This is a genomic window from Pseudoxanthomonas fibrivorans, from assembly GCF_041464125.1.
In the GTDB taxonomy this organism is placed as follows: domain Bacteria; phylum Pseudomonadota; class Gammaproteobacteria; order Xanthomonadales; family Xanthomonadaceae; genus Pseudoxanthomonas.
In genome coordinates, this window is sequence record NZ_JBGNUG010000001.1 from 2,739,085 (window position 1) to 2,795,688 (window position 56,604).

Consider the following 56,604-nt stretch of genomic DNA (forward strand, 5'->3'; position numbering starts at 1 on the left):
AGCACGCTGCAGGCCACGCTGAAGAGGATGAAGTGCATGGCGTGCCGGCAGGGGGACGGGCGCGGATTGTAGAAGGTCCGGCGCGTGCGGCGGCGGGGCGTGCGGCGTCCTACAATGGCCGCATGGTCCAGCCCGCCTTTCCCGCCGCGTCCGAAACCCTGCTGCTCGACGGCCCGGCCGGCGCGCTCGAGGTCGCCGTCGACCTGCCCGAACCGGCCGACGCGCGCGCGCTGGTGGCCGTGGTCTGCCATCCGCTGCCGACCGAGGGCGGGACCATGCACAACAAGGTGGTGACGATGGTCGCGCGCGCGCTGCGCGAGCTCGGCGCGACCACGGTGCGCTTCAACTTCCGCGGAACCGGCCAGTCCGCCGGCGCCTTCGACCATGGCGCCGGCGAGCGCGAGGACCTGCGCGCGGTGGTCGACTGGGTGCGCGCGGGCCGGCCGGGCGATGCGCTCTGGCTGGCCGGTTTCAGCTTCGGCGCCTACGTGAGCCTGTCCGCGTCCGCGGAACTGCAGCCGGATGCGCTGGTCTCGATCGCGCCGCCGGTGTCCGGGCGAGGCTGGGACTTCGCCGGGATCGAGATCCCGGAGGTGCCGTGGCTGGTGGTCCAGGGCGATGCCGACGAGATCGTCGACGCGCAGGCCGTGTACGACTGGGTGGACGCGCTGCCGCGCAGGCCGCAGCTGGTGCGTATGGTGGACACCAGCCACTTCTTCCACCGCAAGCTGATCGACCTGCGAGGCGCGATCCAGCACGAAGTGAAGGCGTGGCTGCCGACGGCATGACCGTGACGTCCGCAGTGTCCACGCCGTCGCAGGCCTACGCCGCAGGCGCCGGTGCCGGGCGCTGGCGCGACGATCCCGCGCAGCATCCCGCGTTGCGCGAGCTGGACCGCATCCACCGCGAGCTGCTCGCCGCCACGCCGGTTGGCTGGCGGGCCAGGCTGGGCCTGGGCGGGCGCCCGGACCCGGTGAAGGGCCTGTACCTGTGGGGGGGCGTCGGCCGCGGCAAGACCTTCCTGGTCGACCTGTTCTACGACGCGCTGCCGCTGGAGCAGAAGCGCCGCACCCACTTCCACCGCTTCATGCGCGGCGTGCACGAGCAGCTGCGCGAACACGCCGGCCAATCCGACCCGCTGGCGCGGATCGCGCGCGAATGGCGCGGCAGCCTGCGCGTGCTGGTGCTGGACGAGTTCTTCGTCACCGACATCGGCGACGCCATGCTGCTCGGCCGGCTGCTGGAGCGCCTGTTCGCCGAGGGCGTGACCCTGGTCACCACCTCCAACACCGCGCCGCAGAACCTGTACAAGGACGGCCTGCAGCGCGACCGCTTCCTGCCGGCGATCGCGCAGCTGCGCGAGCACTGCGTCGAGCTGGCCGCCGACGGCCGCGAGGATTACCGCTTGCGTGCGCTGACCCGCTCGCCGGTGTACCGCCATCCGCTGGATGCCGGCAGCGAGGCCTGGCTGGGCGAACGCTGGGCGTCGCTGGCGGGCGGTGCCCCGGCGCGTGCCGGCAGCATCGAGATCGAGGCCCGCCGCATCGCGGTGCGCGGCCGCGGCCGCGGCGTGGCCTGGTTCGACTTCGCCGAGCTGTGCGAGGGCCCGCGTTCGACCGCCGATTACATCGAGATCGCGCGCGAGTTCCAGGTCGTGCTGCTGGGTGGCATTCCGTCGTTCGACGCGAACAACGAGGACGCCGCGCGGCGCTTCGTCAACCTGGTGGACGAGCTGTACGACCGCCAGGTCACCCTGGTCTGCACCGCCGCCACCGCGCCGGTGGCGCTCTACAGCGGCAGCCGCATGGCCGGCGCGTTCGAGCGCACCGCCTCGCGCCTGATCGAGATGCAGAGCGCCGAATACCTGGCGCGCGCGCACCGGGGCTGAGCTCGACGAGGACCGCCGCCACGACAGGCGGCTCGTGCGCCTGACCGGCGCGTGGACAAGTTCGACCCCTAGCCTGGAGACGCACGATGCCGAACACGTTGCCGCAGGCGCACCGGGACTTCCTCGAGCGGATCCGTACCGCGGTCGAACGCGACCCGCGGATGCTCGCACTGCTGGCCGGCGGATCCTACGTGCATGGCGGCTTCGACCGGCACTCGGACCTGGATTTCGTCATCGTGGTCGACGACGCGGCGTACGACGGGGTGATGGCATCGCGGCTCGCCTTCGCCGGGGGCCTGGGCGAACTGCTGTCGGCGTTTACCGGGCAGCACGTCGGGGAACCCCGCCTGCTGATCTGCCTGTACGGACCGGCGCTGCTGCACGTGGACCTGAAGTTCGCCACGGCCGACGACCTCGACCGGCGCGTGGAGCGCCCCGGGGTACTGTTCGCGCGCGACCCGCGGCAGGTGGAGGCGCGGCTGGATGCGGCCACGATCGCCTGGCCTGCGGCCTCGTCCGACTGGTTCGAGCAGCGCGCCTGGACCTGGCTGCACTACGCCGCGGCCAAGCGGGCGCGGGGCGAGCTGTTCGAGGCGATCGGCATGCTCGCCTTCTTCCGCGACCAGGTCCTGGGGCCCATGCTGCATCGGCGCGCCGGGCGTCCACAACGCGGCGTGAGGCGGATCGAAATGCTGGAGCTGCCCGGCGCCGATCGCCTGGCCGACACCGTTGCCGCGCACGGCACGGCGTCGGTGCGCTCCGCGCTGCTGGCCGCGATCGCGCTCTACCTCGAGCTGCGCCGGGACGATTCCGCCCATCGCACCGGTCGCCCGGATGCCGGAGGCACTGCTCGACTACATCGGGGATCCCTGACCACGTTCCCGCAAGGGCCGATCGCGAGCCGCGGCGCCGGACCCGGCCCGCGGCACCTGCGCGACGGGCGTGGTGCGGCAGCCCGACGCCGCGAACCGGTCGCCAGGAATCGCGCATGGACGAGTCGTTCGCCCGCGCGCAGGCGGCCCCGGTGGCACGCCGTGTCCGGATGCGGCGAACCAGGAGGGGCGGGCGTCCGGCTCCGCCGGCGAACGCGTGGCATGCCGTGGTCGCACCTGCGGCCGCGCTGTCCACCGATGTCGACCACGGGATGTGCTCGTCACGGTTTCGCCATGAGCGCGATTCCCGCCACGCGGTGCCTGGTGCGCGGCGTCCTTCAGGACAGGGGGGCAGTCGTTTCGTCCAGGCGCGAGGCCGGCCCGGCCGCTGGGTCGGGTGCCGTTCGCAGCCGCCACGCCACCGCCCCCAGCCACGCCGCATACAGCGCGATGACCGCCTTCTGCGACCCGCCGCGCGGCAGTGCCTTCCACAGCGCATGCAGCCACAGGCCGGCGAACGCCAGCACCGCCAGCGCCAGCAGCGGTGCGGCGGCGCGGCGCCAGTGCGGGTCTCGGTGGAGCGAGGTCGACTGCAGCAGCATGGCGACGCCGACCAGCAGGAAACTGGCGATCGCCGACAGGCCGTGGACCAGGGCGCCGGCATCGCTTACGGGATGGCCGGGGCTGGCGCCGGGCCAGGTCGCGGTGATCGCCAGCGACAGGCCGCCGCCGACCAGCAGGGCCGGCACCAGCGCGTAGCGTGCGGCCGGCGCCAGCGCGCGCCGGAGGCCCAGCGCCAGCAGGACCGACGCCAGCGCCAGGCCGTAATAGGCCGCGCGCAGCCATGCGCTGTCCGGCCCGGACAGGTAGAAGCTCAACGGTGCGTGCCACCAGTCGTATTCCACGCGCACGGCCTGGACCGCGATCGCGCCGGCGCAGAACAGCAGCACCAGGACGAAGGCGGCGGTACCGGGGAGGGCGGCGGTCGGGCGGGGTGCAGGCGCGGGCATGCGCGCAGTGTCGCCCGGAATGGCCGGCCCCATCAGCGACCGGCATCGCGGTCAGCGCAGCCGCGCGTCGAGCCAGCGGTCCACCGCGTCGGTGTAGGCCGAGGGCCAGCCGAGCTCGCGGTTGACGGCGGCGTGCGACAGGTCTTGCGGCAGCACCTCCATGGCCACGCCCAGCGACGCCGCCCTTGCGCGCAGCGCTTCGGCCTGCGGGCAGGCATCGTTGCGGCGGGTCGAGCAGACCAGCAGCATCGGCACGGCACCGGGCGCGAGCCGGTGCTGCGGGGATGCTTCCACCCAGTCGTCCGGATCGGGCCCGAACGCGCGGTGGTACAGCGGCGGCAGGCGTGGCCGGCGCATCATGTCCGGCACGTCCAGCGCGCCACTGTCCAGCGACACCACCGCGAGCGGACGTCCCGCCCGTGCCTCGCGCCACAGCGTGTCCGAAGCGCCCACCAGCGCGGCCAGGTGCGCACCGGCCGAGTGCCCCACCAGCACCACGCGTGCCGGGTCCGCGCCCCAGTCCGGCGCCAGCCGCTGCACCCGGGCCAGCGCGCGGGCGACGTCGCGGGCCTGGTCGACCGGTGCGGTATCCGGGCGCATCCGGTAGTTGGTCGATACCAGGATCCACCCCTCCGGCAGCCACCTCGCGGCCTTGCCTTCGACCACGCCGGGATTGTCCTTGTTGCCGTTGGCCCAGCCGCCGCCGTGCACGAACAGGATGACCGGCGCGTCGTGCGACGGCCGCGCCGGGAGGTAGGCGTCGAAGCGCTGCCGCGGATCGCGGCCATAGGCGACATCGCGCAGCACGCGGGTGCCGGCGGGCAGTGCGACCGGCTGCGTCGAGGCTTGCCGCGAGGCGTCGCGTGCGCGCTGCACGCGCTCGCGCAGGCCTTCGGCGGAGGCGGCATCCACCGCTGGCAGCAGGATCAGGATCAGGCCGATGGCCAGGCGAAGCGGCATGGTGGTTCCCGGTGGTGGAGGACTTCGGCCGGCCGTCCCATTGCGGGGCGGTCGTGCCATGGCAACGTCCGCCGGCCCGGGGGGTTGACCGGCGCAGCGATGCGGATGCCGGTCGCTGCCCGCCCGCGCACCGCAGGCTGATGCGCGCCTGGCCGGGCAGGCGCGCATCAGCGGGTGCCGGGTGCGCGGCCCTCCCCGCGCGGGCCCGGCCGCCGCCGCGGATGGCGTGGAGGCGCACCCCGGCTTGCCTGCCCGACCGACTGCCTCATCCATCATCGGCCCGATATGTGGTGTTGACCGCCCGGGCGAGCCCCACTATCTTGTGTCCGGTCGGTACCGGCGGTCCAAGCGCCGGTTTAAAAGGGAAGTCCGGTGGGCCCTCGGGGCGAATCCGGCACTGCCCCGCAGCGGTAAATGGGAACGACCCCGCCACAGGAGCACTGGAACCCCAACGGTTCCGGGAAGCGGCGGGTAGGAGGAGGCGCCCCGCGCCCTCCGCGCCCATGAGTCCGAAGACCTGCCGGCAGCCGCGCGATGCACACCGCGCGGTGCCGGCCGCGGAATCTCCGGGGGGAGATGGCTGGCGAAGCACGTGCCGCCCGCAGCCCGCCTGCGCGTTCTCGGTCCGTGCGACGCCGCTTTCCCATCCTCCTGCAGCACCCGGCCTTCCGCAGCCCAGCGAGGGACGGGCCGCCGCGTGCATCACGCAAGGAGGACACCCGTGACCCAGACCGAGGCCGTTGCCGCCATCCCTTCCCGGGACGAAGCGTTCCTGCTCACCCCGCCGCCCACCGCCACCGCGATGAGCGTGACCAAGCGCAACGGCAGCCGCGAGCCGGTGGACCTGAACAAGATCGTGCGCGCCGTGCAGCGCAGCTGCGAAGGCCTGCACGCGGTCGACCCGATGCGCGTGGCCACCCGCACGATCTCCGGCCTGTACGACGGCGCCAGCACGCGCGAGCTCGACGAACTGTCGATCCGCACTGCCGCGCTGCTGACCGGCGAGGAACCCGAATACAGCCGCCTGGCCGCGCGCCTGCTGGCCGGCTACATCGCCAAGGAAGTCACCGGCCAGGAGATCCACGCGTTCTCGCAGTCGGTGGCGCGTGGCCACGAAGTCGGCCTGATCAACGATCGGCTGCTGAACTTCGTCCAGACCAATGCGCGCAAGCTCAACGACGCGCTGGACGCCTCGCTGGACCTGGGCTTCGACTACTTCGGCCTGCGCACGCTGTACGACCGCTACCTGCTGCGCCACCCGCACACCCGCAAGGTGATCGAGACGCCGCAGCAGTTCTTCCTGCGCATCGCCTGCGCGCTGTCGGAGGACGTGCCGGAGGCGCTGGCGCTGTACCGGCGCATGGGCCAGCTCGACTACCTGCCCAGTTCGCCGACCCTGTTCAACAGCGGCACCACCCACGAGCAGCTGTCCTCGTGCTTCCTGCTCGATTCGCCGCAGGACACCCTGGAATCGATCTACGCGAAGTACGGCGACATCGCCCAGCTGTCCAAGTTCAGCGGCGGCATCGGCGTGAGCTACACCCGCGTGCGTTCACGCGGTTCGCTGATCCGCTCCACCAACGGCCACAGCAACGGCATCGTGCCGTGGCTGAAGACGCTCGATTCGTCGGTCGCGGCGGTCAACCAGGGCGGCAAGCGCAAGGGCGCGGCCTGCGTGTACCTGGAGACCTGGCACGCCGACATCGAGGATTTCCTCGAGCTGCGCGACAACACCGGCGACGAGGCGCGCCGCACCCACAACCTCAACCTGGCCAACTGGGTGCCGGACCTGTTCATGCAGCGGGTGGAGGCCGACCGGGAATGGTCGCTGTTCGACCCGCGCGTGGTCCCGGAACTCACCGACCTGTACGGCCAGGCCTTCGAGCAGGCCTACCTGCAGGCGGAAGCGCAGGGCAAGGCGGTCAAGGCGCTGCCGGCGCGCAAGCTGTACGCGCGGATGATGCGCACGCTGGCCGAGACCGGCAACGGCTGGATGACCTTCAAGGACAAGTGCAACCGCGCCAGCAACCAGACCCTGCGCCAAGGCAACGTCATCCACCTGTCCAACCTGTGCACCGAAATCCTGGAAGTCACCTCGGCCGAGGAAACGGCAGTGTGCAACCTGGGTTCGATCAACCTGGGCAACCATTTCGACGTGGATGCCGCGAGCGGCCAGGCGTTCTTCGACTTCGACAAGCTCGCCGAGACCGTGCGCCTGGCCGTGCGCCAGCTCGACCGCGTCATCGATCTGAACTTCTACCCGATCGAGACCGCCCGCCGCGGCAACCTGCGCTGGCGCCCGGTCGGCCTGGGCTGCATGGGCCTGCAGGACGTGTTCTTCCGCCTGCGCCTGCCGTTCGACAGCGAGCAGGCCCGGGTGTTGTCGGCGAAGATCGCCGAGACCATCTATTTCCACGCGCTGGACACTTCGGTGGAGCTGGCGCAGGAGCGCGGCCGGCATCCGTCGTTCGCCGACACCCGGGCCGCGGCCGGCGAGCTGCAGTTCGACGCCTGGAACGTGGTCCCCGAGAACGAGGAGCGCTGGCAGGCGCTGCGCGAACGGATCCGCGAGCACGGCCTGCGCAATTCGCTGCTGATCGCGATCGCACCGACCGCGACCATCGCCTCGATCGCCGGCTGCTACGAATGCGTGGAGCCGCAGGTGTCCAACCTGTTCAAGCGCGAGACGCTGTCGGGCGACTTCCTGCAGGTCAACCGCTACCTGGTCGCCGAGCTGAAGAAGCTCGGCCTGTGGACCCCGGAGGTGCGCGACGCGATCAAGCTGGCCGAAGGCTCGATCCAGGGCATCCCACAGATCCCCGAAGCGCTGCAGCAGGTCTACCGCACCGCCTGGGAGCTGCCGATGCGCTCGCTGATCGACATGGCCGCCGGCCGCGGCGCGTTCATCGACCAGTCCGCCTCGCTCAACCTGTTCATGGAGAGCCCGAACATCGGCGCGATGTCGTCCATGTACATGTACGCGTGGAAGCAGGGGATCAAGACCACCTACTACCTGCGCTCGCGCCCGGCCACCCGGATCGCCAAGACCACCGTCGGCCACTCGACGACGGCTGCACCCAAGCCGGAGTACACCCCGGTGGAGGCGGTCGCCTGCTCGCTGGAGAACCCGGAGGCGTGCGAGGCCTGCCAGTAGGCCGCCGCGGGCGGCCGCAAGGTCGCCCGCACGGGCAGGAGGGGAGAGCAGCGATGAAGCGGTACGCCAACCATTCCGGCGACTCGGGCGTGGAGGCCTACCAGACCACCGCGGTCTCCATCTTCGTGCGGTTCCGCAACCGCCCCGAACCCTACGAGTACCGCAGCACCGGCCGCGCCGGCCCCGAGAAGGTCGCGCGGATGAAAGCCCTGGCCGAGGCCGGCCGGGGCCTGAGCACCTACATCAGCCGGTACGCGCACGACGACTACGAGCGCTGACCGCCACACCGTCCCCTGGAGCAGGCAGGACGCGGGAACAGGATGTTCCGGGCACATGGACGTGCCGCCCCGCGCCGCCTCCCACGCACCGAGAGCCCCGACACGATGTCCGCCCACAACCGCCAGATGCTGCTCGACCCCGGCTTCGAACTGACCCTGCGCCCGATGCGCTACCCGCAGTTCTATGACATGTACCGCGACGCCATCAAGAACACCTGGACGGTGGAGGAGATCAACTTCCAGATCGACATCTCCGACCTGCACGCGAAGATGACGCCGGCCGACCAGCACCTGATCCACCGCCTGGTCGCGTTCTTCGCCACCGGTGATTCGATCGTGTCCAACAACCTGGTGCTGAACCTGTACCAGCACCTCAACGCGCCCGAGGCGCGGATGTACCTGTCGCGCCAGCTGTACGAGGAGGCGCTGCACGTGCAGTTCTACCTGACCCTGCTCGACAACTACCTGCCCGACCCGGGCGAGCGGGCCAAGGCCTTCGCCGCGGTGGAGAACATCCCCTCGATCAAGAAGAAGGCCGGCTTCTGCTTCAAGTGGATCGATTCGATCCACGGCCTGCGCAGGATCGAGACCCGCGAACAGCGCCGCCAGTTCCTGCTCAACCAGATCTGCTTCGCCGCCTGCATCGAGGGCCTGTTCTTCTTCGCCGCCTTCGCCTACGTGTACTACTTCCGCTCGCGCGGCCTGCTGCCGGGCCTGGCGTCGGGCACCAACTGGGTGTTCCGCGACGAGAGCTGCCACATGGAGTTCGCCTTCGAATGCGTGCGTACCGTGCGCGAGGAGGAACCGGACCTGTTCGACGAGGCCATGCAGCAGCAGGTCTACGACATGCTGGAAGAGGCGATCGAATGCGAGCTGCAGTTCGCCGAGGACGTGCTGTCCGGCGGCGTTGCCGGCATCTCCACCCGCGACATGCGCCAGTACCTCCAGCATTGCGCCGACAACCACTTCGCCAAGCTCGGCATGGAACGGCGCTACCACGTGCGCAATCCGCTGCCGTTCATGGAGCTGCAGGACGTGCAGGAACTGACCAACTTCTTCGAGCGGCGCGTGTCGGCCTACCAGGTCGGCGTGCAGGGCGAGGTCGGCTTCGACCACGCGTTCTGAGGCGCGCCGGCCCCCGCCACCGCCCGCGGGCCTCGCGCGCGGGTCCTTGATGCCGACACGGCGAGCGGCTCCAATGGGCCATGCCTGCCGACCGCCGCGACAACCGACATCCGCTGTCCCGCCGCCGGCTCCTGGCGGCCGGACTGGGACTGGCCGCCATGGCGGCGATGCCCGGCAGGGCACGGGCCGCACCCCGCCGCGATGACGACGCGGACTGGATGCCGTCCCCGGAGTTCCTCGACGACCTGCCGCGGCAGATGCAGGCGCTGGGCGTTCCGGGGATCGGCATCGCGGTGGTGGAGGCGGGCCGGTTGGCGTGGTCGCGCGGCTTCGGCGTCACGCATGCGCAGCGGCACGCGCCGGTGACCGACGCGACCCTGTTCGAGGTGGCCTCGCTGAGCAAGCCGGTGTTCGCCTACGCGGTGCTGCAGCTGGTCGACCGCGGCGAGCTGGCGCTGGACCGGCCGCTGGTCGACTACCTGCGGCCGGAATACCTGGGCACCGCGGCGGAGGCGAAGGCATGGCTGGACGCGATCACCGTGCGCGACGTGCTGCGCCATTCCACCGGCCTGCCGGACTGGCGCAAGGACCCGGCGAACCAGGCGCTGGTGCCGGCGGTGAAACCCGGCACGCGGATCGACTATTCGGGCGAGGCCTTCGTCTGGCTGCAGCGCGTGGTCGAGGCGGTCACCGGCGAAAGCCTGGACCAGACCATGCAGCGGCTGCTGTTCGCGCCGGCCGGCATGCGCGACAGCAGCTACGCCTGGAACGCGGCGATGGCGGAACGCTCGGTCTACGGACACCGCGCGCCCGGGGCCGGCGACGATCCGGCCGGAAGCGGGGCCATGCCGCCGCAGATGCTGCGCGAGCAGTGGAGCGTCGCGCAGGCGGTCGCCGACCGCACCGGCACGCCGCTGTCGGCCTGGCGCTACGAGGACGCCGCGCGCGCGTTGCCGCAGGTGCAGGCGATCGCGCCGCCGGGCCTGGTCGCCTGGCCGGCGGACATCCTCGCCAATGCCGCCGCCAGCCTGCGCTGCACCGTGCAGGACTACGCCCGCTTCATGGCGCTGATGGTGCACGCGCCTCCGGCCGCCTGGGAGCTGCGCCCGGCGACGCGCGCGGCGATGCTGAGCCGGCAGATCGAGGTGCCCGGCCGCTGGACCGACAAGGGCCTGGGCTGGAACCTGGAACGGACGCCGCGCGGGCCGGTGTTCTACCACTCCGGCAGCAACGGCGGGATCTTCAAGAGCTTCGCCGTGGGCGACGCGGCCCGCCGACGTGCACTGGTGGTGTCGACCAACGCGGCCAACGGCAACGTGCTCTACCGCCGGGTGGTGCGCGCGTCGACCGGCCTGGACCTGCTGGCCTTCGACGTCTGAGCGGCCCCGCTGGACCGGCGCGGCCCGCGCCCGGCGGCTCCCCGCTTGCGCTAGGCTCTCGGCGGGAGGCCCACGCATGCAGGAACACGCGATGTCCGAGATCCCCACCGCGGAAGCACGCCCGACCGAGGCGCGGCTGCTGCACATGGTCTTCCCCGACCACACCAACCACCTGGGCACGCTGTTCGGCGGCCAAGCGCTGGCGTGGATGGACATGGCGGCCTTCATCGTCGCCTCGCGCTGGGCACGCAGCACGGTGGTCACCGCCCGCTCGGAGCAGGTCGACTTCAACCAGCCGATCCACAAGGGCGACCTTGTGGAGGTCGTGGCCCGGATCGCCAAGGTCGGGCGCAGCTCGATGAACGTCGAGGTCGACGTCATCACCGAAAACCTGCTGACCGGCGAACGCAAGCTGTGCACGCGCGGCCGCTTCGTGATGATCGCCCTGGACCCGCTCGGGCAGCCGACTCCCGCGCCGCCGTTGCCGGCCCCCGCCGGGCCCGCCGCGCCGGCCTGATCCGCGGCTCAGCCGGCCGGGTCGGTACCGGGATGGCGCTGCCGCCACGCCGCCAGCGCCTGCCGGTAGGCGTCGAGCTCCTGCGCGTACAGGTCGTGCACGCAGATCGGGCAGCCGCTCTCGCAGCAGTCGCTGGGCAGCGGCGGTTCGGGCGGCACGGGCGGCGGATCGCCGGCCGCGGCCGCCTGCAGGGGAACGTGCTCGGTGTTCATGGCGTGGCCAGCGTAGCAAGCCCTGTCTGAGCGGCCGGCCAGCGGTGCCGCGCCGCGCAGCCGGCGCGCTGGACGCCGGCTGCAGCGAGTGCAGCGATCAGGCGATCGAGGCGCGGTAGATCGACTCGATGGTCGCGTCCAGCGCCTGGTTGAAGGCCTCGTCTCCCTGCTGCGCGCTCAGGCCTTCGGTCAGGGCGCGGCTGAAGCTGGCGATCACGCCCGGGTTGCGCGCCAGCTTCGCGTTGGCCTCGTCGCGGCTGTAGCCGCCGGACAGCGCGACCACCTTGAGCACCGCCGGGTGGTCGACCAGTTCCCGGAAATAGCCGTCCACGCAGGGCAGGGTCAGCTTGAGCACCACCGGGGTCGCCGGATCGAGCTGGTCCAGCCGCGCCAGCAGGCCCTTCTTCAGCTCGACCTCGATGGCTTCCTTGTCGGCGGCCTTGATGTCCACTTCCGGCTCGACGATCGGCACCAGTCCGGCGGCGAGCACCTGCCGCGCCAGCTCGAACTGCTGGTCCAGCACCCTGGCGATGCCGGCCGGGTTGTTGGCCTTGATCACCGAGCGCTCCTTGGTCCCGAACACGCCCTTGGCCTTGGCCCGCGCCAGCAGCGCCTCCAGGCCCGGGATCGGCTTGAGCAGCTGCACGCCGTCGGCCTCGTCCTCCAGGCCCTTGTCGATCTTCAGGAACGGCACCACGCCCTTGGTCTGCCACAGGTAGTGCGCCGCGTCCTGGCCGGCGAAGCTGTCGTCGAGGGTGCGTTCGAACAGGATCGCGCCGACCACGCGGTCGCCGGTGAAGGCGGGGCTGGTGACGATCCGCGTGCGCATCTGGTGGACCAGCGCGAACATTTCCGCGTCGCCGGAATAGGCCGATTCGTCGATCCCGTAGAGCTTGAGCGCCTTCGGCGTGCTGCCGCCGCTCTGGTCGAGCGCGGCGATGAAGCCCTGGCCGGCGGCGATGCGGTTCTTCTGTTCCTGGTTGATCGACACGATGCGGTTCCTGTGCGACGGGCGGATGGGGCGCGATGGTAGCGCGCGGCCTGTCGGGGCGAAACGAGACAACGCTGTCACCCGCCCGGGCCACCCCGGCTTGCATCGCGCCGCGCCCAGCCCCATGCAGGCGCGATGGATACCGCATCTTCCCGCCCGGACGCCACCGGTGCCGCCGCCGCGGCGTTGCACGATTTCCTGCACCGCCACCGGCGCGTCTTCGTGCTGACCGGTGCGGGTTGCAGCACCTCGTCGGGCATTCCCGACTACCGCGACGCCGACGGCGGCTGGAAGCGCGCGCAGCCGGTGACCTTGCAGGCGTTCACCGCGGACGCCGCGACCCGGCGGCGCTACTGGGCGCGCAGCCTGCTCGGCTGGCCGCGGTTCGCCGCCGCGCGCGCCAACGCCGCGCACCACGCGCTGGCCGCGCTGGAAGCGCAGGGACGGATCGAGGCCCTGGTCACCCAGAACGTCGACGGCCTGCACCAGCAGGCGGGAAGTGCCCGCGTGATCGACCTGCACGGACGCCTGGACCAGGTGGCGTGCCTGCAGTGCGGCGCCCGCCAGCCGCGCGCGGGCATGCAGCAGGCGCTGCTCGCCCTGAACCCGGACTGGGAGCGGCACGTGGCTGCGCCCGCGCCCGACGGCGACGCCGACCTCGAAGGCGTGGATTTCTCCGCCTTCCGGGTCCCCGCCTGCGCGGCCTGCGGCGGCATGCTCAAGCCGGACGTGGTCTTCTATGGCGAAAGCGTGCCGCGGGCGCGGCTGGAGGCGGCGCTGGCGCACCTGCACGCCAGCGATGCGCTGCTGGTGGTCGGTTCCTCGCTGATGGTGTACTCGGGCTTCCGCTTCGCGCGCATCGCGGCGGACGCGGGAATCCCGGTGGCCGCGCTCAACCTGGGACGCACGCGCGCGGACGACCTGCTCAGCCTGAAGGTCGAGGCGGACTGCGCGCAGGCGTTGGCCGACCTGGTCGCGCGCACCCACGCCGGCCAGCCGGGCGGGTGAATCCGGAAGCCCGGGCGACCCGGGAACGGCCTTCACGGCCGCCGCCTATGATCGGCGGGCCGGCCGGTCCGGGATGACCGGCCGTGGCGGACGGGGCGCCTGCTTCCGTGCCGCGCTGCACGTCCCCGCACAGGAGGGCGCCATGTCGTTGCTCCAGGCAATGAAGCTCCTGATCGTGGCCAGCATCGTCCTCAACGTGCTGGCGCTGGCCATGCGCGCGCATGCGCAGGATGTCGTCCACCTCGTGCGCAACTGGCGGCTGGGATTGCGTGCGTTCGTGGCGATGTTCGTCCTCGTGCCCGCGATCGCGGTGGCGATGGTGGCCGCGTTCGAGCTCAGGCCGGAGGTCGAGATCGCGCTGCTGGTCCTGTCGCTGTCGCCGGTCCCGCCGCTGCTGCCGAGGAAGCAGCTGAAGGCCGGTGGCGAAGGGTCCTACATCACCGGCCTGCTGGTCGCCGCCGCCCTGGCCTCCCTGCTGGTCCTGCCGCTGGGCCTGCACCTGATGGGGATGCTGTTCGAGGTCGGGCACCGGATCCCGACCGCGAGCGTGGCGCGAACCCTGGCCATCACCATCGGCGCGCCGCTGCTGCTGGGGTTCGCCATGCGCCGGCTGCTCGGGCGCGCGCGCGCGATCCACGTCTCCAACCTGCTCGGCAGGGCAGGCATGGCGCTGCTGCTGGCGAGCGGACTGGTGGTCCTGGTGGCGGTCGCGCCGGCGATGTGGAGCCTGGTCGGCCGCGGCACGCTGGTGGCATTGCTGGCGATGATCGTCGCCGGCCTCGGCGCGGGCTACCTGATGGGAAGCGACGTGCCGGAAAACCGCGCCGCGCTCGCGCTCGCGTGCGCGACGCGGCATCCCGGCGTGGCCATGGGCGTGATCGCCGCCGGCTTCCCCGACCAGCGCCTGGCGGTGGTGGTGGTGGCCATGGCCGTCCTGCTCAACGTGCCGGCCGGCATCGGCTTCCTGCGGTTCATCCACCGAGGCGGCGACGCGTCGGCCGTGCCGCGCTGAGGGCGGGCGGCGCGCGGCGGCGGCACGACACACTGATCCGCCCATGCGCCTTCCCGCGCGGCGCGGCTGGGGGTCCAATGACGCTCCCCCTGCGCATGCCCCTCGTATGAGCCTGCTGTTCTCGCCGCTGTCGCTCGGCCCGCTCGAGCTGTCCAACCGCATCGTCATCGCGCCGATGTGCCAGTACTCGGCCCATGATGGCTGCGTCACCGACTGGCACCACATCCACCTCGGCAACCTGGCGCTGTCCGGCGCGGGCCTGCTGATCCTCGAAGCGACCGCGGTCGAGCCGCGCGGGCGGATCAGCCACGCCGACCTGGGCCTGTGGAACGACGACCAGGAAGCGGCGTTGAAGTCGCTGGTGGCTTCGCTCCGCCGCTGGTCGCCGATGCCGCTGGGCATCCAGCTGGCCCATGCCGGTCGCAAGGCGTCCACCGCGCGGCCGTGGGACGGGGGCGGCGCGATCCCGGCCGACCATCCCGATGGCTGGAGCACCGTGTCGGCCTCGGCGCTGGCCTACGACGGACGCCACGGCGTGCCGCAGGCGCTGGACGTGGCCGGCATCGACGCGCTGGTCGAGGACTTCGTGCAGGCCGCGCGCCGCTCGGTGCGCGTCGGCCTGGATCTGGTCGAGATCCATGCCGCGCATGGCTACCTGCTGCACCAGTTCCTCTCGCCGCTGAGCAACACGCGCGACGATGCCTACGGCGGCAGCCTGGAGAACCGGATGCGGCTGGTGCTGCGCGTGTTCGACGCGGTCCGCGCCGCGGTGCCGGCAGCGGTGAGCGTCGGCGTGCGCATCTCGGCCACCGACTGGGTCGAGGGCGGCTGGGACCTGGACCAGAGCGTCGCACTGGCCCGCGCGCTGGATGCGCGCGGCTGCCAGTTCATCCATGTCTCCAGCGGCGGCCTGGATCCGCGGCAGCGGATCAGCGCGACGCCGGGCTACCAGGTGCCGTTCGCCGACGCGATCAAGGCCCAGGTGGGGATGCCGGTGATCGCGGTCGGCCTGATCACGCAACCGCGCCAGGCCGAAGCGGTGCTGGCCGAGGGTCGCGCCGACGCGGTCGCGCTGGCCCGCGGCATCCTCTACGACCCGCGCTGGCCGTGGCATGCGGCCGCCGAGCTCGGGGCCACGCTGGTGCCTGCGCCGCAGTTCCTGCGCTGCGAGCCGCAGGAAGCGCGCGGCGTGTTCGCCCGGCGCTGAGCGCGCGGCGGTATCAGCTGCAACCGCCGCGCCGCGACGGCCGGCGGTCGCTACCATGGCGCACCTATGCGCCACGACCACATCCTCGCCCTGTCCTGCCCGGATCGCACCGGCATCGTCTATCGCGTGTCCGGGCTGCTGTTCGGCCAGGGCTGCAACATCGTCGACGCCCAGCAGTACGGCGACGAGGAGACCGGCCGCTTCTTCCTGCGCGTGCACTTCGAGCTGCCCGCGGCCGACGCGCTGCCGGCGCTGCTGGAGCGCTTCGGCCACCTCGCCGGCGAGTTCGACATGGACTGGCAGATCCACGACGCGCGCCGGCGCGCGCGCCTGCTGGTGCTGGTGAGCAAGCAGGGCCACTGCCTCAACGACCTGCTGTTCCGCGCGCACAGCCGCCAGCTGCGGGTGGACATCGCCGCGGTCGCCTCCAACCACGGCGACTACGCCGCGCTGTCGGCCTCGTACGGCGTGCCGTTCCACCACCTACCGGTCGACGGCGGCAGCCGCGCCGCGCAGGAGCAGGCGATCCTGGACCTGGTCGAGCGCGAACGCGTCGACCTGGTGGTGCTGGCGCGCTACATGCAAATCCTGTCGCCGCGCCTGTGCGAGGCGCTGGCCGGGCGCGCGATCAACATCCACCACAGCTTCCTGCCCAGCTTCAAGGGCGCCCAGCCGTACCACCAGGCCCACGCGCGCGGGGTCAAGATCATCGGTGCGACCGCGCACTACGTGACGCCGGACCTGGACGAAGGCCCGATCATCGAGCAGGACGTGGCCCGGGTGGACCATGCGATGACCCCGCGCGACCTGGTCCGGGTCGGCAGCGACATCGAATCGCAGGTGCTCGCGCGCGCGGTGCGCCGCCACGTCGAGCACCGGATCCTGCTCAACGGCCACAAGACGGTCGTGTTCCGCTGAAGCGCGGCCGTCGCGCGGCGCGCCACGCGACTCACCGCCCAGGCGTCAGGGGCCCAGCCAGGCGCGCAGCGGATGCGCAGGATCGGCGAGCAGCTTCAGCGCCAGCAGGATCGAGACGGTCACCAGCAGCGGCTTGATCACCCGCGTGCCGTGGCGCATCGCGAAGCGCGAACCGAGCTGCGCGCCGAGGAACTGGCCGGCGCCCATCACCAGCCCGACCTTCCACAGGATCGCGCCGCCGAGCAGGAACACGCCGAACGCGCCGAGGTTCGAGCCGAAGTTGAGGAACTTGGTGTGCGCGGTGGCCTTGAGCAGGCCGAAGCCGGCCAGGCCGACGAAGCCCAGCATCAGGAACGAGCCGGTGCCCGGGCCGAACACGCCGTCGTAGAAACCGATCGCCGGGACGAAGGTCAGGCCGAACACGCGCGGGCTGATCCGGTGGTGGCGCTCGACCGCGCCGATGTCCGGCTTGAGCGCGAAGTACAGGGCGATGCCCACCAGCAGGAACGGCAGCACCGCGCGCAACCAGCTGCCGGGCACCACCGTGGCCAGCAGCGCCCCGAGCACGGCGCCGGCCGCGGCGGTGAGCGCCATCGGCAGCTGCGCGCGCAGGTCCACGTGCCCGTGCCGGGCGTACGACCAGCTGGCCGAGGCCGAGCCGAACAGCGACTGCAGCTTGTTGGTGCCCAGCGCCTGCAGCGGCGGGATGCCCGCCAGCAGCATCGCCGGCAGGGTGATCATGCCGCCGCCGCCGGCGATCGAATCGATGAAGCCGGCGAGCAGGCCGGCGAGGAACAGCAGCAGCAACAGCTGCAGGGCGAGGTCGTGCATGGGCCACCGGCGGGATCAACGCCGGCGCGTGGACGTGGCGTGCGTCGCCATTCTACGGTCCGGCGCCGCACGCGTGCGCCGCAACCGTTAGCATCGGGCATCTTCCTCCGGAGTCGCCCGATGCCCCTGGCCGTCCGTTCCACGGTGTCCCTGCTGGCCTGCGCCCTGGCGCTGGCCCTGGCCTCGCCGGCCCATGCCGACGCCGCCCAGCGCCCCGAGGTGGCGGCCGCGGCGAAGCAGATGCAGCAGCAGGTGGTCGACTGGCGCCGCGACTTCCACCAGCACCCGGAGCTGTCCAACCGCGAGGAGCGCACCGCCAGGGTCGTGGCCGACGAGCTGCGGAAGATGGGCCTGCAGCCGAAGACCGGTGTCGCCCACCACGGCGTGGTCGCCATCATCAAGGGCGGCAGGCCCGGGCCGAGGATCGCCCTGCGCGCCGACATGGACGCGCTGCCGGTGGCCGAGCGCACCGGCCTGCCGTTCGCGTCCAAGGCCACCGCGCAGTTCCGCGGCGAGACGGTCGGGGTGATGCACGCCTGCGGCCATGACGCGCACACCGGCATCCTGCTCGGCGTGGCCCGGTCGCTGGTGGGAATGCGCGACACCCTGCCGGGCGAGGTGATGCTGATCTTCCAGCCGGCCGAGGAAGGGCCGCCGGCCGACGAGGAAGGCGGCGCCTCGATGATGCTGGCGCAGGGCCTGTTCAAGGATTTCAAGCCCGAGGCGGTGTTCGGCCTGCACGTGTTCTCGACCGTGCCGGTCGGCCAGATCGCGGTCCGCGGCGGTCCGCTGATGGCCGCCTCCGACCGCTTCAGCATCAAGGTGGTGGGGCGGCAGACGCACGGCTCGCGGCCGTGGGGCGGGGTCGACCCGATCGTCGCCGCGTCGGACCTGGTCGGCACCGCGCAGACCATTGTTTCCCGCCGCACCGACCTGGCCAAGCTGCCGGCGGTGGTCACCTTCGGCGCGATCAAGGGCGGCATCCGCTACAACATCATCCCCGACGACGTGGAGATGATCGGCACCATCCGCACCTTCGACGAAGGCATGCGCGAGAAGATCTTCGCCGACCTGCGCAACGTCTCCGAGCACGTGGCCGCCGCGCACGGGGCCAGGGTCGAGGCCAGGGTCCCCGACAGCGAAGGCAACCCGCCGACGATCAACGACCCGGCGCTGACCGCCAGGATGCTGCCGAGCCTGCAGGCGGTGGTCGGCGCCGACAACGTGTTCGAACCGCCGCTGCAGATGGGTTCGGAGGACTTCTCGCTGTACGGGCAGCAGGTGCCGGCGATGTTCTTCTTCGTCGGCGCCACCGGCAAGGGCATCGACCCGGCGACCGCGCCGGGCAACCACTCGCCGGAATTCCTGCTCGACGAAGGTGCGCTGGACGTCGGTTTCCGCGCGCTGCTGCAGGTCAGCCTCGACTACCTGCACGGCGGCGCGGGCTGAGCGAGGCCCCGGCGCGGGGATCGCCCGCGCCGCAGGCCGCCGCACGACCCGGCTCCACGTGGCGACGGGAATCAAGCCTGACAAGCTCGACGCTTCGCTGACCGCGCATCCCTGATGCGATCTGCCGCATCGGCATTTCACCGGCGGGCCCGTCGTCCCTGGCCACGGCCCGTGCGACGGGCCCGCCATGGTGTGCCGCGCCCCAGCGTGACGGTCGCGCTTCCGCGAGGCGCGTGCGGACGTGACGTGCCGGCCTGGCGCCCTGGCGACGGGGCGCCCGCAGACCCGCCTACAGGTCGAAGCCCAGCAGCAGCGGGTCGTGGTCGGAACTGCGCCACGGGCCGGGCACGTTGCGCCCGGCATAGCCGGCGTCGTCCGGCTCGTCGGCATTGACATGCCATTCGGCCGCCCCGCGCAGGTGCGGCCGCAGCGCCGGACTCAGCAGGGCGTGGTCGAGCCGCCCGCTCAGCCCCTGGTAGACGTAGCTGTAGGGATCCTCGAGCCCGGCCGCGGCGAAGGCGTCGATCCAGCCGGCGTCCTCGCGCAGCCAGCGCACCGGGTCTTCCATCGCGTAGGCATTGAAGTCGCCCAGGATCACCACGCGCTCGCGTCCCTTGCCCAGCGGCGCCGACTGCAGCCAGGCGTGCAGCCGCTGCGCCGAATCCAGGCGCAGCGCGTTCCAGCAGCCTTGGCCGTCCTTGCGGTCGGCGTCGGCGCCCTCGGCCTCGCTGCAGCCCTTGGACTTGAAGTGGTTGGCGACGACCACGAAATCGGTGTCGCCTCCCTTGCGCCGGAATGCCTGCGCCAGCGGCACGCGGCTGCGGTCGCCGAACGGCCCGCCCTCGAGCACCGCCGGTTTGCCACGCGCGACCACGCGCTCGTCGCGGTACAGGATGCCGACGCGGATCGTATCCGGCCCCGGGCCCTGGCCGGCATCGACGAAGCGCCAGCGCGAGCCGTCGGCGTTGAGTTCGCGCAGCAGCCGCGCCAGGCTCGAATCCTCGCCGTAGCCGTCGTTCTCGAGTTCCATCAGCGCGGCCACGTCCGGATCCAGCGCGCGGATCGTCGCCACCAGCTTGGCCAGTTGCGCGTCCAGCGCCTGCGGCGTCCTGGCCCCGCGTTCGGTCGGGAACCCGCCGCCGCGACCGTCGCCGTTGAACAGGTTCTCGAGGTTGAACGCGGCCACGCGCACGTTGCCCGGTACCTGCGGCGGCGCCGGACGCGCCGCGGCCTCGATGCGCGGCGCGGCGGCCAGGTGCAGGCGCCAGCCGTGGCGCGGATCGACGACGCCCTCGGCGCCGTGCATGACGCTCCCGCTGCGTGGCACCTCGCCTCCCTGGAGGTATGCGACCACGGCCGGGTCGCGCTGGCGGCTGCCGTCGTCGAGCAGCAGCCGCGCCCGCGCGTTCGCCGCCGCCAGCGCGGCATGGGCGTCCGAACCCGGCCGCGCCCGCTCGCTGGGCTGCCACGGGCGGCCGTCGAACGAGACTGCCAGCTCGCCGAAGCGGTGCAGGGCATCCGTGCCGGTGATCGCGAGCGGCGCTTCGATGCGCACGGCCATCGCTTCCAGCCGCTCCCAGTCCGCGGGCAGCGAATGCAGCACCTGCACCGACGGCGGCGTGCCGGGACGGCACTGGTCCACGCGCGCGGCCTCCAGCGTGGTCAGGCTGTCGCCGCCGCGCCCGTCGAGTTCGATGATCCGGCCATGGAAGCGGCACTGGCTGCCGACGGCGAGGCCCTCCGGCCAGGCGACGCCGTCGGCCGGCCGCACGAACAGCCCGTCGGAGGTGGCCGGATCGTCGTCGCCGCGGTCCTGGATGAATACGCCGCCCAGGCCTTCGCGGACATCCGCGCTGACCGTGGCGGTCACCGTCGCCGTCTCGCCGGCCAGCGGGCTGCGCGGCCCGGTGCCCTGCAGCTGGCCGATGGACGTCGCCTGGGGCGGGCGCGCCGCCGCCGGCGCGATCGCCAGCAGCAGGGCCAGGATGGACAGCAGGCGCGGGAGGGAGGACGCGGTCATCGGGAATTCCTGGAATCTGAAACGACAACGCCGCCCGGAGGCGGCGTTGGCGGGGTGTGGGAGCGGCCTACTTCAGGTTCGCCAGCATCCAGTCGACCGTGGCCTTGACCTGCTCGTCGGTCAGGGCCGGGTTGCCGCCCTTGGGCGGCATGATGCCGGCAGCGCCGGTGAACCCTTCGATGGCGTGCTTGTGCAGGGTCTCGGTGCCCTGGGCGAGGCGTGCGTCCCAGTGCGCGTGGTCCAGGGTCGGCGCGCCGCCGACGCCGCCGGTGTGGCAGGCACCGCACAGGTTCTGGTAGATCACCGCGCCGTCGGTGGTGCCGCCGTACGCGACCTGGCCGGCGGCCTTGGCGGCGGCGGCGGCGGCAGCGGCGGCCTGGGCGGCGGCGCCGGTGTCGCCGGCATAGACCGCGCCAGCCGGATGGATGCGTTCGGCGGTGCGCTTGGCGGCCGTCGGCGAGACCTCGGCCGGGATCCGGCCATGGAGGTGGTGGGCCAGCAGGATCAGGCCCAGGGTGACCAGGGCCAGCAGGCCGATCACCATCGAGAAGCGCTTCAGGAATTCCAGGTCGTAATTACGCACATCGCATCCTATGGCGAGTGGCGCGGCCGGCCACAGCTGGGGGCGATTATAGAGAGGGTCGCACCGGCTTCGGAAGCCGGAAGCCTTGGCGGGCGGGCGGTCCGCCGCTGCCGGCCCGGTCGTCCGGGGTGGCGGACGCGGAGCGATCGCCGGAGCGGAACCGGGCGATGGCCGCGAAGGTTCGCCACGCGATCGCCGCAAATGGGCTGTTGCGATGCAGCAGCCGCGGGGGTGGGCAGACGCGGGCGGCCTCGCCCGCGATCGCGTCGCCGGGCGGCGGAATGGCCCGTGGCTGCGGACTTTTCCTGCCCGGCGCGCGGGCCCGCGGGGCATGCGCCGGCCACCCCCCGGCTATGCCGGCGGGGCATGGCGGCACGGTTCGGTTGACAGCGCTGCCATTTCTGGGAGTCTCTGCGCCCGTCACTGCCGCACGGCGCCCGTGGACGCGGGCGCTCCAGACCGACCGGAGGGAATACCTGATGAGCACCCACGCCGGCGCGCCCGCGCCTGCCGCCCGCATCCGCAACCTGTTGGCCGCCTCGCTGGCCGTAGCCGTCCTGGCCGCCTGCAACCGCGAGCCGGCACCGGCCGACGCGCCCGCCGCTCCGGCGACCGAGGCGGCGGTCAGCGACGGCAGCATCCATCCGGACCAGTGGCCCGAACTGGCCTGGCCGGTGGCGACCGATCCGGCGGTGGAGAAACGCATCGACGAACTGCTGGCGAGCATGACGCTCGAGGAGAAGGTCGGCCAGCTGATCCAGGGCGACATCGGCAGCATCACCCCCGAGGACGTGCGCAAATACCGGCTCGGCTCGATCCTCGCCGGCGGCAGCTCCGACCCGGGCGGCAAGTACAACGCCACGCCGGCCGAATGGCTGGCCCTGTCCGACGCCTTCTGGGAAGCGTCGATGGACACCTCCGGCGGCGGCAAGGCGATCCCGGTGATCTGGGGCATCGACGCGATGCACGGCCAGAGCAACGTGGTCGGCGCGACTCTGTTCCCGCACAACGTCGGCCTCGGCGCCACGCGCAACCCCGAGCTGCTGCGCCGGATCGGCGAGATCACCGCGATGGAGACCCGCACCACCGGCATGGAGTGGGCGTTCGCGCCGACCGTGGCGGTGCCGCAGGACGTGCGCTGGGGCCGCGCCTACGAGGGCTATTCGGAGAACCCGCAGGTGGTGGCCGAGTTCGCGAAGGCCATGGTCGAGGGCCTGCAGGGCAAGCCCGGCGCGGGCGACTTCCTCGACGACCGCCACGTGATGGTCTCGGTCAAGCACTTCGTCGGCGACGGCGGCACCACCAACGGCCGCGACCAGGGCGACACCGTGGTCAGCGAGGCCGAGCTGCGCGACGTGCACGCGGCCGGCTACAAGACCGCGATCGAGGCCGGCGCGCAGTCGGTGATGGCCTCGTTCAACAGCTTCCACGGCACCAAGATGCACGGCCACAAGCCGCTGCTCACCGACGTGCTCAAGGACCGCATGAACTTCGGCGGCTTCGTCGTCGGCGACTGGAACGGCCACGGCCAGATCACCGGTTGCAGCAACGACAACTGCCCCGCGACCTTCGTCGCCGGCCTGGACATGGCGATGGCGCCGGACAGCTGGAAGGGCATGTACGAGACCACCCTGGCCGCGGCCAAGGACGGCACCCTGTCGATGGAGCGCCTGGACGACGCGGTGCGCCGGATCCTGCGGGTGAAGTTCCTGATGAAGCTGTTCGACGCGCCCAGGCCGTCGCAGCGCGCGCTGGGCGGCAAGTTCGAACTGCTCGGCGCGCCGGAGCATCGCGAAGTGGCCCGCCAGGCGGTGCGCGAATCGCTGGTGCTGCTGAAGAACCAGGGCGGCCTGCTGCCGCTGCGCGCCAACCAGCGCGTGCTGGTCGCCGGCGACGGCGCCGACAACATGAGCAAGCAGACCGGCGGCTGGACGCTCAACTGGCAGGGCACCGGCACCACGCGCGCCGACTTCCCGAACGCCGAAACGATCTGGGAAGGCATCGCCGGCGCGGTCAAGGGCGCCGGCGGCCAGGCCGAACTGGCGGTGGACGGCAAGTACAAGGCCAAGCCGGACGTGGCCGTGGTCGTGTTCGGCGAGGAGCCCTACGCCGAATTCCAGGGCGACATCCAGAACCTGCTGTTCAAGCCGGGCAACGACGGCGACCTGGAGCTGATCCGCAAGCTCAAGGCCGACGGCATCCCGGTGGTCGCGGTCTTCATCAGCGGCCGCCCGCTGTGGATGAACCGCGAGATCAACGCCGCCGATGCGTTCGTGGCCGCCTGGCTGCCGGGCTCGGAAGGCGCCGGCGTGGCCGACGTGCTGCTGCGCAAGCCGGACGGCAGCGTCAACCACGACTTCAAGGGCAAGCTCAGCTTCTCCTGGCCGCGCAACGCGGTGGACGCGGCGGTCAACAAGCCGGGCTACCAGCCGCAGTTCGCCTTCGGCCACGGCCTGACCTACGCCGACAAGGGCGACCTGGCCCCGCTTCCCGAAGCATCGGGCATCGAAGGCCTGCAGGCGCCGGCGGGCGTGTATTTCGCCCGCGGCCAGCTCGCCCCGGGCCTGTCGCTGCAACTCGAAGGCGCGCCGGGCGCGGCCGCGACCAGGGTCACCACCGTGCCCGCCGCGCTGGCCGACAACAGCCTGGCGGTGGCCGCGGTCGACCACGAGCGGCAGGAGGACGCGCGTCGCCTGACCTGGTCCGGCGCTGCGCCGGCCAGCGCGGTGATCGCTGCCGCACCGGCCCAGGAGCTGACCCGCGAAACCAACGGCGACCTGCTGCTGGTGCTGACCCTGCGTCCGGACGCGGTGCCGGCCAGCGGTTCGGTCACCGCCAGCGCCGGCGCCGGTACGCCGCTGCCGCTGCGCGACACGCTGGCCAAGCTGCCGGCCGGGCAGTGGACCACGCTGGGCATCCCGCTGAAGTGCTTCGCCGCCTCCGGCGCCGACACCGCCAGGCTGGATACGCTGCTGAAGCTGCACAGCGACGCGGCGACGACCCTGTCGGTATCGCGCGTGGCGATCGGCGCGGTCAGCGAGGCCAAGCACATCCTGGCCTGCCCGACCGCGCAGTAGGCAGCCGCACGTCCGCGCCGTGCCGGGAGGGCGGCGGCGCGGATGACCCCGGGTCCGCAGCGGACGCGTTCGTCGCGTCCGTGGCGGCCCGCGTCCTCCCGCACACCGACGGCTTGCGAACGGGGAGACGGGGATGCAGCTGGCAACACTCGATATCGTGATCGTGCTCGTCTACCTGGCGGGCATCTTCGCCCTGGCCCAGTGGGTATCGCGCGAGAAGGCGGGCCACCAGAAGTCGGCCAGCGACTACTTCCTGGCCAGCAAGTCGCTGCCGTGGTGGGCGATCGGCGCCTCGCTGATCGCGGCCAACATCTCCGCCGAGCAGATCATCGGCATGTCGGGGTCCGGTTACGCCATCGGCCTGGCGATCGCCTCGTACGAATGGATGGCGGCGGCCACGCTGCTGATCGTCGGCAAGTTCTTCCTGCCGATCTTCCTGCGCAACCGCATCTACACGATGCCGCAGTTCCTCGAGGAACGGTACGGCACCCGCATCCGCACGCTCATGGCCGTGTTCTGGCTGGGCCTGTACGTGTTCGTGAACCTGACCTCGATCATGTGGCTGGGCTCGATCGCCGTGGCCCAGGTCACCGGCATGGACCAGATGCTGGCGCTGGTGCTGCTCGGCGTGTTCGCGATGGCCTACCAGCTGTACGGCGGGCTGAAGGCAGTGGCCCTGACCGACATCGTCCAGGTCACGCTGCTGGTGATGGGCGGCCTGCTGGTCACCGGGATCACCCTGGGCCACATCGGCGACGGCAGCATCGCCGGCGGCTTCTCCAAGCTGTGGGCCGAGCATCCGGGCCACTTCGAGATGATCCTCGACAGGGACAACCCGTTCTACAAGGACCTGCCGGGCATCAGCGTGCTCATCGGCGGCATGTGGATCATGAATGTCAGCTACTGGGGCTTCAACCAGTACATCATCCAGCGCGCGCTGGCGGCCAAGGACATCCGCGAGGCGCAGAAGGGCGTGGTGTTCGCCGCGTTCCTCAAGCTGCTGATGCCGCTGGTGGTGGTGGTGCCCGGCATCGCCGCGGTCGTGCTGGCGCCGGACCTGGCCAAGCCCGACCAGGCCTATCCGACGATGATGCGGCTGCTGCCGACCGGCATCCTGGGCCTGGTGTTCGCGGCGCTGGTCGCGGCGATCGTGGCCTCGCTGGCCTCCAAGATCAATTCGGTGGCGACCATCTTCACCCTGGACTTCTACGCCAAGTCGCGCCCGCAGGCCGACCAGCCGCACCTGGTGCGGGTGGGGCGCATCGCCGCGGCGGTGTCGGTGCTGCTGGCGATCCTGACCGCGCGGCCGCTGCTGGGCAGCTTCGACCAGGCGTTCCAGTACATCCAGGAATACACCGGCTTCTTCACCCCGGGCATCGTCGTGATCTTCGTGCTCGGCCTGTTCTGGAAGCGCGCCAACGAGGCCGGCGCGCTGGCCGCCGCGGTCGGTTCGTTCGCATTGTCGATCGTGCTCAAGCTGGCCTGGCCGTCGCTGCCGTTCATCGACCGGGTCGGCCTGGTGTTCCTGCTGGCGCTGGCGCTGGCCGCGATCGTGTCGCTGGCGACGCGGCCGCCGCAGGCCGGCAGCGACCTGATCCGCACCGACGACGTGGACTACTCCACCTCGTCGGGCTTCAACGTCGCCGCGCTGGGCGTGGTCGCGATCCTGGCCGCGCTGTACGCGGTCTTCTGGTGAGCCGCAGCGGCCACCCACCTTCGGCAAAGCGGCAGGCAGGGAACTGATGCGGGTCAGGATCGAGGACGTCGCCAGGCAGGCGGGCGTATCCATGAAGACGGTGTCGCGCGTGCTCAACAACGAGCCGGGCGTGCGCGAGGGCACGCGCGCCCGGGTGCTGGAGACGGTGGCCGCGCTGAACTACCGCCCCGATCCGTCGGCGCGCAGCCTGGCCGGCAACCGCTCCTACCTGGTCGCGCTGCTGTACGACAACCCGTCGCCGAACTACCTGATGGAGATCCTCACCGGCGTGGTGGAGGCCTGCGAGAGCCACCACTACGGCATGGTGATGCAGCCCGTGAGCTACCACGGCGAGGACTTCCTCGACGCGATCGACGCGCTGGTGGTGTCCTCGCGGCTCGACGGACTGATCCTGACCCCGCCGCTGACCGACAGCGACGTGCTGCTCGACCGGCTGGACCAGCGCGGCATCCCGTTCTCGTGCATCTCGCCCAAGGGCCGCGAAGGCCGGATCGGCGTGACCCTGGACGAGCACGAAGCCGTGTGCGAGCTGATGGCGCACCTGATCGAACTGGGCCACCGCCGCATCGGCCACGTGCGCGGCCATCCCGACCACGGCGCCAGCGAATGGCGCATGGCCGGCTACCGCAGCGCGCTGCGCCGCGCGGGGCTGCGCTACGACCCGGCGCTGGTGGTCGACGGCGAGTTCTCGTTCGACTCCGGCCTGGCCGCCGGCCGGCAGCTGCTGGCGCTGGCCGAACGGCCGACCGCGATCTTCGCCGCCAACGACGACATGGCCGCCGGCGTGATGCGCGCGGCCAGCGAACTGGGCCTGCGGGTGCCCCGCGACGTGTCGGTGTGCGGCTTCGACAACACGCCGATCTCGCAGCAGATCTTCCCGGCGCTGACGACCGTGCAGCAGCCGACCCGCGACATGGGCCAGGTCGCCACCGTGCAGCTGCTCAACGCGATCCGCGACCGCAGCGCCGGACGCATGGTGCGCATGCCCTACGCGCTGCAGCTGCGGCAGTCGACCGGGCCGGTGCCGGGCTAGCGTCGGACCCGCCGCGCGGCGGATCCCCGACCTGACGGAGCGTGGAATGTCCCACGCGTCAGCATCACGTCCCCGCGCACGCCTGTGCTGGCGAAGAACAGGGTTGCCGACCGCGACACGCGGTCGCTGCATCCCGTGCGCGCGCTCGCGATGAACGGCGTGCGGCCGCGCCGCCGGCCACGCGCGACATTTCGCATCACTGAATACATCAGCGACGCGCAGGCTCGGACGAGCGGCACCCGGATTGACGAAAAGCTAACTATCGGCGTGCGTGCCCCCTAACGATTCGCGCGGAAAATGCGACCCGCGTCACTTATTTCGGGGCACCCCCTGAGCCCTGGGGTGGCGTCTAGGAGGTGGACATGCGCATCAACAACAAGACTCTGATTGCATCCGCAGTGGTACTTGGACTGGGCTTGTCGGGGCAGGCCTTCGCACAAGAGAGCCCACCGGACGAAGAAACGCCGGCGGCGGTCAACGACTACAGCGCTTACGCGGACGGACAAGGCACGGCAGCGGCCAACAATGGCGGCACCGCCACGGCCACCTTCTCCGATTCCTTCAACAGCAGTTCGGCCGTGGCGACGACCACGCTCGAGGGCAGCGTCTCCGGCCTGAGCGTCTACGGCATCGGCAACGTCGCCACCAACAACGGCCATGCCAACGGCGGCGCCGGCGGCAGTGGCGGGGCCGGTTACGGCGGCCTGGCCCATGGCGGGGACGGCACGGGCGGGGAGGGCAGCGGTGGCGACGGCACCGGCGGCGCCGGCGCGAGGGGCGCCAGGGGCGGCGGCGGCGGCGACGGCGGCAGCGGCGGAACCGCGAACAACGGCGACGTGCAGGCCGGCCCGACCAGCGTCGGCGATGCCTGGGTCGCGGACGCGAATGCCGGTGCGGGCGGCAGCGGTGGCGATGCCAATCGCAACCGTGGCAGCAATGGCGCCGATGGCAACGGCAATGGCGGCGGTGGCAGCGGCAGCGGTGGCGACAGCGGTGCCACCGGTGGCGCCGGCTGGGGCGCGAGCGGTGCCATGGGTGGCCTCAGCGGCTCGGTCGGTGGCGCCACCGCGGCGCAGGACAACGGCGCGAGCGGCGGCGACGCCAGCGCCAATGGCGGCCGCGCGCGCGAACGCGGCGCGGGCGATGCGACCGGTGGCGCCGGTACGGCCACGGCCGGCAGCGGCACGTCCGGCGGCGCCAGCGCGACCGGCGGTGCGAGCACCTCGACCGGTGGCGCCGGCACCTCGGGTGATGGCACCGGCACCGGTGGCGCCGGCACCAGCACCGCGGGCGATGGCAGCGGCACCGGCGGCGCCGGCAGCGGCACCGGGGGCGCCGGTGGCAGCCTGACCGCGACCGCGGGCACGGGCGGTGCTGGCGGGGCGGCGACCAATGGCGATGCCAGCAATGGCAGTGCCACGTCGACGGCGTCCAACGGCGATTCGACCGCCGGCAACGGCGCCGACGGCGGCGCAGGTGGAGCCGGTGGCGCCGGAGGCGCGGGCGGCGATGGCGTCGCGGCAGCGGGCACCGGCGGTGCCGGCACCGGCGGCACCAACACCGGCGGCGACGGCGCCGGCGGAGCGGGCGGGGCGGCCGGCGCCGGTGGCTCGGTGGCCAACAACGCCGGCACCTTCGACATGTCCAACAGCATGACCAGTGTCGGACAGTCCGCGGCGGGCATCATGGTGACGGCGCAGAACAGCGGCTTCGCCTCGCTGATCCAGCAGGGCATCACCGTGCAGGCCAACCTGACCGTCGGCCCGTAAAGCCACAGCCCCGCAGTCGCTCCACGTGCATCGGGGCCTGGAGACCCCGATGCACGCCGAAGACGAGCAAGCGTCCCGCCATCCGTGGCGGGGCGGGACGCCCGTGCCGGCGGCGGCGCGCGGGAAGGAGGTGTCACATGCACCGGTACCGTTTGCTTCCACTCCGCATCGCGATGGCGATGCTGGCCTGCGGCCCCGCGGCCGCGTTCGCGGACGACGACAGGGCCGAGGCGCCATCGTCGCCGGCCCCGGACCCCGCGACGGCGCAGTCGCTCCCGGCGGCGGCACACCCCGCGACGGCACCCGCGCATTCCGGGGCAGGCCCCGGCGCGATGCTCGGCGACGGCACGCCGGTCGACCTCGAGCGCCTGGCCGCCATGCGCGGCGGCGAAGACACGCACGAAAGCAACGTCGCGGTGGACGGCAGCGTCCACGACAACACCGCCGACCACGTGGTCAGCGGCTCCAACTTCATCGGCGACGATGCGTTCGCCAACGCCAGCGGGCTCAACACGGTCATCCAGAACAGCGGCAGCAACGTGCTGATCCAGAACGGGATGAGCATCCAGGTCATCTTCGCCGATCCGGGTCCATGAGCAGACGCAGGGCATGGCGGGTCGCGATGGCGTGCGCACTGGCATGCGCGGGTGGCGCGTGGGCGGCGGAGACGGACGTCCGCGTCCCGCAGGGCGGCGGCGCCTACAGCCTGCGGGTGGTCAGCCTGAAGGAAGCGCGCTTCAGCACCACGATCCCGCAGCGATACGACTTCAGTTGCGGCTCGGCCGCCACGGCGACGCTGCTGACCTACCAGTACGGCCATCCGGTCAGCGAGGAGCAGGTGTTCGTCCAGATGTACGACACCGGCGACCAGGCGAAGATCCGCAAGGAGGGTTTCTCGCTGCTGGACATGCGCCGCTACCTCGGTGCCCACGGCTACGAGGCCGACGGCTTCGAACTGCCGCTCGACAAGCTCGAGGAGGAGGGCGTTCCGGCGATCGTTCTGCTGAACGATCGCGGGTACCGCCACTTCGTCGTGGTCAAGGGCCTGCGCAACGGGCGCGTCCTGCTCGGCGATCCGGCGCGCGGCACGCGCGCGATGCCGCGCTCGCGCTTCGAGGCGCTGTGGGACAACCGGGTCCTGTTCGTCGTGCACAACCGCCGCGAGCAGGCGCGGTTCAACAGCCCGGGCGACTGGCGCACCGCGCCGCCGGCACCGCTGGACATGGGCATCCAGCGCGACGGCTTGCGCAACATCACCACTCCGCGGCGCGGCCCGAGGGACATCTGAGGCCATGGACGCGACCCGCCGATGGGTCCCCGGTGCGGTGCTGGCGGCGTGCGCAGCAGCGCCGCTGCAGGCGCTGGCGACGGACGCCGGCGCGGTCGCGCTGGGCGACGCATGGCGGCCGATCGACCCGGCGCGCCTGGATGCGATGCGCGGCGGCTTCCAGCTGCCGTCCGGGCAGGTGCTTTCCTTCGGGATCGAGCGCGTGGTCCACGTCAACGACGTGCAGGTCGCCCGCACGTCGGTGCGGATTCCCGACGTGTCGGCGATCGATGCCGGGCAGGCGCAGGCGCTTGCCGAATTCAACAATGGCGTCGTCGTGCAGGTGGGCGGCGGCAACCATTTCGATCCCACGCGGGGCGCGGGCGGGATCACGATCCAGAACACCCTCGACAACCAGCGCATCCTCACGCTCACCCATGTCGAAGTGGGCATGGGCGCGCTGGGCGTCCTGCAGGAACTCAACTCGTACGGTGCGCTGGGCGACGCGCTGGTCCGCGTGCCCGGCATGCCCTGATCCGCCTCCCGTGAACGAGCGCCCGCCAAGGAGGTCGTGATGAAACGGATTTCGCCCCGCGTTGCACCGCTCGCCCTGGCCGCCGGCATGGGCCTGTTGGCCTGCGGGCACGTCCGCGCGCAGGAAGCGGACGCCAGCGCCGCCGCAGGCACGCCGGAAGCCCGGCTGGACGCACTGCAACGCCAGATCAACCAGCAGAACAGCCGGATCGAGCAGCTGCGCCGGGACCTTGGCGAGCAGACGCAGGGCCTGGCGCAGCTGCAGGCGGCATTGAACGAGGAGATCCTGGCCAATGCCCGCGCGCGCGGCGAGGCCGTGCCCGCCGTGGCGCCGTCGCTGGCCCAGGGGATGGCCGACGCGGCCCAGCAGGCCGCGCCGCCGGCGCAGGCGACGGATCCGCAACCCGCACCCGCCGGACAACCCGCGTCCGCGGAGGCGCCGCAGCCGGTGGGCAAGGCCCCCACGTCCCGGTCGCGTCCGCCGGAGGTGGCACAGATCTTCGACCAGCCGGGCGCGCTCACCCCGGCCGGCAAGTTCGTGCTGGAGCCCGCGCTCCAGTACGGCTACACCGCCAACGACCGCGTGGTGCTGGTGGGCTACACGGTGATCCCGGCGATCCTGATCGGATTGATCGACGTGCGCCAGGTCAAGACCACCACCGCGATCGCGACGATGACCGGACGCTACGGGCTCACCAACCGGCTGGAACTCGAACTCAAGGTGCCGTATGCGTATGCCAGCGGCGACACGGTCAGCCGGGAGATCTTCACCGGCGCGGCGCTGGACCGCGTTTTCAACGCCAGCGGCCACGGCCTGGGCGACGTGGAGATGTCGGTGCGCTACCAGTTCAACCGCGGCGGGCCGGACAAGGCCTTCTACGTCGGATGGCTGCGCTACAAGAGCCGGACCGGCACCGACATCTTCGAGGTGGTCACCGACTGCGTGACCCGCTGCGTGGCCAACGCCACCGGCACCGGCCTGCCGCTGGAACTGCCCATGGGCAGCGGTTTCGATGCGCTCCAGCCCGGCGTGACCTGGCTGTATCCCTCCGATCCGGTGGTGTTCTTCGGCAGCTTCAGCTACCTCTACAACTTCGAGCGCAAGGACGTCTCGCGGACCGTCGTCGGCGGGCAGGAGGAGCCGCTGGGCGACGTGCAGGCGGGCGACATCTGGGGCTTCAACCTGGGCATGGGCCTGGCCCTGAACGAGAAGGCCTCGATCAGCCTGGGCTACGACCAGAGCATGGTCGGCAAGACCACGCAGAACGGCCGCGACGTGCCCGGCTCGGTCCGCACGACGCTGGGCACCTTGCTGCTGGGCGGGACCTACCGCTTCAACGACCATGTGTCCCTGAACGTCGCACTGGGCGCCGGCGTGACCCGCGACACGCCGGACCTGACGTTCACCACGCGCGTGCCGATCACGTTCTAGGGCGACCGGAGCCACCCCAGGCGCCGCCGCCCGGTCCGGGTCCGACCGCCATCGGTGCGCGCGCAGGGCGGGCCCGCCGCCCCGCGACGGGACCGACGCCCGCTACTCAGGCGGCGTGGACCTGCACCAGCCGCAGCGGGTTGTCCCACTCGCGCAGCAGTTCGGCCTCGCGCGCCCGCGCCCTTTCCAGGTGCGCGTCCTTGACGTGGCCGTAGCCGCGGATGTGCTCGGGAATCCCGGCGATCTGCGCGGCCAGGGCCACGTTGCCGGCGTCGAGCTTCTCCAGCAGGCGCTCGATGGTCGCGAAATACCTGACGACCAGCTGGCGCTCCATGCGCCGCTCTTCGGTGCGGCCGAACGGATCGAGCGCGGTGCCGCGCAGGAACTTCAGCCTGGCCAGCCAGCGGAACGCGGTGAACATCCACGGGCCGTATTCGCGCTTGAGCAGGCGGCCCTGATCGTCCTTCTTCGCCAACAGCGGCGGCGCCAGGTGGAAGCGCAGGGTGTAGTCGCCCTCGAACTGCTGCTGCAGGCGGCGCTGGAACTCGCCGCTGGTGTACAGGCGCGCGACTTCGTATTCGTCCTTGTAGGCCATCAGCTTGAACGCGTAGCGGGCGACCGCCTCGGCCAGCGCGGTCGAGCCGGGCGCCTTCAGCGCCTCGGCGCTGCGCACCTTCGCCACCAGGTCCGTGTAGCGGCGCGCGTAGGCGGCATCCTGGTAATCGGTGAGGAATTTCGTCCGGCGCGCGACCAGCTCGTCGAGGCTGCGCGACAGCCGCAGGTCGTCCAGCGGGAGCGCGGCGATCTCGCCGGTGGCCACGTCCAGCGGCGATGCGCCGCCAGCTTCCGTGCCGCCGCTCTCCGGCAGCCCGCGCCACTCGCGGTCGCCGCCGTTGGGCCACGGCGCGCTGGTGCTGCCCCACTCGCTGCCCTCCCAGTCGCCCGGCGGCAGCTGGCGCAGGCCCTCGGGCACGCGTTCGTCGGCGGTGACCGGGTTGGAGACCAGGCCGGCGGCGGCCGCCACCGCCTGCGGATCGACCGCGGCCAGGCGGCCCCAGGCGAAGGCCTGCTGGTTCATCTCGATGGCCGCGCCATTGAGCTCGATGGCGCGCATCAGCGCGTCGAACGACACCGGCACCAGCCCCAGCTGCCAGGCGTAGCCGAGCATGAACAGGTTGGTGGCGATCGCATCGCCCAGCAGCGCGGTGGCCAGCTGGGTGGCGTCGAGCAGGCGCGGCTCGCGGCCGCCCAGCGCGAGCTTCACCCCGGCGACGATCTCGGCGGCGGGGAAGTGCAGGTCCGGGCGCATGGTGAAGGTGCCCGGCATCGCCTCGTAGGTGTTGAGCACCACTTCCGAGCGTTCGCCGCGGACCTTGGACAACGCCCAGTAGTCGTTGACCACGACCATGTCGCAGCCCAGCACCAGGTCGGCCTCGCCGGCCGCGATGCGCACCGCGTGGATGTCTTCGGGCTTCCGCGCGATGCGGATGTGGGTGGTGACCGCGCCGCCCTTCTGCGCCAGGCCGGTCTGGTCGAGCACCGTGGCGCCCTTGCCTTCCAGGTGGCCGGCCATGCCCAGCAGCGCGCCGATGGTGACCACGCCGGTGCCGCCCACGCCGGTGATGAGGATGTTCCAGGGCTGCTCGAGCGAGGAGCGGAACGCCGGCTCGGGCAGGCTGGCCAGGCGCGCCGCCGCTTCGGCCTTGCGGCCCTTGCGCGGCTTGCCGCCGTGCACGGTGACGAAGCTCGGGCAGAAGCCGGACACGCAGGAATAGTCCTTGTTGCAGTTGGACTGGTCGATCTCGCGCTTGCGGCCGAACTCGGTTTCCTTGGGCAGCACCGACACGCAGAAGCTCTTCTGCCCGCAGTCGCCGCAGCCTTCGCAGACCAGGGTGTTGACCATCACCCGCTTCTGCGGGTCCTCCAGCTTGCCGCGCTTGCGCCGGCGCCGCTTCTCGGTCGCGCAGGTCTGGTCGTAGATCAGGATGCTGGTGCCCTTCACTTCGCGCAGGCGCTTCTGCACCGCATCCAGTTCGGCGCGGCCGAAGAACTCCATGCCCGACGGGAACAGCTCGCGCTTGTGCCAGCGGCTGATGTCGTCGCTGACCAGCACGATGGTGTCGATGCCTTCGGCGCGCATCTGCCAGGCGATGTCCGGCACGCTGAGCTGGCCGTCGACCGGCTGGCCGCCGGTCATGGCGACCGCGTCGTTGTAGAGGATCTTGTAGGTGATGTTCACCTTGGCCGCGACCGCCTGGCGGATCGCCAGCGAGCCGCTGTGGAAATAGGTGCCGTCGCCCAGGTTCTGGAACACGTGCGGGGTGTCGGTGAACGCCGCCTGCCCGGCCCAGGTGACGCCTTCGCCGCCCATGTGGGTGAAGGTGTCGGTGGAACGGTCCATCCAGGTGACCATGTAGTGGCAGCCGATGCCGCCCAGCGCGCGCGAGCCCTCGGGCACCACCGTGGAGGTGTTGTGCGGGCAGCCGGAGCAGTAATGCGGCACGCGCGGGAAGTTGGCGCGCGGCAGCGCCATCTCCGCTTCCTTGGCGTCCATCCAGCGCAGGCGCTGCTCGATGGATTCGGTGAGCGCGCTCGATGGCAGCGGGAACCTCTGGATGCGTCGCCCGATCACGCCGGCGATGGTCGCCGGGGTCAGCTCGCCGGTGGACGGCAGGATCCACTCGCCGGCCTCGTCGTACTTGCCGACGATGCTCGGCCGCCGGCCCCAGGCGGCAGGCCAGTTGTAGAACTGCTCCTTCATCTGCCGCTCGAGGAAGGCGCGCTTCTCCTCGACCACGACGATGTCCTCCAGGCCGCGGGCGAAGCGGGCGATGCCCTCCGGTTCCAGCGGCCAGGTCATGCCGACCTTGTAGACGCGGATGCCGATGTCGCGGCAGGCGCGCTCGTCCAGCCCCAGGTACTCCAGCGCCTGCAGCACGTCGAGGTAGCTCTTGCCGGTGGTGACGATGCCCAGGCGCGCGTTCGGCGCGTCCATCACCACCTTGTCGACGCCGTTGGCGCGGGCGAACGCCTGCGCCGCGCGGACCGCATAGCGGTGCAGGCGCATCTCCTGGTCCAGCGGCGGGTCGGGCCAGCGGATGTTGAGCCCGCCCGGCGGCAGCTCGAAGTCCTCCGGCAGCACGATGGTGCGCGCGAACGGATCGACCTGCACCGAGGCCGACGATTCCACCGTCTCGGCGATCGTCTTGAAGCCGATCCAGCGCCCCGTGTAGCGGCTCATCGCCCAGCCGACCAGGCCCAGGTCGAGGATGTCCTGCACGCCGGCGGGATTGAGCACCGGCATCATCGCGCTGACGAATTCGTCCTCGCTGCCGTGCGGCAGGGTCGAGCTGCGGCAGGCGTGGTCGTCGGCCGCCAGCGCGAGCACGCCGCCATGCTTCCAGGTGCCGGCCGCGTTGCCGTGCTTGAACACGTCGCCGCAGCGGTCCACGCCCGGGCCCTTGCCGTACCACATGGCATAGACGCCATCGACCTTCGCGCCGGGGAACAGGTTGGTCTGCTGGGTGCCCCAGACCATGGTCGCGCCCAGGTCTTCGTTCAGGCCGGGCTGGAAGCGCACCTTCGCCGCCTCCAGGTGGCGTCGCGCGCGCCACAGCTCCAGGTCGAAGCCGCCCAGCGGGCTGCCGCGGTAGCCGCTGACGAAGCCGCCGGTGTTCAGCCCGGCCGCCGCGTCGCGCAGCTGCTGCATCAGCGGCAGCCGCACCAGCGCCTGCACGCCGCTCAGGTAGATCCGGCCGTCCTGGCGGGTGTACTTGTGTTCCAGGGTGTAGTCGCGGTCGAACGTGTCCAGCCCTGGCCGGTTGGCGGAGGCGGGCGAGGTCAGTTCGGCGGTGCTGGTCATCGTCGGGGCCCTGGCGCTGGCGTGGGGCGGGCCTCGCCGGCCCGGCGGCGAATGATATCAAGCGCCATTCTGTGATGACCCGCACTCCCCGACTGTGCGCTGCTGCGGTTAGGATGCCGGTGGGGAGGCTGTTGCTTCGGGGAATTGACGTGAAGAACCTGCGTTTTCCGCTGGCCGCCGGGCTGGCGTTGTGCTCGCTGCTGGCCCACGCGCAATCGTTGCCGGCGCCGAAGGAGTTCTACTTCGACGCCGATCCGCAGACCACCCGCGTGCTCGTCGCCGTTCCCGGCGACGGCCAGGAGGTGGTCGACCGGCTGGCGGCCAACGTCGCGCGCAAGCCTGGCGACGTCGAGTCCCGCGTGCAGCTGGCCCGGGTGGCGATGCAGTCCGGCCGCCTGGAGCTGGGCAACGAGCTCTACCAGGCCGCGCAGAAGAGCGCGGGCGGCAACCAGAAGCTCGCGCGCGCGGTGACCTGGAACTACGCCTGGGACCTGTACCGGGCGGGCGAGGCCCAGCGTGCGCTGGAGCAGTGGCAGAAGCTGATCGGCGGATGGCCGAGCACGCCCGGCTGGCAGCCGCCCACGCTGGCGCTGGCGCTGTGGAAGGTCGGGCAGAAGGCCGATGCGGTGGCGTGGTACGCCGCCGCCGTGCGCACCGAACCGCAGCAGTGGACCGGTGCCTCCGCCTACGCCCAGCTGCTGCCCGAGTGGCGCGAGGACGAGCGCACCACGCTGGCCGAGGTGCATGCCGCCTGGCAGGCCAATCCGCCGGCCTGGCCCTGAGCACAGCCGGAGCCTGCAGGCACCCGCGTTGCCCGGCATGCCGTTCCGCGGCGTGCTGTCCGGCGCCGCATGCCGTCCGAGCCGTGGCCTCCGCCATCCGGGCCGGGGATCATCGGCGGCGCGGTGTTGCCGCCCAGCGCCGCGGCCGTTCCCGGTGACCGCCGCCGTGGTCACCGGCTCCCACCCGCTGGCAGGACGATCCCCGGACCCGCCAGCCTCAGCGTAGGTCGACGTAGCGGTACGTGCCGTTCTGCCGCATCGGCGTGCCGTCGGCGAAGCGGATGTCGATCACCACGCGCTTCCGTTCCCGGTCGAAATGGATGCCGCCGCGGTAGTGGCTCGTGATGCCGTCGACGCCGTCCGGCCCGGTGCCGTAGCAGTTGTCGCTCAGGAAGATCTCGCCGGGCAGGTAGTCGTCCTTGTCGCCCACGAGCCGGAAACGGCTGCAGCCACCATCGCGCAACGGCCTGTCGCCCTCCGGTGTCGGCACGGTCAGGTAGCCGCCCTCGAGCTTCAGCACGTTCCCGTGCAGCAGGCTCGCGCGCGGCGGGGTGGAGGCGCAGGCGGCGAGCAGGGCGGATGCGACAATGGCCAGCGGCGGACTTTTCATGGGCGGTTCGATGCTCCAGCGCGTGACAGGCAGGCATGGCGGGGTCCGGATCCCGGCACCCGCGGTCGGCACTCGGACCGGGCGAGGGCTCGCAGGTTCCCGGCGGGCCCGCTTCCGGGCCTGGGACCTCCGCTGATGGCCTGGGACGCGTTCGCCCTGATCCTGGCCATGCTCGCCCTGGGCATGGCGCTGGGCCGCACCGCGCTGTTGCCGGCCAACGCGCCGGAAACCCTCAACCTGGTGGTGCTGTACGTGTGCCTGCCGGCCGCGGTGCTGCTGTACGTGCCGCAGCTGCACATGCAGTGGTCCCTGCTGGGGGTGGCGCTGACGCCATGGCTCCTGATGGGCGCGACCTGGGTCCTGGTGACGCTGGCGTGCCGCCTGTGGCGTTTCCGGCGCGACGAATACGCGGTGCTGCTGCTGTGCGTCGGGCTGTGCAACTCCAGCTTCATCGGCTATCCGATGGTGCGGGCGCTGCTGGGCGAAGACGCGGTCCAGTACGCGGTGGTCTACGACCAGTTCGGCACCTTCATGCTGCTGTCCACGGTCGGCCTGTACATCGTGGCGCGCTACAGCGGCGACGCGGCGCCGGGCGCGCGGGCGATCGCGCTGCGGGTGGCGCGCTTCCCGCCGGTGTGGGCCCTGCTGTTCGGGCTCACGCTGATGCCCGCGCAGCCGCCGGAGTGGATCGCCTCCGGGCTGCGTCGCCTGTCCGAGGCGATGCTGCCGCTGGTGATGCTGGCCGTGGGCCTGTCCATCCGCCTGCGCCTGCCGCGCGACGAGGTGCGCCCGCTGGCGACGGGGCTGGTGCTCAAGCTGCTGGTGATGCCGGCGCTGGCGGTGCCCGTCTCGATGGCGTTCGCGATGCCGGCGGCCATGTTCCGGGCGAACGTGCTCGAATCGGCGATGCCGACGATGATCTCCGCCGCGGCGCTGGCGATGGCGCACGGCCTGGCGCCGCGCCTGGCCGCCGCGCTGGTCGGCTACGGCATCGTGCTGTGCCTGCTCACCTTGCCGGCCTGGGCGTGGCTGCTGCAGCGGCTCGCTGCCTGACACGGGCCGGCTGCACCGGACCGCTCCGGAAGCCGGTCGTCATGCGCCTGGGCCGACATGTCCACGCGCGTCCGTGGCGGCCGGGACCTGCGGTCCTCCTGCATGGCGGCGGACAACAGCCATTGCTGCCGCGCGCGGCGATGCTATGTTCCCGCCGGACGCGAATGGACGGGGGGGGAGGCATGGCGAGCGGAACATCACCGGCAAGCGGAAACGCACGTGTGCCTTCGAGCTTCCTGCTGGGCCTGCTGCTGGCCGCCGGCCTCGGGGGCATGCACGACCTGCGCGCCGCCGAAACCAGGGCTGCGGCGACAACCGCCGAACCCGAAGCGATCCGCCCGACCGGACAGCAGGACGCGGACCTCGCCCTCATGCGTCCCTGGCATCTGGCCAAGGGGCGCGTCCTGGACGAGCACCTGCAGGCCCTGGCCGCACGGGGCGATCCACGCAGCCTGCTGGCCGCGGCCCTGCTGTGGCCATCGGTCGAAGGCTGGCGCCAGATCCACGGCCCGACGCTGGCCGGCGGAAGCGGGCCGGACGGCGCGTGGTTACGCGCTGCCGCCGCGGCCCGCCCGCGCGATCCACGGGTGGCCTGGCTGGAGGTTTCCGGCTGCCGCCCGGGCTGGGAGTGCGATCCGGCGGCGGCGCGGGCATTCCTGCTGGAGAGCGCACCGGACGACATGAGCGTCCAGCTGATGGCCCTGGCCGACGCCTACCATCGCGGCGATGAAGCGGCGGCCGCAAACCACCTGCACGCCGCTGCGCGGGCGCCCCGGCGCTCGCTGCCCGTGGTCGACATGGGCCGGCTGCTGCTCGAGTCCATCGCGCCGGTGGAGGCGCCGCCGATGTCGCCGGCGGTGGCCGCCGCGGCCGGCCGGCTGCTCCAGCTCAATCGCCCCGCCACCGCCGGGGAGGCCTTCGGCCTGGACACGCTCGCGGTGTGGGCGGCCTTGCCGATGCCCGCCTACCAGCCGCTCGGCCGCCTGTGCGACGCCACCACCGCGCTGCCGGAGGGGCGCCGCGAGGACTGCCTGCAGGTCATGGCCCGCCTCGCCGACAGTCCGGTGATGATCGACGCGCTGATCGGCACCGTCCGCGGCGTGCGCCTGGCCGGCGACGGCGAGGCTGCGCCGGCGTGGCGCGAGCGCCTGCGCCAGCTGTACTGGGTCTACGAGAACAGCACGCGGCTGGTGTCCGGCCAGGCCGGTGCGCCCCTGCCGGCGGATTACATCGAGCGGCTCCTGGGCGAGGGCGACCGGATCGCGCTGGAGCAGGTGCTCGCCGCCAACGCCCTGCCGCTGCAGGCGCCGGCCGGATGGCTGCCAACCGATGCGCGCATGCGCGGCCTGGTCCAGGACGGGAGGGAGCCGGCGCCGGCCGTTTCGATGTCCCCGTCGGCGCGCTGACGGGCCCGGCCAGCCACGCCGTCGAGGCGTTCAGTGGGCGGGTACGGTCCGCTCCCGCGCCCATTCGCGCAGCGCCGCCACCTGCTCGGCCATCAGCACCGACAGCGGCCGCGTGCCGCGGACCTCGGCCATCAGCAGGTCGGTGTCCAGCGCGCGCTGTTCGGCGTGCGCGGCGTACAGGCCGGACACGATCGCCTGTTCGATCTCCGCGCCCGAGAACCCGTTCGAGGCGGCTGCCAGTGCCGGCAGGGCGAAGCCTTCCGGCGGCAGGCCGCGTTCGGCCAGGTGGATGCGCAACAGTTCGACGCGGGTCTCGGGATCGGGCAGGTCGACGAAGAAGATCTCGTCGAAGCGGCCCTTGCGCAGCAGTTCGGCCGGCAGGTGCTGGACCTGGTTGGCGGTGGCGACCAGGAACACCGGCGCGGTGCGTTCGGCCATCCAGGTGAGCAGGTAGCCGAGCACGCGCCGCGACACGCCGCCATCGCCGTCGCCGGCATCGGCCGACACGCCCTTCTCGATCTCGTCGATCCACAGCACGCACGGCGCCAGCTGCTCGGCCGAGGCCAGCGCCGCGCGCAGGTTCTGCTCGGTCTCGCCGTGGTACTTGGCGTACAGCGTGCCGAAGTCCAGCCGCAGCAGCGGCACGCCGAAGCCCCCGGCGATCGCCTTGGCCAGCAGCGACTTGCCGCAGCCCTGCACGCCGAGCAGCAGCACCCCGCGCGGCGGGTCCAGCCCCGGCGGCGGACTGCCGCCGAACGCCGCGCGGCGCTGGCCGATCCAGCGCTTGAGCCGGGCCGCGCCGGCCACGTCGTCGAAGCCGGCGGTGTCGTATTCGTAGTGCAGGTGGCCGCTGCGGTTGAGCAGCTCGAACTTCAGCTTCGCCAGCTGCGGCAGGTCCGAGGCGGTGAGCGCGCCGTCGGCATGGATCAGCTGGCGGGCGATGCGGCGCGCATCGTGCAGGTCCAGGCCCTGCAGGTGGCGCACGATCTGGCGGACCGCGTCTTCCTCCGCTTCGACCCGGCGCCCGCCGTTCTCGCGGGCGTAGGCGGCCGCCTCCTCCCTGACCAGCTTCAGCAGCGCCGGTGCATCGGGCAGGCGCGGGGTGAAACGCACGGCCAGCGCGTCCAGCTCGGCCGGCAGTTCGACCTTTGCCCCGACCAGCACCAGCACGTGCGGCTCGCAGCCACGGCGCTGGACGATGTCGCGCAACAGGCGCTGGTGGCTGGCATAGCCGAGGTAGGGGTGGAAATCGAGCAGCAGGTAGATGCCGCGCTGCTCGGCCTGGCGGATCGCGTGCAGCACCGAGCTCGCGTCGGGCGGGCCCTCGGCCGCGTCCTCCCGGTCCAGGTCCAGCCGGCGCAGTCCCTCGGTGATCGTCCAGCGGTGCAGCGCGCGCCAGACCTGCATCAGCGACTGCCGGAACAGTTCCACCACCCGCTCCTCGTCGCGGGTCTCGATCACGATCAGCGGGGTATTGGCCCGGATCAGGGCGGTCAGGTCCTGCAGCTGGCTCATGTCGCGTCCGTGGCGAAGGCCGGGGCACGATAGCAGCGGCCGGGGCGGCCTTCCTACCGCCTCCACGGGGCCCGGTGTACCCTGCGGTCAGTCGACGGGAGGCAAGCGCCGCATGAAGACGATCCTGGTGGCCGGTTCCAAGGGGGGAGTGGGCAAGACCACCATCGCCACGCACCTGGCGGCGCATTCGGCGCTGCAGGGCCGGCGCACCGTGCTGGCCGATGCCGATCCGCAGCGGTCGGCGACGCGCTGGGCCGAGCGCCGGGCCGAGCTGGACAGCGCGGTCCTGCCGATCGACGCGAGCCGGCGCCGCGCCTGGCGCACCTGGCTGCCCGACGACGCCGACCAGGTGGTGATCGACGCCCCGGCCGGCGCGCTCGCCGACGACCTGGACGCCTTCATCGAGCACGCCGATGCGATGGTGGTGCCGGTGCAGCCTTCGGCGCTGGACATCGAAGCCACCGTCGGTTTCCTCAACACCCTGGCCAAGGTGCCGCGCATCCACAACCGCAAGCTGCCGGTGGGGCTGGTGCTCAACCGGGCCAAGCCATGGACGAACGCCAGCCAGCAGGCGCTGGAAATGCTGCGGACCTGGCCCTATCCGGTGGTCGCGCAGCTGCGCGACACCCAGGCCTACGTGGTGCTGGTGGGCCTGGGGCGCAGCCTGTTCGACTACCACTCGGCGCAGGTGCGCGAGCACCAGGCCGACTGGGAACCGCTGCTGAAGTGGCTGGGCAAGGCCTAGGCCGAGGACGCGAATCCGATGCGACAAGTCATCCTGCTGCGACACGCGCATGCCGAGCCGGCCTCCGCCGGCCAGGCCGACCTGGACCGCCCGCTCTCGCCGGTCGGGCTGGCCGAAGCCGAGGCGGCCGGCCGCTGGCTCGCCGACCAGGGTCTGCTGCCCGACCGCGTGCTGTGCTCGCCCGCGCGCCGCACCCGCGAAACGCTGGAGGCGGTGCTGGCGGTGACCGGCTACGCCGAGCAGCGGCTCGAGGACGCCATCTACGAGGCCACGCCGGGCACGCTGATCGGGCTGCTGCAGGACCAGCGCGAGGTCGAGCGGCTGCTGCTGGTCGGCCACAACCCGGGCCTGGAGCGCCTGGTGGCGCTGCTCGACAGCGGCCAGACCAGCGACTATCGCGGCATGCCGCCGGCCGGAGTCGCGGTGCTCGCCTTGCCGGAACTTCCGGCGCCCGATCCGATCGAACCCGGCCTTGGCCGGCTGACGGCCTTCTGGTGGCCCTGATCCGATGTGGAAACCCGAACGATATGCGTGGCTGCTGTCCGCGGCCCTCGCCGTCGTCGCGACGCCGGTCCCCGCGCAGGCCCCCGCGCAGGCCCCGGTAACGACCGCCGTCGTCGATACCGGCCGCAGCTGGCTGGGGTTCGAGGTGCGGACCCGCTTCGGCCAGCGCATGGCCGGCGAGTTCCCGCGCTATGACGGCGTGGTCGAGCACCTGCCCGACGGCCGCCACCGGGTCCGGCTGCGGGTCGCGACCAGCGAGGCCGTCATCCCCGACCGGCCGCGCTACACCGCGTGGATGCGCAGCCAGAGTTTCTTCGACGCCATCCGCCATCCGTGGATGGAATTCGTCTCCGAGCCCTACGGGCCTGAACTGCTGCGCGACGGTGGCGCCCTGCGCGGCCGCCTGAGCCTGCGCGGCGTCGCCCGCGACGAGGAACTGGTGGTGGCCCCGGCGGCGTGCGCACGCCCGGGCCTGGACTGCGAGATCCTGGTCGCCGGCTCGATCGAGCGCGCCGACTACGGCATGCGCGAATGGCAGTTCGCCCTGGCCGACGAGGTGCGGCTGGAAGTGCGGGTGCGGCTGCATGAGGCCACGCCGTGAGCCCAGTGCCGCGGGCGTTGCTGGTCCTGCTGCTGCTGTCCACCGCCGCCTGCAGCTCGCTCGGCGAACGCCAGCACGCGCGCGCGACGGCGGTGGCCATGGCCGCCCGCGACGCGACGGTGGAGTGCGAGCGGCCCGACAACTGCGCCGCGCCGTCGGAGCTGCGCGCACTGGCGGGCGCGGCGTTCGCCGATTCGGCCGCGGCCTCGGGCGCGCCGCGCCACTACGCGCTGATCCTGGACAAGGGCGGGGACGCGCTGCTGGCGCGGATCAACCTCATCCGCAGCGCGACCCGCCGGATCGACCTGCAGACCTACATCTTCGACAAGGACGACAGCGCGCGGCTGGTGATCGACGAACTGCTCGCCGCGGCCCGGCGCGGGGTCAGGGTGCGCGTGCTGATCGACCAGCTCTCGGCGATCGCCGACCTGCAGGTGCTGGCGGCGCTGTCCGGCGCGCACCGCAACCTGGAGCTGCGGATCTACAACCCGACCTTCAACCTGGCCATGCCGAACTACATGCACTACTCGGCCAGCGTCATCTGCTGCTTCCGCCGCTTCAACCAGCGCATGCACAACAAGCTGCTGGTGATCGACGACGCGGTCGGGATCTCGGGCGGGCGCAACTACCAGGACGACTATTACGACTGGGACGCCGAGTACAACTTCCGGGACCGCGACGTGCTGGTCGCCGGGCCGGTGGTGCGCGAGATGGAGCGCAACTTCGCCGAATACTGGAGCGACCAGCGCAGCGTCCCGGTGGAGCGGCTGGACGATGTCGCCGCGCTGCTGCTGGCGCAGGGGGTGCCGCCGTTGCCGCCGCCGCCGGCGCTGCGGCCGGGGCGCGTGGAACGGATGTCGCGCGCGGCCGGCGATGCGGCGCTGGTGCGCGAGCGGCTGGTTTCGCGGGCGATCCCGGTCGGCGCGGTCGAGTACCTGGCCGACCTGCCACAGAAGCACCACGAGGGCGCGGGCGGCAGCGAGGGCCATGGGGTCGCCGGCCTGGCCGGGCTGCTCGCCGATGCGCAGGAGGAGATCCTGCTGCAGACCCCCTACCTGGTGCTGTCCGACAGCGCGCTGGACATCTTCCGCGCACTGCGCGCGCGCGAGGCGCCGCCGCACGTGGTCGTGTCGACCAACAGCCTGGCCGCTACCGACAACCCGATCGTCTACGCGCTCACCTACAAGTACAAGCGCCGCAACGTGCGCGAACTGGGCTTCGACATCTTCGAGTACAAGCCGTTCCCGGCAGACGCGCCGGTCGAACCGGAGCCCGGCGCCGCGGGCCCGCCCTCGGTGGCCCGCAGCGAGCTTCCCGGGGCCGGCAGCGGGGGCCAGGAAGATTCCGGCGACGCGGAAGGGCAGGGCCAGGTCGAAGACAAGCTGCGCACCGAGACGCGGCCTTCGCTGCTGCGCACCAGCGCGCCGGCCAACCGGCCGGTGCCGGTCAGCGGCGACGGCCCGCGCACCGGGCTGCACGCGAAGTCGGTGGTGATCGACCGCCGCATCGGCGTGGTGGGTACCCACAACTTCGACCCGCGCAGCGAGAACTACAACACCGAGGCGGTGGTGGTGATCGAGGATCCGGCATTCGCCCGCGCGCTGGCCGAGAGCATCGCCCGGGACATCGCCCCGGAGAACTCCTGGACCGTGGCCCCGCGGGATAAGCCGCCGGTGCTCTCCGGGTTGAACTACAGCATGGGCAAGGTGCTCGAGGCCTCGCCGGTGCTCGACCTGTGGCCGTGGCGCTACGCCACCAACTATGCGTTCCAGCCCGGCCCGGAGTGCCCGGCCCCGCTGCCCCGGCGGCACCCGGATTTCCATCGCTGCTACCTGCCGGTGGGCGACTTCCCGGAGGTCAGCCTGGGACCGAAGTCGATCTTCACGCGCATGCTCACCGCGTTCGGCGCGGGCCTGGTGCCGATCCTCTAGCGGGCGGCGTCGCTGCACGCCACCGGCCGGTTGCACACGCGACCTGCACGGCGACTCGTCCGCAATGCACGGCGATGGACGAGCCGCCGCCATGACCCCGGTGCCCGCGCGGGCAGTAAAGTCTTCCGCTCTCGTGCCCGCGGGCGGAAGCGGCCGGCGCCGCCCGCCGTCCGTGCCCGCACCGCGTCCGGCCGGCGTGCCGTCCGCGGCGGGCGGCCAGCACGATTCCGCGGCGCCCACGGTGTGGACGGTGGGGCATTCCACCCGCGGGGCGGCGGAGTTCCTCGGCCTGCTGCGCGACCACCACATCGAGGCGGTGGCCGACGTGCGGCGCTTCCCGGGCTCGCGCCGCTACCCGTGGTTCGCCGGCGACGCGCTCGCAGTCGCCCTGCCCGCGGCCGGGATCGCCTATCGCTGGCTGCCGCAGCTGGGCGGCCGCCGCAAGGTCCAGCCCGGTTCGCCCAATGGCGGCTGGCGCAACGCGTCCTTCCAGGGCTACGCCGACCACATGGCCAGCGCCGAATTCGCCGAAGGCCTGGCCTCGCTGCTGGAGCTGGCGTCGGACCGCCGCACCGCGCTGATGTGCGCCGAATCGCTATGGTGGCGCTGCCACCGCGCGCTGGTCGCCGACGTGCTCAGGCTGCGCGGGTTCGAGGTGCTCCACATCCTCGATGCCACCCACCTGCAGCCCCACCCCTACACCGCGCCGGCGCGGATCGTGGACGGCGTGCTGTCCTATCCGCCGCCGCAGCCGGACCTGTTCCCGGCCTGAGGCGGCGCGGCCGGCGAGGGCCCACCGTGCCGGCCCGGCGCGCGATAATCCGCGCACCGCCAGCCTCCGGATCCGCCATGGCCTTCCGCGCCCCCGTCTCCATCGACGCGCTCAACGCGCTCAGCCGCGGCACGCTGATCGAACACCTCGGCATCGTCTTCACGGAAGCCGGCGAGTACTGGGTGCGCGCGACCATGCCGGTCGATCCGCGCACCCGGCAGCCATACGGGTTGCTCCATGGCGGCGCGTCGGTGGTGCTGGCCGAGACGCTGGGCAGCAGCGCCGGCAACCTGTGCCTGGACACGCGCGAGCAGATGGCGGTGGGGCTGGAGATCAACGCCAACCACCTGCGCGCGGTGCGCGAGGGCACGGTGACCGGCACGGCGCGCGCGTTGCACGTCGGCCGCACGACCCAGGTGTGGGAGATCCGGATCGAGGATGCGCGCGGTCGCGCGGTCTGCGTGTCGCGGCTGACCCTGGCGGTGGTTCCGGTGGCGCATCCGGCGTAGGTGCCGCCCGCGCCGACGCGGTGGGGCACGCCCCGGTGCGGTGATGGATCGGGCGCGTGCAGCCGCTGCCGTCGCCGCGGTATCCACGACGCGCCACGGCACGGTATCGTGCGCGTCCATGGACCACGCCCCCCCACGTGCGGCCCGCTCCGGCGGCTTCCTGCGCGTCTTCCGCTACCTCTACCGCCTCCCGCTGCTGCTGCTGCACCTGCTGGTGCCGCTGCCGCTGACCCTGCTGTGCCTGGCGCCGCCGCTGGCCCGCGTGCAGTGGGGCCCGGAGACGCTGGGCGACCGCGCGGTGCGGGCCTGGTCCGGTGGCCTGCTGTGGATCTTCGGCTTCCGCCTGCGCCGCTTCGGTACGCCGTTGCCGGGCGCGACCCTGTTCGTGGCCAACCACGTCAGCTGGATCGACATCGAGACCCTGCACAGCCAGCGGATGATGGGCTTCGTTGCCAAGCGCGAGATCGCCGGCTGGCCGCTGGTCGGCTGGCTGGCCGCGCAGGGCCAGACCATCTTCCACCAGCGCGGCAGCACCGATTCGCTGACCGGCGTGCTCGAGCTGATGGTCGCGCGGCTGCGCGAGGGCCGTTCGGTGGGCGTGTTCCCGGAAGGCCGGACCCGCGGCGGCGAGGCGGTCGGCCCGTTCCATGCGCGGATCTTCCTGGCCGCGGTCGAAGCGCAGGTGCCGGTGCAGCCGGTGGCGCTGCGCTACGGCCACCGGGGCGACGCGCAGACCGTGGTGGCCTTCGCCCCGCGCGAGAACTTCCTGCAGAACTTCCTGCGCCTGCTCGGCGAACGCCCCCGCGTGGCCGAGGTGCATTTCCTGGCGCCGATCCCGCCTGGCAACGTCGACGGGCGCCGCCGCATCGCCGAGCTGGCGCGCGAGCGCATCGTCGCGGCGATGGAGCAGGCGTAGGACGCTGCGGTCCCCGCGCCGTACTTGCGCCGCGGATGCTGCGGTGCAGAATGGCCTGGCGTCCCGCCCTCCGATCGCCATGCTGACCGCCTCCGACTATCAGCCGCCGCGCCTGCTGCGCAATCCGCACCTGCAATCGGTGCTGGGTTCCAGCAGCCTGCGCCGCCATCGCGGCCTGCGCGCACTGGCGTCCAGCGGCGCGGCAACCACCGAGCACATCCTCGATGGCGGCAACGGCGCGCGCCTGCAGGGCTGGCACAGCTGCCTCCCCGGCCGCGAACCGCGTGGCACCGCGCTGCTGCTGCACGGCTGGGAAGGCAGCGCCGAGTCCGGCTACATGCGCCTGACCGCCGCGCGCCTGCTCGCCGGCGGCCTGGACGTGTTCCGCCTCAACTTCCGCGACCACGGCGACACCCACCACCTCAACGAGGGCCTGTTCCACTCCAACCGCCTGGACGAGGTGGTGCATGCGGTGGCCGACATGGTCCGCCGGCTGCGCGTGCGCGACCTGGTGGTGGCCGGCTACTCGCTCGGCGGCAACCACGCGTTGCGCCTCGGCCTGCGCGCGCCGGTGGCCGGCTTGCCGCTGCGCCGGATCGCCGCGGTCTGCCCGCTGGTGGACCCGGCCGCCACCATGACCAGCATGGAACAGGCGCCGCAGATCTACGACTGGTACTTCCGCCGCAAGTGGCGCAGTTCGCTGGTGCGCAAGCGCGCCCTGTTCCCCGAGCACCATGCCTACGACGATGCCACCCTGGCCCTGGGCATGCGCGGCCTGACCGCCTGGCTGGCCGAGCGGTATGCCGGCTTCGAGCGGGTCGAGGACTATTTCGACAGCTATTCGATCGCCGGCGACCGGCTTGCCGCGCTGGAGGTCCCGGCGAGCATCCTGATGGCCGAGGACGACCCGGTGATCCCGTTCGAGCATTTCCGCCGCTGGCGGCTGCCGGCGCAGGCCGAGCTCGAGGTGGCGCGCTGGGGCGGGCACTGCGCCTTCGTCGAGAACCTGTCGGGCGACGGTTTCGCCGAACGCTGGGTCGCCGAGCGGCTGATCGCGGCGGTGCCCGCGCGCTGAAGGGCACCCGGTGGCGCGGTAAACTGTCGTTTTTCCGCGGAAGAACCCCCGATGCAGGAACGGATCCACGAGGCGCTGCGGCGCAATGCCGTCGACGAAGCCCTGGAGCTGGCCCGCGACTGGGTCGCGCAGGCGCCGGAGGACGTCGACGCCCGGCGCAGCCTGGCCGCGGTGCTGGCCCGCTCCGGCGACAGTGAAGGCGCGCTGGCGGCGCTCGACCAGGCCATCCTGCTGGCGCCGGAAGCGGCCGGCCTGCATTTCGAGCGGGCCGGCCTGCTCATGCTGGAGCGGCAGCTCGGCGAGGCCCAGGCGGCGCTGGCGCGCAGCCTGGGGCTGGACCCGAACCTGTTCCGCGCCTACCTGCTGAAGGCGCGGCTCGCGCTGGTGGAAGGCGACCTCGAAGAAGCCGAGCGCCTCAGCGCGATGGCCGGCCGCATCGTCGCCGACGATCCGCAACTGCTGGTGATCGACGCGATGGTGGCCCTCCGCCGGGGCGATGCCGCGCGCGCCATCGCATTGGCCGCGCGGGCTTCCGAAGAGTTGCCCGAGGACCCGCAGGCGTTGTCGGTGCTGGGGATGGCCCACGCGGCCAGCCAGCACTGGGCGTTCGCCGAGCAGGCGTTCCGCCGCGTGGCCGGCCTGGTGCCCGACGCGCGCGCGCTGCAGCCGGTGATCGCGCAGCTCGTGCACCGGCAGGGCCGCGCCGGCGACGCCGCCGACCTGCTGCGTGCGCTGCTGGACGATGGCGGCGCCGGTACGGACGCGTTGCGCAAGGCCACCGCCAGCTACGAGCTCGACGCCGGACGCTGGCAGCAGGCCGCCGCGCGCATGCAGCCGGTGCTGCTGGCCGATCCGGGCGACCGCGAGGCGCTGGCGCTGTCGATGCGCGCATGGCTTGGCGGGGCCGACCGCGAAGCCGGCCTGCGGACGCTGGAAACGGCACTGGCCAGCCGTCCGCGCGATCCGGAGCTGTGGATCGCGCGCCTGTCGCTGGAAGCGCAGGGCAGCGCCGGCAGCGGCGATGTCCTCGCCCGCTGGCGCGAAGCGATGCCCGACCACGTCCCGGCGCTGGAAGCTGCGCTGTTCGCCGCGGTGCGCGGTGGCGACGGCCAGGCCGCCGAAGCGGTGGCCCGGCGCATCCTCGAGCTCGAGCCGGGCCGGACCAGTGGCGAGCAGGTCCTGGTCGAGCTCCAGCTGGCCGACGCGCCGGACGCCGCGCTGGAACGGGCGGCCGCGCTGGCCGCGGCGCAACCGACCCCGCAGGCGGCCGAAGAGCTGCAGCACTGGCGTGCGCGCCTGCTCGACCGTGCCGGCCGCACCGCCGAAGCCGTCGCCCTCTGGCTCGAACTGCAGCAGGCGCGGACTGCCCGTTCCCCGGCACCGCCGCCGGTCTCGCATCCTGCAGGTGGCCTGCCCGGCATGGGCGCGACGCCGGGCCCTGGCCGCGCGTTGCTCCTGTGGGGCGCGCCCGGCTCGGGCATCGAACGCGTGGCCAGCCTGCTCGAGCACGCCGGCGCGCCCGTGCTGGTGGACCGCTTCTCGCACCGGCCGCCGGGCGATGCCCTGCAGCGTGGCGAAAGCGGTTCGGCGCTCGTGGAGGGCGGGCTCGAGCCCGCCGCGGTGGTGCGTGGCTGGCGCGACGCGCTGCCCGACCGAGGGGCGCCCGCAGGCACGGTGATCGACTGGTTGCCGTGGTGGGACAACGGCCTGCTGCTCGCGCTGCGGCCGTACCTGCCCGAGGGCGTGCTGGTCGCGGCGCTGCGCGATCCGCGCGACATGCTGCTGGACTGGCTGGCCGTGGGCTCGCCGGCCCCGGTCGCATTCGCGTCGCCGGACACGGCCGCCGCGTGGCTGGCCGACACCCTGGCGCAGCTGGCCGGGCTCGTCGAAGGCCAGCTCTATCCGTCGGTGGTCCTGCGCCTGGACGAAGGCATGCATGCCCCGGATGTGCTCGCCACCGTCGTCGGCGATGCGCTCGGCGCCCCGCTGCCGGCGATCGCGCCGGGACCCGGGATGGTCAGGCTGCCGGCGGGCCGCTGGCGCGCCTACGCCGACGTGCTCGCCGGCCCGTTCGCGCGCCTGGCGCCGGTGGCCGCGCGCCTGGGCTACCCTGAAACCTGAGTCCGGCGAGGAGCAGCGACATGCGCATCTGGAGCGACAGTTTCGAGCATCGCGGCCCGATCCCGGCCGGATTCGCCATGGGCCAGCCCGACGGCTTCGCCGCCAACCGCAACCCGCACCTGGCCTGGGACGGCGTGCCCGGGGGCACCCGCTCGTTCGCGCTGCTGTGCATCGACCCGGACGCGCCGACCGTGCCGGAGAAGGTCGGGCGCGAGGACGTGGAGATCCCGGTGGAGCAGCCGCGCGGCGACTTCGTCCACTGGGCGGTCGCCGACATCGACGGCGACGCGCGCACCATCGACGCCGGCAGCTGCAGCGACGGGGTCACCGCCCGCGGCAAGCAGGCGCCGCCCGGGCTGCCCGGCGCGCGCCAGGGCCTGAACGACTACACCGGCTGGTTCGCCGGCAACGCCGAGATGGGCGGCGACTACCACGGCTACGACGGGCCCTACCCGCCATTCAACGACCTGCGCGTGCACCGCTACTTCTTCCGCCTGTTCGCGCTGGACGTGGCCCGGCTCGAGCTGCCGGCGCGCTTCACCGCCGCCGACGTACAGCGGGCGATGCAGGGCCATGTGCTGGCCGAGGCGACGGTGTACGGGACCTACTCGCTGCATCCGTCGCCAGGCTGACGCGTCCGGCGACGCCGGCCCGCATGCAAAAAAAAAACCGGCCCCAGGGCCGGTTTTTTTCTGCCGCGGGTGGTGCCGCTCAGGGCTTCACCTGCTCCGATTCGACCACCATGTCCAGCACGTACGCATGGCGCGAGGCATCGGCCGGGACGTCGGTGCGCGTGTAGCGGTCGATGCGCAGCACGTTGCGCACGCCCGGCTGGTGCGTGTAGCCCTCGATCTCGTCGAAGAAGTTCTGCCACTCGCCGGGCTCGCCGGTGCGCAGGCCGTTCCCGTCGAAGCGGATCTCGCGCACCTGCAGGCACTGCTTGTCCGGAATCAGCGGATGGCTGCAGGGCTTCGTCTCGGGACCGACCTCCAGGAAGATCCGCTCGCCGGGGCCGCCGAAGCGGGTCGCGGCGGTCGGCGTGCCCTGGAACACCAGGCGGTCGCCGCCGGCATTGGTCAGCACCAGCTCCGGGGTGTCGCCGGCGGTGGCGGCCAGGGTCAGCGCGCCGGCGAGGCGCTTGCCGACCTCGGCATCCAGCGCGGTCAGCTTCGGGTCGGCGCACGCCATCAGGGTCGACGCCATCTGGCCCAGGGTGAGCGTGGTCCCCTCCAGGGTGAAGCCGCCGGCCATCCGGTTGCAGGTGTTGGACACCGACACGCGTCCGTCGGCGAAGTCGAGCTGGACCGGGGCGTCGGGACGGGCGAACAGGGCCTCGATGCGCTGGCCCTGGGCATCGGTGGCCGTGGTCAGCTTCCAGTGGTGGGCGGGCAGCAACGCCGCCGCGTCGGCCACCGGCGACTCCATCGGCGGCGGCGCGGCCGGGTCGGCGGCGGTGGTGGCCGGCAGTTCGCCAGGCGGCGGCTCGGCGGGGTCGGCGGGCCTGTTGCAGGCGGCCAGGGCCAGGGCGAGCGGCAGCGCGAGGGCGGGAAGCAGCAGGCGGCTTGGCGGCAGTCTCATCACAACCTCCGGGAAGGGCCGGCCGGGCCGGCGGGGTGTCGATACAACGGCTGGATGCGCCCGCCGGGGTTCGGCGGGCGTGAAGACGCCGGTCAGGCCCCGCCCGGCATCAGCGCCAGCAGCAGGGCGCCCAGCACGATCCGGTAGACCGCGAAGCCGGTGAAGCGGTGCGCCTTGATGTAGCCCATCAGCCAACGCACGACGACGAAGCCGGTCAGGGCGGCCGCGGCGAACGCGACCGCGACCGAGCCCCAGTCCTCGCCGGCGAGGTCGCCGTCCATCGCCAGTTCGAGGAAGGCGAAACCGCTGGCGGCGAACATGGTCGGGATGCCGACCAGGAACACGAACTCGGTCGCCGAGGCGCGGCGGCTGGTGCCGGCGAGCATGGCGACGAAGATCGCCGCGGCCGAGCGCGAGGTGCCGGGGAAGATGCCGGCCACCACCTGCGCCAGGCCGACCAGCACGGCGACCTTCCAGGTGACCGCGGCCACGTCGCCGCGCTTGCCGGCGTAGTGCTCGGCCACCAGCATCCAGATGCCGCCGATGACCAGCGCCCAGGCCACCGGGGTCACCGTTTCGGGCAGCTTCCAGCCGGCCAGCCGCAGCGGCAGCCCGACCAGCACGGTGACCAGGAAGGCGACCCCGAGCTTGGCGACGTAGTCGCGGTTGGCCGGCTCGCCCAGCCCCGTCGCCAGTTCCCACAGGCGCCGGCGGAAGGCCAGGGTCACGGCGAGGATCGCGCCGGCCTGGATCACGATGTTGAAGAAGTCCGAGCGCGGGCCCAGCCAGTGCTGGGCGATCAGCAGGTGGCCGGTGCTGGAGATCGGCAGGAATTCGGTCAGGCCCTCGAGGATGCCGAGCAGCAGGGCGGCGAGCAGGTCGGACACGTGGGCAGGCGGCACCGGAGCGGGCTGCACAGGATAAGCCACCGCGCCGCACTGCCCGAATGCACCAATTTGGTTCTGCGCGCGCACCAGAATGATGCACCGTATTGGTGCTATTGCACCGCGCCGGGTCCGGCGTTCAATCAAATCAATGCCTTGTGAACGTGCGTGACTTGGCACGCGGCCTGCTACGGCAGGGGTACCCATCAACCCCGAGGTTGCAAGCGATGTCCGTGGAAAACGTTGAGAAGCTGATCAAGGACAACAAGGTCGAGTTCGTCGACCTGCGGTTCGTCGACATGCGCGGCATGCAGCAGCATGTCACCTTCCCGGTGAGCATCGTCGAGCCCTCGCTGTTCGAGGACGGCAAGATGTTCGACGGCTCCTCGATCGCCGGCTGGAAGGGCATCAACGAGTCGGACATGGTCCTGCTGCCGGACGCCGACACCGCGGTGCTCGACCCGTTCACCGCCGACCCGACCCTGATCCTGACCTGCGACGTGCTCGACCCGGCGACGATGCAGGGCTACTCGCGCTGCCCGCGCGGCATCGCCAAGCGCGCCGAGTCCTACCTCAAGTCGCTGGGCATCGCCGACGTGGCGTTCTTCGGCCCGGAGCCGGAGTTCTTCATCTTCGACGCCGTGCGCTTCGCCAACGACATGGGCCACACCTTCTTCAAGATCGACTCGGAAGAAGCGGCGTGGAACTCGGGCACCAAGTACGAAGGCGGCAACACCGGCTACCGCCCGGGCGTGAAGGGCGGCTACTTCCCGGTCGCCCCGCACGATTCGCTGCACGACCTGCGCGCCGAGATGTGCAAGACGCTCGAGGAGTCGGGCATCGAGGTCGAAGTCCACCACCACGAGGTGGCGACCGCCGGCCAGTGCGAGATCGGCACCAAGTTCAACACGCTCGTCAAGAAGGCCGACGAGCTGCTGACCATGAAGTACATCATCAAGAACGTCGCCCACCGCAACGGCAAGACCGTCACCTTCATGCCCAAGCCGATCGTCGGCGACAACGGCAGCGGCATGCACGTGCACCAGTCGCTGGGCAAGGACGGCAAGAACCTGTTCACCGGCGACGGCTACGGCGGCCTTTCGCAGCTGGCGCTCTGGTACATCGGCGGCATCTTCAAGCACGCCAAGGCGATCAACGCGTTCACCAACTCGGGCACCAACAGCTACAAGCGCCTGGTGCCGGGCTTTGAGGCGCCGGTGATGCTGGCCTACTCGGCGCGCAACCGCTCGGCCTCGTGCCGCATCCCGTGGGTGTCCAACCCGAAGGCGCGCCGCATCGAGATCCGCTTCCCCGACCCGCTGCAGTCCGGCTACCTGACCTTCACCGCGCTGATGATGGCCGGCCTGGACGGCATCAAGAACCAGATCGACCCGGGCGCTCCGTCGGACAAGGACCTGTACGACCTGCCGCCGGAGGAAGAGAAGCTGATCCCGCAGGTGTGCTCGAGCCTGGACCAGGCGCTCGAGGCGCTGGACGCCGACCGCGAGTTCCTGAAGGCCGGCGGCGTGATGAGCGACGACTTCATCGACGGCTACATCGCGCTGAAGATGCAGGAAGTCACCAAGTTCCGCGCCGCCACGCACCCGCTGGAATACCAGCTGTACTACGGCAACTGAGTTGGAAGCGGCGCGCGGGGTTGGGGAACCCCGCGCCCACGTGACGCGCCCGGCGATGCCGGGCGCCTGAGGAGAGAGAAGCGGCACGCAGCACAGGGGAAGCAAGAGAGAGATTCACGGGCCTGCACGACCTCCCCCAAGAAGTCGGGTGCAGCCTGCGAATCGGTGCGCCGCCGCCGTCATGGAGCGGCCATGTCGACCGGGACGCCGGGTCCGCTGGACCCGGCCGCTCCCCGGGGTTCCGAACGCCGGCCCGCGTGGCCGGACCCTCCACCATCGGGATGCGAACATGAAACTGATCACCGCAATCATCCGGCCGTTCAAGCTCGACGAGGTGCGCGAAGCCCTCGCCCAGGCGGGCGTGTCGGGAATCACCGTGACCGAAGTGAAAGGCTTCGGCCGCCAGAAGGGCCACACCGAGCTGTACCGCGGGGCCGAGTACGTCGTCGATTTCCTGCCCAAGATCAAGATCGAGACCGTTGTGACCGACGAGCGCCTGGACGCGGTGCTGGAAGCGATCCAGCAGTCGGCCGGCACCGGCAAGATCGGCGACGGCAAGATCTTCGTGACCGCCGTCGAGCAGGTCATCCGCATCCGCACCGGCGAAATCGGCGCGGACGCGCTCTAACCCCACCCGGAGTACAGCCCATGAAGATCCGTCTGCTGTCCGGGTGGAAGACCCGGTTCTATGCCGTCTGCCTGACCATGCTGGTCAGCGCCCTGGCGGTCACCGCGTTCGCCGGTCCGGCGTTCGCGCAGGAAACCGCCGCACCGCCGGCCACCGAAGCGCCCGCCGACGCCGCCGCGGTCGCGGTCGCGCCCACCGAGGCGGCTGCCGTCGCCGCAGCGGCCGCCGCCGAGAACGTCGCCGGCGAAGCGGTCGCCGAAACCGCCGCCGCCGAACCCGCGCCCACCGTCGACAAGGGCGATGTCGCGTGGATGCTGACCTCCACGCTGCTGGTGCTGCTGATGGTGGTGCCCGGCCTGGCCCTGTTCTACGGCGGCATGGTCCGCTCGAAGAACGTGCTGTCGGTGCTGGTGCAGGTCGCGGTCGTGTTCTCGCTGCTGTCGGTGCTGTGGATCGTCTACGGCTACAGCCTGGCGTTCTCCGGCGACGGCGCGTGGGTCGGCAACCTCGACAAGCTGTTCCTCAAGGGCGTGACCGTCGAGACGCTGGCCGCGACCTTCACCGCGGGCGTGAGCCTGCCCGAGTACGTGTTCATCGCCTTCCAGCTGACCTTCGCGGGCATCACCGGCGCGCTGATCGTCGGTGCGTTCGCCGAACGGGTGAAGTTCGCCGCGGTGCTGCTGTTCGTGGTGATCTGGTTCACCCTGGGCTACCTGCCGATCGCGCACATGGTGTGGGCCGCCGGCGGCTACCTGTTCGAGAAGGGCGCGCTGGACTTCGCCGGCGGCACGGTCGTGCACATCAATGCCGGCGTGGCCGGCCTGGTGGGCTCGTACTTCGTCGGCAAGCGCCTGGGCTACGGCCAGGTCGCCATGAAGCCGCACAACGTGACCCTGACCTTCGTCGGCGCGTCGCTGCTGTGGGTGGGCTGGTTCGGCTTCAACGCCGGTTCCAACCTGGAAGCCAACGCCGGCGCGGCGCTGGCCTTCATCAACACCCTGGTCGCCACCGCCGCGGCGGTGCTGGGCTGGGCGCTGACGGAGAAGGTGGTCAAGGGCAAGTCCTCGGCGCTGGGCGCGGCCTCGGGCATGGTCGCCGGCCTGGTCGGCATCACCCCGGCCGCCGGCACCGTCGGTCCGTTCGGCGCGGTGGCCATTGGCTTCGCCGCCGGCGTGATCTGCGTGTGGGGCGTCACCGGCCTGAAGAAGCTGCTCGGCGCCGATGACAGCCTG

General features: G+C 72.0%; 49 protein-coding genes and 1 riboswitch (2 of these 50 cut by a window edge). Of the genes, 36 read left to right on the forward strand and 13 right to left on the reverse strand.

Annotation, left to right across the window (positions count from 1 at the left end):
* Positions 1-38, reverse strand: the 5' portion of a protein-coding gene (locus tag ACA089_RS12605) for an EamA family transporter (protein WP_372017282.1). It extends 820 nt beyond the left edge of the window; 38 of the gene's 858 nt are visible here — the first part of the coding sequence; it begins with the start codon at positions 36-38; the stop codon falls past the left edge of the window.
* A gap of 84 nt (positions 39-122) precedes the next feature.
* Between ACA089_RS12605 and ACA089_RS12610 the strand changes: the two genes are divergently transcribed.
* Both ACA089_RS12610 and zapE read left to right on the forward strand, forming a co-directional pair.
* Complete coding sequence (locus ACA089_RS12610; protein WP_372017284.1) at positions 123-788, forward strand: alpha/beta hydrolase; 666 nt, start codon at positions 123-125, stop codon at positions 786-788.
* A complete protein-coding gene (gene zapE, locus ACA089_RS12615) occupies positions 785-1,888 on the forward strand; it encodes a cell division protein ZapE (protein ID WP_372017286.1) in 1,104 nt (367 codons plus the stop codon). The genes ACA089_RS12610 and zapE overlap by 4 nt, the downstream gene beginning before the upstream one ends.
* A gap of 1,210 nt (positions 1,889-3,098) precedes the next feature.
* Here zapE and ACA089_RS12620 read toward each other — a convergent pair.
* A complete protein-coding gene (locus ACA089_RS12620) occupies positions 3,099-3,770 on the reverse strand; it encodes a DUF998 domain-containing protein (RefSeq protein WP_372017288.1) in 672 nt (223 codons plus the stop codon).
* 51 nt (positions 3,771-3,821) lie between these two features.
* Positions 3,822-4,730, reverse strand: coding sequence for an alpha/beta hydrolase (locus ACA089_RS12625; protein WP_372017290.1), 909 nt, complete (start codon positions 4,728-4,730; stop codon positions 3,822-3,824).
* 314 nt (positions 4,731-5,044) lie between these two features.
* Positions 5,045-5,270: riboswitch (cobalamin riboswitch) on the forward strand.
* A 262-nt stretch (positions 5,271-5,532) separates the two neighbouring features.
* Between ACA089_RS12625 and ACA089_RS12630 the strand changes: the two genes are divergently transcribed.
* The 5 genes from ACA089_RS12630 to ACA089_RS12650 all read left to right on the forward strand — a co-directional run bounded on the left by ACA089_RS12630 (position 5,533) and on the right by ACA089_RS12650 (position 11,183).
* Positions 5,533-7,884 (forward strand): ribonucleoside-diphosphate reductase subunit alpha, encoded by a 2,352-nt coding sequence (locus tag ACA089_RS12630; protein WP_372017775.1) that lies wholly within the window; start codon positions 5,533-5,535, stop codon positions 7,882-7,884.
* A 53-nt stretch (positions 7,885-7,937) separates the two neighbouring features.
* Positions 7,938-8,162: a hypothetical protein gene (locus ACA089_RS12635; RefSeq protein WP_372017292.1), complete on the forward strand. Its 225-nt coding sequence runs from the start codon at positions 7,938-7,940 to the stop codon at positions 8,160-8,162.
* A 105-nt stretch (positions 8,163-8,267) separates the two neighbouring features.
* The gene (locus ACA089_RS12640) at positions 8,268-9,287 is read left to right on the forward strand and encodes a ribonucleotide-diphosphate reductase subunit beta (protein ID WP_372017293.1); all 1,020 of its coding nucleotides are present in this window, start codon (positions 8,268-8,270) and stop codon (positions 9,285-9,287) included.
* A gap of 80 nt (positions 9,288-9,367) precedes the next feature.
* The gene (locus ACA089_RS12645; protein ID WP_372017295.1) at positions 9,368-10,666 is read left to right on the forward strand and encodes a serine hydrolase domain-containing protein; all 1,299 of its coding nucleotides are present in this window, start codon (positions 9,368-9,370) and stop codon (positions 10,664-10,666) included.
* A gap of 91 nt (positions 10,667-10,757) precedes the next feature.
* A complete protein-coding gene (locus tag ACA089_RS12650) occupies positions 10,758-11,183 on the forward strand; it encodes an acyl-CoA thioesterase (RefSeq protein WP_372017297.1) in 426 nt (141 codons plus the stop codon).
* 8 nt (positions 11,184-11,191) lie between these two features.
* Here ACA089_RS12650 and ACA089_RS12655 read toward each other — a convergent pair whose 3' ends face one another.
* Together ACA089_RS12655 and ACA089_RS12660 are read right to left on the reverse strand one after the other, a co-directional pair.
* On the reverse strand, positions 11,192-11,395 hold the full coding sequence (locus ACA089_RS12655) for an oxidoreductase-like domain-containing protein (RefSeq protein WP_372017299.1): 204 nt from the start codon (positions 11,393-11,395) through the stop codon (positions 11,192-11,194).
* Positions 11,396-11,492: 97 nt separating this feature from the next.
* Positions 11,493-12,386 (reverse strand): fructose bisphosphate aldolase, encoded by an 894-nt coding sequence (locus tag ACA089_RS12660; RefSeq protein ID WP_459077397.1) that lies wholly within the window; start codon positions 12,384-12,386, stop codon positions 11,493-11,495.
* Between the two features lie 135 nt (positions 12,387-12,521).
* Between ACA089_RS12660 and ACA089_RS12665 the strand changes: the two genes are divergently transcribed.
* From ACA089_RS12665 to purU, 4 genes are all read left to right on the forward strand, one after another.
* The gene (locus ACA089_RS12665) at positions 12,522-13,394 is read left to right on the forward strand and encodes an NAD-dependent protein deacetylase (protein ID WP_372017301.1); all 873 of its coding nucleotides are present in this window, start codon (positions 12,522-12,524) and stop codon (positions 13,392-13,394) included.
* Between the two features lie 142 nt (positions 13,395-13,536).
* The gene (locus ACA089_RS12670) at positions 13,537-14,406 is read left to right on the forward strand and encodes a hypothetical protein (RefSeq protein ID WP_372017303.1); all 870 of its coding nucleotides are present in this window, start codon (positions 13,537-13,539) and stop codon (positions 14,404-14,406) included.
* 106 nt (positions 14,407-14,512) lie between these two features.
* The gene (locus ACA089_RS12675) at positions 14,513-15,613 is read left to right on the forward strand and encodes an NADH:flavin oxidoreductase/NADH oxidase (RefSeq protein WP_372017305.1); all 1,101 of its coding nucleotides are present in this window, start codon (positions 14,513-14,515) and stop codon (positions 15,611-15,613) included.
* A 66-nt stretch (positions 15,614-15,679) separates the two neighbouring features.
* On the forward strand, positions 15,680-16,531 hold the full coding sequence (gene purU / locus ACA089_RS12680) for a formyltetrahydrofolate deformylase (RefSeq protein ID WP_372017306.1): 852 nt from the start codon (positions 15,680-15,682) through the stop codon (positions 16,529-16,531).
* Positions 16,532-16,576: 45 nt separating this feature from the next.
* Here the strand turns inward: purU and ACA089_RS12685 are convergent, their stop codons facing one another.
* Positions 16,577-17,362: a TSUP family transporter gene (locus ACA089_RS12685; RefSeq protein WP_372017308.1), complete on the reverse strand. Its 786-nt coding sequence runs from the start codon at positions 17,360-17,362 to the stop codon at positions 16,577-16,579.
* A gap of 120 nt (positions 17,363-17,482) precedes the next feature.
* Here ACA089_RS12685 and ACA089_RS12690 point away from each other — a divergent pair, with 120 nt between their 5' ends.
* Positions 17,483-18,811 (forward strand): amidohydrolase, encoded by a 1,329-nt coding sequence (locus ACA089_RS12690; RefSeq protein ID WP_372017310.1) that lies wholly within the window; start codon positions 17,483-17,485, stop codon positions 18,809-18,811.
* A gap of 289 nt (positions 18,812-19,100) precedes the next feature.
* Here the strand turns inward: ACA089_RS12690 and ACA089_RS12695 are convergent, their stop codons facing one another.
* A complete protein-coding gene (locus ACA089_RS12695; RefSeq protein ID WP_372017311.1) occupies positions 19,101-20,831 on the reverse strand; it encodes an ExeM/NucH family extracellular endonuclease in 1,731 nt (576 codons plus the stop codon).
* Between the two features lie 67 nt (positions 20,832-20,898).
* Positions 20,899-21,414: a c-type cytochrome gene (locus ACA089_RS12700; protein ID WP_372017313.1), complete on the reverse strand. Its 516-nt coding sequence runs from the start codon at positions 21,412-21,414 to the stop codon at positions 20,899-20,901.
* 479 nt (positions 21,415-21,893) lie between these two features.
* Here ACA089_RS12700 and ACA089_RS12705 point away from each other — a divergent pair, with 479 nt between their 5' ends.
* From ACA089_RS12705 to ACA089_RS12740, 8 genes are all read left to right on the forward strand, one after another.
* Positions 21,894-24,491: a glycoside hydrolase family 3 protein gene (locus ACA089_RS12705; RefSeq protein ID WP_372017314.1), complete on the forward strand. Its 2,598-nt coding sequence runs from the start codon at positions 21,894-21,896 to the stop codon at positions 24,489-24,491.
* 133 nt (positions 24,492-24,624) lie between these two features.
* Positions 24,625-26,187, forward strand: a complete 1,563-nt coding sequence (locus tag ACA089_RS12710; RefSeq protein ID WP_372017316.1) for a sodium/sugar symporter — start codon at positions 24,625-24,627, stop codon at positions 26,185-26,187.
* Between the two features lie 46 nt (positions 26,188-26,233).
* Positions 26,234-27,241 carry a LacI family DNA-binding transcriptional regulator gene (locus ACA089_RS12715; RefSeq protein ID WP_372017318.1) on the forward strand — a complete coding sequence of 336 codons (1,008 nt, stop codon included), beginning with the start codon at positions 26,234-26,236 and terminating at the stop codon, positions 27,239-27,241.
* A gap of 362 nt (positions 27,242-27,603) precedes the next feature.
* Positions 27,604-29,010 (forward strand): hypothetical protein, encoded by a 1,407-nt coding sequence (locus tag ACA089_RS12720; protein WP_372017320.1) that lies wholly within the window; start codon positions 27,604-27,606, stop codon positions 29,008-29,010.
* Between the two features lie 137 nt (positions 29,011-29,147).
* On the forward strand, positions 29,148-29,606 hold the full coding sequence (locus tag ACA089_RS12725) for a hypothetical protein (RefSeq protein WP_372017321.1): 459 nt from the start codon (positions 29,148-29,150) through the stop codon (positions 29,604-29,606).
* Entirely contained in the window at positions 29,603-30,298 is a 696-nt protein-coding gene (locus tag ACA089_RS12730; protein ID WP_372017323.1) for a C39 family peptidase, read from the forward strand. The genes ACA089_RS12725 and ACA089_RS12730 overlap by 4 nt, the downstream gene beginning before the upstream one ends.
* Positions 30,299-30,302: 4 nt before the next feature.
* Positions 30,303-30,812 (forward strand): hypothetical protein, encoded by a 510-nt coding sequence (locus tag ACA089_RS12735; RefSeq protein ID WP_372017325.1) that lies wholly within the window; start codon positions 30,303-30,305, stop codon positions 30,810-30,812.
* Between the two features lie 39 nt (positions 30,813-30,851).
* Positions 30,852-32,243 carry a coiled-coil domain-containing protein gene (locus tag ACA089_RS12740; protein WP_372017327.1) on the forward strand — a complete coding sequence of 464 codons (1,392 nt, stop codon included), beginning with the start codon at positions 30,852-30,854 and terminating at the stop codon, positions 32,241-32,243.
* 106 nt (positions 32,244-32,349) lie between these two features.
* On the opposite strand, the gene ACA089_RS12745 is transcribed toward ACA089_RS12740, so the two are convergent.
* On the reverse strand, positions 32,350-36,105 hold the full coding sequence (locus ACA089_RS12745) for an indolepyruvate ferredoxin oxidoreductase family protein (RefSeq protein ID WP_372017329.1): 3,756 nt from the start codon (positions 36,103-36,105) through the stop codon (positions 32,350-32,352).
* Between the two features lie 113 nt (positions 36,106-36,218).
* On the opposite strand from ACA089_RS12745, the gene ACA089_RS12750 reads away from it, so the two are divergent.
* A complete protein-coding gene (locus ACA089_RS12750) occupies positions 36,219-36,887 on the forward strand; it encodes a tetratricopeptide repeat protein (protein ID WP_372017331.1) in 669 nt (222 codons plus the stop codon).
* A gap of 217 nt (positions 36,888-37,104) precedes the next feature.
* Here the strand turns inward: ACA089_RS12750 and ACA089_RS12755 are convergent, their stop codons facing one another.
* Positions 37,105-37,497 (reverse strand): hypothetical protein, encoded by a 393-nt coding sequence (locus ACA089_RS12755; protein WP_372017333.1) that lies wholly within the window; start codon positions 37,495-37,497, stop codon positions 37,105-37,107.
* Between the two features lie 135 nt (positions 37,498-37,632).
* On the opposite strand from ACA089_RS12755, the gene ACA089_RS12760 reads away from it, so the two are divergent.
* Entirely contained in the window at positions 37,633-38,550 is a 918-nt protein-coding gene (locus ACA089_RS12760; RefSeq protein WP_372017335.1) for an AEC family transporter, read from the forward strand.
* A 221-nt stretch (positions 38,551-38,771) separates the two neighbouring features.
* On the forward strand, positions 38,772-39,956 hold the full coding sequence (locus ACA089_RS12765) for a hypothetical protein (RefSeq protein ID WP_372017336.1): 1,185 nt from the start codon (positions 38,772-38,774) through the stop codon (positions 39,954-39,956).
* A 30-nt stretch (positions 39,957-39,986) separates the two neighbouring features.
* On the opposite strand, the gene ACA089_RS12770 is transcribed toward ACA089_RS12765, so the two are convergent.
* Positions 39,987-41,471 carry an AAA family ATPase gene (locus ACA089_RS12770; RefSeq protein WP_372017338.1) on the reverse strand — a complete coding sequence of 495 codons (1,485 nt, stop codon included), beginning with the start codon at positions 41,469-41,471 and terminating at the stop codon, positions 39,987-39,989.
* Positions 41,472-41,583: 112 nt separating this feature from the next.
* Between ACA089_RS12770 and ACA089_RS12775 the strand changes: the two genes are divergently transcribed.
* The 10 genes from ACA089_RS12775 to ACA089_RS12820 all read left to right on the forward strand — a co-directional run bounded on the left by ACA089_RS12775 (position 41,584) and on the right by ACA089_RS12820 (position 51,277).
* Complete coding sequence (locus ACA089_RS12775; protein ID WP_372017339.1) at positions 41,584-42,216, forward strand: ParA family protein; 633 nt, start codon at positions 41,584-41,586, stop codon at positions 42,214-42,216.
* A gap of 18 nt (positions 42,217-42,234) precedes the next feature.
* Positions 42,235-42,720, forward strand: a complete 486-nt coding sequence (locus ACA089_RS12780) for a SixA phosphatase family protein (RefSeq protein ID WP_372017341.1) — start codon at positions 42,235-42,237, stop codon at positions 42,718-42,720.
* A gap of 4 nt (positions 42,721-42,724) precedes the next feature.
* Positions 42,725-43,321, forward strand: coding sequence for a YceI family protein (locus ACA089_RS12785; RefSeq protein ID WP_372017343.1), 597 nt, complete (start codon positions 42,725-42,727; stop codon positions 43,319-43,321).
* The gene (locus tag ACA089_RS12790) at positions 43,318-45,252 is read left to right on the forward strand and encodes a phospholipase D family protein (RefSeq protein ID WP_372017345.1); all 1,935 of its coding nucleotides are present in this window, start codon (positions 43,318-43,320) and stop codon (positions 45,250-45,252) included. The genes ACA089_RS12785 and ACA089_RS12790 overlap by 4 nt, the downstream gene beginning before the upstream one ends.
* A 196-nt stretch (positions 45,253-45,448) precedes the next feature.
* Positions 45,449-46,024 carry a DUF488 domain-containing protein gene (locus tag ACA089_RS12795; RefSeq protein ID WP_372017778.1) on the forward strand — a complete coding sequence of 192 codons (576 nt, stop codon included), beginning with the start codon at positions 45,449-45,451 and terminating at the stop codon, positions 46,022-46,024.
* 77 nt (positions 46,025-46,101) lie between these two features.
* Positions 46,102-46,533, forward strand: coding sequence for a hotdog fold thioesterase (locus tag ACA089_RS12800; RefSeq protein WP_372017347.1), 432 nt, complete (start codon positions 46,102-46,104; stop codon positions 46,531-46,533).
* 118 nt (positions 46,534-46,651) lie between these two features.
* A complete protein-coding gene (locus ACA089_RS12805; protein WP_372017349.1) occupies positions 46,652-47,449 on the forward strand; it encodes a lysophospholipid acyltransferase family protein in 798 nt (265 codons plus the stop codon).
* An 82-nt stretch (positions 47,450-47,531) separates the two neighbouring features.
* A complete protein-coding gene (locus ACA089_RS12810) occupies positions 47,532-48,524 on the forward strand; it encodes a YheT family hydrolase (protein WP_372017780.1) in 993 nt (330 codons plus the stop codon).
* Positions 48,525-48,575: 51 nt separating this feature from the next.
* Complete coding sequence (locus ACA089_RS12815; RefSeq protein ID WP_372017351.1) at positions 48,576-50,645, forward strand: adenylate cyclase; 2,070 nt, start codon at positions 48,576-48,578, stop codon at positions 50,643-50,645.
* A gap of 20 nt (positions 50,646-50,665) precedes the next feature.
* The gene (locus ACA089_RS12820; protein WP_372017353.1) at positions 50,666-51,277 is read left to right on the forward strand and encodes a YbhB/YbcL family Raf kinase inhibitor-like protein; all 612 of its coding nucleotides are present in this window, start codon (positions 50,666-50,668) and stop codon (positions 51,275-51,277) included.
* A 79-nt stretch (positions 51,278-51,356) separates the two neighbouring features.
* On the opposite strand, the gene ACA089_RS12825 is transcribed toward ACA089_RS12820, so the two are convergent.
* A complete protein-coding gene (locus tag ACA089_RS12825; RefSeq protein WP_372017355.1) occupies positions 51,357-52,223 on the reverse strand; it encodes a DUF4377 domain-containing protein in 867 nt (288 codons plus the stop codon).
* 92 nt (positions 52,224-52,315) lie between these two features.
* Entirely contained in the window at positions 52,316-53,110 is a 795-nt protein-coding gene (locus ACA089_RS12830; RefSeq protein ID WP_372017356.1) for an undecaprenyl-diphosphate phosphatase, read from the reverse strand.
* Positions 53,111-53,334: 224 nt separating this feature from the next.
* Here ACA089_RS12830 and glnA point away from each other — a divergent pair, with 224 nt between their 5' ends.
* From glnA to ACA089_RS12845, 3 genes are all read left to right on the forward strand, one after another.
* Positions 53,335-54,744: a type I glutamate--ammonia ligase gene (gene glnA, locus ACA089_RS12835; protein WP_372017358.1), complete on the forward strand. Its 1,410-nt coding sequence runs from the start codon at positions 53,335-53,337 to the stop codon at positions 54,742-54,744.
* A 289-nt stretch (positions 54,745-55,033) separates the two neighbouring features.
* A complete protein-coding gene (locus tag ACA089_RS12840; protein ID WP_162375855.1) occupies positions 55,034-55,372 on the forward strand; it encodes a P-II family nitrogen regulator in 339 nt (112 codons plus the stop codon).
* 20 nt (positions 55,373-55,392) lie between these two features.
* A protein-coding gene (locus tag ACA089_RS12845) for an ammonium transporter (RefSeq protein WP_372017360.1) crosses the window boundary here: on the forward strand, positions 55,393-56,604 show its 5' portion. The gene runs 288 nt beyond the window's last position; the window shows 1,212 of its 1,500 coding nt (coding positions 1-1,212); the start codon lies at positions 55,393-55,395; its stop codon lies beyond the right edge, outside the window.

Excerpts from the sequence above, each read along its gene's own strand:
- ACA089_RS12710 (WP_372017316.1), top strand. The coding sequence starts at position 24,625 with ATGCAGCTGGCAACACTCGATATCGTGATCGTGCTCGTCTACCTGGCG.
- ACA089_RS12715 (WP_372017318.1), top strand. The coding sequence starts at position 26,234 with ATGCGGGTCAGGATCGAGGACGTCGCCAGGCAGGCGGGCGTATCCATG.
- glnA (WP_372017358.1), top strand. The coding sequence starts at position 53,335 with ATGTCCGTGGAAAACGTTGAGAAGCTGATCAAGGACAACAAGGTCGAG.
- ACA089_RS12820 (WP_372017353.1), top strand. The coding sequence starts at position 50,666 with ATGCGCATCTGGAGCGACAGTTTCGAGCATCGCGGCCCGATCCCGGCC.
- purU (WP_372017306.1), top strand. The coding sequence starts at position 15,680 with ATGCGCCACGACCACATCCTCGCCCTGTCCTGCCCGGATCGCACCGGC.
- ACA089_RS12805 (WP_372017349.1), top strand. The coding sequence starts at position 46,652 with ATGGACCACGCCCCCCCACGTGCGGCCCGCTCCGGCGGCTTCCTGCGC.
- ACA089_RS12825 (WP_372017355.1), bottom strand. The coding sequence starts at position 52,223 with ATGAGACTGCCGCCAAGCCGCCTGCTGCTTCCCGCCCTCGCGCTGCCG.
- ACA089_RS12650 (WP_372017297.1), top strand. The coding sequence starts at position 10,758 with ATGTCCGAGATCCCCACCGCGGAAGCACGCCCGACCGAGGCGCGGCTG.
- ACA089_RS12625 (WP_372017290.1), bottom strand. The coding sequence starts at position 4,730 with ATGCCGCTTCGCCTGGCCATCGGCCTGATCCTGATCCTGCTGCCAGCG.
- ACA089_RS12840 (WP_162375855.1), top strand. The coding sequence starts at position 55,034 with ATGAAACTGATCACCGCAATCATCCGGCCGTTCAAGCTCGACGAGGTG.
- ACA089_RS12760 (WP_372017335.1), top strand. The coding sequence starts at position 37,633 with ATGGCCTGGGACGCGTTCGCCCTGATCCTGGCCATGCTCGCCCTGGGC.
- ACA089_RS12630 (WP_372017775.1), top strand. The coding sequence starts at position 5,533 with ATGAGCGTGACCAAGCGCAACGGCAGCCGCGAGCCGGTGGACCTGAAC.
- ACA089_RS12640 (WP_372017293.1), top strand. The coding sequence starts at position 8,268 with ATGTCCGCCCACAACCGCCAGATGCTGCTCGACCCCGGCTTCGAACTG.
- ACA089_RS12720 (WP_372017320.1), top strand. The coding sequence starts at position 27,604 with ATGCGCATCAACAACAAGACTCTGATTGCATCCGCAGTGGTACTTGGA.
- ACA089_RS12800 (WP_372017347.1), top strand. The coding sequence starts at position 46,102 with ATGGCCTTCCGCGCCCCCGTCTCCATCGACGCGCTCAACGCGCTCAGC.
- ACA089_RS12780 (WP_372017341.1), top strand. The coding sequence starts at position 42,235 with ATGCGACAAGTCATCCTGCTGCGACACGCGCATGCCGAGCCGGCCTCC.
- ACA089_RS12745 (WP_372017329.1), bottom strand. The coding sequence starts at position 36,105 with ATGACCAGCACCGCCGAACTGACCTCGCCCGCCTCCGCCAACCGGCCA.
- ACA089_RS12770 (WP_372017338.1), bottom strand. The coding sequence starts at position 41,471 with ATGAGCCAGCTGCAGGACCTGACCGCCCTGATCCGGGCCAATACCCCG.
- ACA089_RS12670 (WP_372017303.1), top strand. The coding sequence starts at position 13,537 with ATGTCGTTGCTCCAGGCAATGAAGCTCCTGATCGTGGCCAGCATCGTC.
- ACA089_RS12690 (WP_372017310.1), top strand. The coding sequence starts at position 17,483 with ATGCCCCTGGCCGTCCGTTCCACGGTGTCCCTGCTGGCCTGCGCCCTG.
- ACA089_RS12705 (WP_372017314.1), top strand. The coding sequence starts at position 21,894 with ATGAGCACCCACGCCGGCGCGCCCGCGCCTGCCGCCCGCATCCGCAAC.
- ACA089_RS12655 (WP_372017299.1), bottom strand. The coding sequence starts at position 11,395 with ATGAACACCGAGCACGTTCCCCTGCAGGCGGCCGCGGCCGGCGATCCG.
- ACA089_RS12685 (WP_372017308.1), bottom strand. The coding sequence starts at position 17,362 with ATGCACGACCTCGCCCTGCAGCTGTTGCTGCTGCTGTTCCTCGCCGGC.
- ACA089_RS12620 (WP_372017288.1), bottom strand. The coding sequence starts at position 3,770 with ATGCCCGCGCCTGCACCCCGCCCGACCGCCGCCCTCCCCGGTACCGCC.
- ACA089_RS12645 (WP_372017295.1), top strand. The coding sequence starts at position 9,368 with ATGCCTGCCGACCGCCGCGACAACCGACATCCGCTGTCCCGCCGCCGG.
- ACA089_RS12740 (WP_372017327.1), top strand. The coding sequence starts at position 30,852 with ATGAAACGGATTTCGCCCCGCGTTGCACCGCTCGCCCTGGCCGCCGGC.
- ACA089_RS12785 (WP_372017343.1), top strand. The coding sequence starts at position 42,725 with ATGTGGAAACCCGAACGATATGCGTGGCTGCTGTCCGCGGCCCTCGCC.
- ACA089_RS12675 (WP_372017305.1), top strand. The coding sequence starts at position 14,513 with ATGAGCCTGCTGTTCTCGCCGCTGTCGCTCGGCCCGCTCGAGCTGTCC.
- ACA089_RS12635 (WP_372017292.1), top strand. The coding sequence starts at position 7,938 with ATGAAGCGGTACGCCAACCATTCCGGCGACTCGGGCGTGGAGGCCTAC.
- ACA089_RS12610 (WP_372017284.1), top strand. The coding sequence starts at position 123 with ATGGTCCAGCCCGCCTTTCCCGCCGCGTCCGAAACCCTGCTGCTCGAC.
- ACA089_RS12735 (WP_372017325.1), top strand. The coding sequence starts at position 30,303 with ATGGACGCGACCCGCCGATGGGTCCCCGGTGCGGTGCTGGCGGCGTGC.
- ACA089_RS12755 (WP_372017333.1), bottom strand. The coding sequence starts at position 37,497 with ATGAAAAGTCCGCCGCTGGCCATTGTCGCATCCGCCCTGCTCGCCGCC.
- ACA089_RS12730 (WP_372017323.1), top strand. The coding sequence starts at position 29,603 with ATGAGCAGACGCAGGGCATGGCGGGTCGCGATGGCGTGCGCACTGGCA.
- ACA089_RS12775 (WP_372017339.1), top strand. The coding sequence starts at position 41,584 with ATGAAGACGATCCTGGTGGCCGGTTCCAAGGGGGGAGTGGGCAAGACC.
- ACA089_RS12725 (WP_372017321.1), top strand. The coding sequence starts at position 29,148 with ATGCACCGGTACCGTTTGCTTCCACTCCGCATCGCGATGGCGATGCTG.
- zapE (WP_372017286.1), top strand. The coding sequence starts at position 785 with ATGACCGTGACGTCCGCAGTGTCCACGCCGTCGCAGGCCTACGCCGCA.
- ACA089_RS12665 (WP_372017301.1), top strand. The coding sequence starts at position 12,522 with ATGGATACCGCATCTTCCCGCCCGGACGCCACCGGTGCCGCCGCCGCG.
- ACA089_RS12815 (WP_372017351.1), top strand. The coding sequence starts at position 48,576 with ATGCAGGAACGGATCCACGAGGCGCTGCGGCGCAATGCCGTCGACGAA.
- ACA089_RS12750 (WP_372017331.1), top strand. The coding sequence starts at position 36,219 with ATGCCGGTGGGGAGGCTGTTGCTTCGGGGAATTGACGTGAAGAACCTG.
- ACA089_RS12695 (WP_372017311.1), bottom strand. The coding sequence starts at position 20,831 with ATGACCGCGTCCTCCCTCCCGCGCCTGCTGTCCATCCTGGCCCTGCTG.